The 56,453-nt window shown below is 62.1% G+C and carries 52 protein-coding genes (2 of these 52 only partly in view); 22 read left to right on the top strand and 30 right to left on the bottom strand.

Annotated features, from left to right (window positions below; translation table 11 throughout):
- From nosZ (LZ012_RS09840) to nosZ (LZ012_RS09860), 5 genes are all read right to left on the bottom strand, one after another.
- Positions 1-1,988: the 5' portion of a Sec-dependent nitrous-oxide reductase gene (gene nosZ / locus LZ012_RS09840; RefSeq protein WP_275710231.1), read on the bottom strand. Its footprint begins 295 nt before the window's first position; 1,988 of the gene's 2,283 nt are visible here — the first part of the coding sequence; the start codon lies at positions 1,986-1,988; its stop codon lies beyond the left edge, outside the window.
- Between the two features lie 153 nt (positions 1,989-2,141).
- Positions 2,142-2,798, bottom strand: coding sequence for a response regulator (locus LZ012_RS09845; RefSeq protein ID WP_275710234.1), 657 nt, complete (start codon positions 2,796-2,798; stop codon positions 2,142-2,144).
- Positions 2,795-3,901, bottom strand: coding sequence for an ATP-binding response regulator (locus LZ012_RS09850; protein WP_275710236.1), 1,107 nt, complete (start codon positions 3,899-3,901; stop codon positions 2,795-2,797). Before LZ012_RS09850 ends, LZ012_RS09845 begins: the two co-directional genes overlap by 4 nt.
- On the bottom strand, positions 3,898-6,480 hold the full coding sequence (locus tag LZ012_RS09855; protein WP_275710238.1) for an ATP-binding protein: 2,583 nt from the start codon (positions 6,478-6,480) through the stop codon (positions 3,898-3,900). Before LZ012_RS09855 ends, LZ012_RS09850 begins: the two co-directional genes overlap by 4 nt.
- Before the next feature lie 70 nt (positions 6,481-6,550).
- Positions 6,551-8,833, bottom strand: a complete 2,283-nt coding sequence (nosZ, locus tag LZ012_RS09860; RefSeq protein ID WP_275710231.1) for a Sec-dependent nitrous-oxide reductase — start codon at positions 8,831-8,833, stop codon at positions 6,551-6,553.
- Positions 8,834-9,025: 192 nt separating this feature from the next.
- Between nosZ (LZ012_RS09860) and LZ012_RS09865 the strand changes: the two genes are divergently transcribed.
- From LZ012_RS09865 to LZ012_RS09875, 3 genes are read left to right on the top strand one after another with little or no spacing between them, the layout of a single operon-like run.
- Positions 9,026-9,496: a hypothetical protein gene (locus LZ012_RS09865; protein ID WP_275710240.1), complete on the top strand. Its 471-nt coding sequence runs from the start codon at positions 9,026-9,028 to the stop codon at positions 9,494-9,496.
- A gap of 11 nt (positions 9,497-9,507) precedes the next feature.
- Positions 9,508-10,098 carry an SCO family protein gene (locus LZ012_RS09870; RefSeq protein WP_275710242.1) on the top strand — a complete coding sequence of 197 codons (591 nt, stop codon included), beginning with the start codon at positions 9,508-9,510 and terminating at the stop codon, positions 10,096-10,098.
- Positions 10,099-10,112: 14 nt separating this feature from the next.
- Positions 10,113-10,577, top strand: a complete 465-nt coding sequence (locus tag LZ012_RS09875) for a copper chaperone PCu(A)C (RefSeq protein WP_275710245.1) — start codon at positions 10,113-10,115, stop codon at positions 10,575-10,577.
- 88 nt (positions 10,578-10,665) lie between these two features.
- On the opposite strand, the gene LZ012_RS09880 is transcribed toward LZ012_RS09875, so the two are convergent.
- Together LZ012_RS09880 and LZ012_RS09885 are read right to left on the bottom strand one after the other, a co-directional pair.
- A complete protein-coding gene (locus tag LZ012_RS09880) occupies positions 10,666-11,199 on the bottom strand; it encodes a response regulator transcription factor (protein WP_275710247.1) in 534 nt (177 codons plus the stop codon).
- Positions 11,196-12,455 (bottom strand): ATP-binding protein, encoded by a 1,260-nt coding sequence (locus LZ012_RS09885; protein WP_275710249.1) that lies wholly within the window; start codon positions 12,453-12,455, stop codon positions 11,196-11,198. Before LZ012_RS09885 ends, LZ012_RS09880 begins: the two co-directional genes overlap by 4 nt.
- 85 nt (positions 12,456-12,540) lie before the next feature.
- Between LZ012_RS09885 and LZ012_RS09890 the strand changes: the two genes are divergently transcribed.
- Together LZ012_RS09890 and LZ012_RS09895 are read left to right on the top strand one after the other, a co-directional pair.
- Positions 12,541-13,203: a c-type cytochrome gene (locus LZ012_RS09890; protein WP_275710251.1), complete on the top strand. Its 663-nt coding sequence runs from the start codon at positions 12,541-12,543 to the stop codon at positions 13,201-13,203.
- Positions 13,200-13,535: a hypothetical protein gene (locus LZ012_RS09895; protein WP_275710253.1), complete on the top strand. Its 336-nt coding sequence runs from the start codon at positions 13,200-13,202 to the stop codon at positions 13,533-13,535. Before LZ012_RS09890 ends, LZ012_RS09895 begins: the two co-directional genes overlap by 4 nt.
- 3 nt (positions 13,536-13,538) lie before the next feature.
- Here the strand turns inward: LZ012_RS09895 and LZ012_RS09900 are convergent, their stop codons facing one another.
- Genes LZ012_RS09900 through LZ012_RS09925 form a run of 6 tightly spaced genes read right to left on the bottom strand, consistent with a single transcriptional unit; the run spans position 13,539 to position 18,157 of the window.
- Positions 13,539-14,087, bottom strand: a complete 549-nt coding sequence (locus LZ012_RS09900) for a methyltransferase family protein (protein WP_275710256.1) — start codon at positions 14,085-14,087, stop codon at positions 13,539-13,541.
- 1 nt (position 14,088) lies between these two features.
- Positions 14,089-15,393, bottom strand: coding sequence for a M18 family aminopeptidase (locus LZ012_RS09905; protein ID WP_275710258.1), 1,305 nt, complete (start codon positions 15,391-15,393; stop codon positions 14,089-14,091).
- Positions 15,390-16,271 (bottom strand): esterase/lipase family protein, encoded by an 882-nt coding sequence (locus LZ012_RS09910; RefSeq protein ID WP_275710260.1) that lies wholly within the window; start codon positions 16,269-16,271, stop codon positions 15,390-15,392. Before LZ012_RS09910 ends, LZ012_RS09905 begins: the two co-directional genes overlap by 4 nt.
- 1 nt (position 16,272) lies before the next feature.
- Positions 16,273-16,995, bottom strand: coding sequence for a DNA polymerase III subunit epsilon (gene dnaQ, locus LZ012_RS09915; protein ID WP_275710262.1), 723 nt, complete (start codon positions 16,993-16,995; stop codon positions 16,273-16,275).
- A 9-nt stretch (positions 16,996-17,004) separates the two neighbouring features.
- Positions 17,005-17,451 (bottom strand): ribonuclease HI, encoded by a 447-nt coding sequence (rnhA, locus tag LZ012_RS09920; RefSeq protein WP_275710264.1) that lies wholly within the window; start codon positions 17,449-17,451, stop codon positions 17,005-17,007.
- A complete protein-coding gene (locus LZ012_RS09925; protein ID WP_275710266.1) occupies positions 17,441-18,157 on the bottom strand; it encodes a class I SAM-dependent methyltransferase in 717 nt (238 codons plus the stop codon). Before LZ012_RS09925 ends, rnhA begins: the two co-directional genes overlap by 11 nt.
- 28 nt (positions 18,158-18,185) lie before the next feature.
- Between LZ012_RS09925 and gloB the strand changes: the two genes are divergently transcribed.
- Positions 18,186-18,941, top strand: coding sequence for a hydroxyacylglutathione hydrolase (gloB, locus tag LZ012_RS09930; protein WP_275710268.1), 756 nt, complete (start codon positions 18,186-18,188; stop codon positions 18,939-18,941).
- An 18-nt stretch (positions 18,942-18,959) separates the two neighbouring features.
- Here gloB and LZ012_RS09935 read toward each other — a convergent pair whose 3' ends face one another.
- Together LZ012_RS09935 and LZ012_RS09940 are read right to left on the bottom strand one after the other, a co-directional pair.
- Positions 18,960-19,901, bottom strand: a complete 942-nt coding sequence (locus tag LZ012_RS09935) for a GGDEF domain-containing response regulator (RefSeq protein ID WP_275710271.1) — start codon at positions 19,899-19,901, stop codon at positions 18,960-18,962.
- Between the two features lie 29 nt (positions 19,902-19,930).
- Complete coding sequence (locus LZ012_RS09940) at positions 19,931-20,329, bottom strand: hypothetical protein (RefSeq protein WP_275710274.1); 399 nt, start codon at positions 20,327-20,329, stop codon at positions 19,931-19,933.
- Positions 20,330-20,435: 106 nt separating this feature from the next.
- Between LZ012_RS09940 and LZ012_RS09945 the strand changes: the two genes are divergently transcribed.
- Genes LZ012_RS09945 through LZ012_RS09960 form a run of 4 tightly spaced genes read left to right on the top strand, consistent with a single transcriptional unit; the run spans position 20,436 to position 27,906 of the window.
- Entirely contained in the window at positions 20,436-23,789 is a 3,354-nt protein-coding gene (locus LZ012_RS09945) for a DUF748 domain-containing protein (RefSeq protein WP_275710276.1), read from the top strand.
- Positions 23,790-23,796: 7 nt separating this feature from the next.
- A complete protein-coding gene (locus LZ012_RS09950; RefSeq protein ID WP_275710278.1) occupies positions 23,797-25,131 on the top strand; it encodes a DNA recombination protein RmuC in 1,335 nt (444 codons plus the stop codon).
- Entirely contained in the window at positions 25,115-25,537 is a 423-nt protein-coding gene (locus LZ012_RS09955; protein ID WP_275710280.1) for a DUF3293 domain-containing protein, read from the top strand. The genes LZ012_RS09950 and LZ012_RS09955 overlap by 17 nt, the downstream gene beginning before the upstream one ends.
- 2 nt (positions 25,538-25,539) lie before the next feature.
- The gene (locus tag LZ012_RS09960; protein WP_275710282.1) at positions 25,540-27,906 is read left to right on the top strand and encodes a serine/threonine protein kinase; all 2,367 of its coding nucleotides are present in this window, start codon (positions 25,540-25,542) and stop codon (positions 27,904-27,906) included.
- Positions 27,907-28,013: 107 nt separating this feature from the next.
- Here LZ012_RS09960 and LZ012_RS09965 read toward each other — a convergent pair whose 3' ends face one another.
- The gene (locus LZ012_RS09965; RefSeq protein ID WP_275710284.1) at positions 28,014-28,835 is read right to left on the bottom strand and encodes an outer membrane protein assembly factor BamD; all 822 of its coding nucleotides are present in this window, start codon (positions 28,833-28,835) and stop codon (positions 28,014-28,016) included.
- 2 nt (positions 28,836-28,837) lie between these two features.
- Here LZ012_RS09965 and rluD point away from each other — a divergent pair, with 2 nt between their 5' ends.
- Together rluD and pgeF are read left to right on the top strand one after the other, a co-directional pair.
- On the top strand, positions 28,838-29,797 hold the full coding sequence (gene rluD, locus LZ012_RS09970; protein WP_275710286.1) for a 23S rRNA pseudouridine(1911/1915/1917) synthase RluD: 960 nt from the start codon (positions 28,838-28,840) through the stop codon (positions 29,795-29,797).
- Positions 29,787-30,518, top strand: coding sequence for a peptidoglycan editing factor PgeF (pgeF, locus tag LZ012_RS09975; protein ID WP_275710288.1), 732 nt, complete (start codon positions 29,787-29,789; stop codon positions 30,516-30,518). Before rluD ends, pgeF begins: the two co-directional genes overlap by 11 nt.
- Positions 30,519-30,584: 66 nt before the next feature.
- Here the strand turns inward: pgeF and LZ012_RS09980 are convergent, their stop codons facing one another.
- Together LZ012_RS09980 and LZ012_RS09985 are read right to left on the bottom strand one after the other, a co-directional pair.
- Positions 30,585-32,147, bottom strand: coding sequence for an acetyl-CoA hydrolase/transferase family protein (locus LZ012_RS09980; protein WP_275710291.1), 1,563 nt, complete (start codon positions 32,145-32,147; stop codon positions 30,585-30,587).
- A 246-nt stretch (positions 32,148-32,393) separates the two neighbouring features.
- Positions 32,394-32,615, bottom strand: coding sequence for a hypothetical protein (locus tag LZ012_RS09985; protein WP_275710293.1), 222 nt, complete (start codon positions 32,613-32,615; stop codon positions 32,394-32,396).
- A 121-nt stretch (positions 32,616-32,736) separates the two neighbouring features.
- On the opposite strand from LZ012_RS09985, the gene gcvA reads away from it, so the two are divergent.
- Both gcvA and LZ012_RS09995 read left to right on the top strand, forming a co-directional pair.
- Positions 32,737-33,711 carry a transcriptional regulator GcvA gene (gene gcvA, locus LZ012_RS09990; RefSeq protein ID WP_275710295.1) on the top strand — a complete coding sequence of 325 codons (975 nt, stop codon included), beginning with the start codon at positions 32,737-32,739 and terminating at the stop codon, positions 33,709-33,711.
- A 29-nt stretch (positions 33,712-33,740) separates the two neighbouring features.
- Positions 33,741-34,508: a ZIP family metal transporter gene (locus tag LZ012_RS09995; protein WP_275710297.1), complete on the top strand. Its 768-nt coding sequence runs from the start codon at positions 33,741-33,743 to the stop codon at positions 34,506-34,508.
- 70 nt (positions 34,509-34,578) lie between these two features.
- On the opposite strand, the gene LZ012_RS10000 is transcribed toward LZ012_RS09995, so the two are convergent.
- On the bottom strand, positions 34,579-34,797 hold the full coding sequence (locus tag LZ012_RS10000) for a hypothetical protein (protein ID WP_275710299.1): 219 nt from the start codon (positions 34,795-34,797) through the stop codon (positions 34,579-34,581).
- Between the two features lie 176 nt (positions 34,798-34,973).
- Here LZ012_RS10000 and phaC point away from each other — a divergent pair, with 176 nt between their 5' ends.
- The 5 genes from phaC (at position 34,974) to phaR (ending at position 39,624) form a co-directional block, all read left to right on the top strand.
- Positions 34,974-36,704: a class I poly(R)-hydroxyalkanoic acid synthase gene (gene phaC / locus LZ012_RS10005; RefSeq protein ID WP_275710301.1), complete on the top strand. Its 1,731-nt coding sequence runs from the start codon at positions 34,974-34,976 to the stop codon at positions 36,702-36,704.
- A 20-nt stretch (positions 36,705-36,724) separates the two neighbouring features.
- Positions 36,725-37,465 (top strand): acetoacetyl-CoA reductase, encoded by a 741-nt coding sequence (gene phbB, locus LZ012_RS10010; RefSeq protein WP_275710303.1) that lies wholly within the window; start codon positions 36,725-36,727, stop codon positions 37,463-37,465.
- A 50-nt stretch (positions 37,466-37,515) separates the two neighbouring features.
- Positions 37,516-38,259 (top strand): acetoacetyl-CoA reductase, encoded by a 744-nt coding sequence (gene phbB, locus LZ012_RS10015; protein ID WP_275710305.1) that lies wholly within the window; start codon positions 37,516-37,518, stop codon positions 38,257-38,259.
- 185 nt (positions 38,260-38,444) lie between these two features.
- A complete protein-coding gene (locus LZ012_RS10020; protein ID WP_476728685.1) occupies positions 38,445-38,678 on the top strand; it encodes a DUF2798 domain-containing protein in 234 nt (77 codons plus the stop codon).
- 400 nt (positions 38,679-39,078) lie between these two features.
- Positions 39,079-39,624: a polyhydroxyalkanoate synthesis repressor PhaR gene (gene phaR, locus LZ012_RS10025; protein WP_275710307.1), complete on the top strand. Its 546-nt coding sequence runs from the start codon at positions 39,079-39,081 to the stop codon at positions 39,622-39,624.
- Positions 39,625-39,733: 109 nt separating this feature from the next.
- On the opposite strand, the gene LZ012_RS10030 is transcribed toward phaR, so the two are convergent.
- From LZ012_RS10030 to LZ012_RS10040, 3 genes are read right to left on the bottom strand one after another with little or no spacing between them, the layout of a single operon-like run.
- A complete protein-coding gene (locus tag LZ012_RS10030; RefSeq protein ID WP_275710309.1) occupies positions 39,734-41,161 on the bottom strand; it encodes an efflux transporter outer membrane subunit in 1,428 nt (475 codons plus the stop codon).
- Positions 41,158-44,283, bottom strand: coding sequence for an efflux RND transporter permease subunit (locus tag LZ012_RS10035; protein ID WP_275710311.1), 3,126 nt, complete (start codon positions 44,281-44,283; stop codon positions 41,158-41,160). Before LZ012_RS10035 ends, LZ012_RS10030 begins: the two co-directional genes overlap by 4 nt.
- 9 nt (positions 44,284-44,292) lie before the next feature.
- Positions 44,293-45,426: an efflux RND transporter periplasmic adaptor subunit gene (locus LZ012_RS10040; RefSeq protein ID WP_275710313.1), complete on the bottom strand. Its 1,134-nt coding sequence runs from the start codon at positions 45,424-45,426 to the stop codon at positions 44,293-44,295.
- Between the two features lie 125 nt (positions 45,427-45,551).
- Here LZ012_RS10040 and LZ012_RS10045 point away from each other — a divergent pair, with 125 nt between their 5' ends.
- Entirely contained in the window at positions 45,552-46,178 is a 627-nt protein-coding gene (locus LZ012_RS10045; RefSeq protein ID WP_275710315.1) for a TetR family transcriptional regulator, read from the top strand.
- Between the two features lie 15 nt (positions 46,179-46,193).
- On the opposite strand, the gene LZ012_RS10050 is transcribed toward LZ012_RS10045, so the two are convergent.
- From LZ012_RS10050 to LZ012_RS10060, 3 genes are all read right to left on the bottom strand, one after another.
- Positions 46,194-47,168 carry an o-succinylbenzoate synthase gene (locus LZ012_RS10050; RefSeq protein WP_275710317.1) on the bottom strand — a complete coding sequence of 325 codons (975 nt, stop codon included), beginning with the start codon at positions 47,166-47,168 and terminating at the stop codon, positions 46,194-46,196.
- Positions 47,165-47,989 carry a 1,4-dihydroxy-2-naphthoyl-CoA synthase gene (gene menB / locus LZ012_RS10055; RefSeq protein ID WP_275710319.1) on the bottom strand — a complete coding sequence of 275 codons (825 nt, stop codon included), beginning with the start codon at positions 47,987-47,989 and terminating at the stop codon, positions 47,165-47,167. The genes LZ012_RS10050 and menB overlap by 4 nt, the downstream gene beginning before the upstream one ends.
- A gap of 142 nt (positions 47,990-48,131) precedes the next feature.
- A complete protein-coding gene (locus LZ012_RS10060; RefSeq protein WP_275710321.1) occupies positions 48,132-48,614 on the bottom strand; it encodes a bacteriohemerythrin in 483 nt (160 codons plus the stop codon).
- A 313-nt stretch (positions 48,615-48,927) separates the two neighbouring features.
- Between LZ012_RS10060 and LZ012_RS10065 the strand changes: the two genes are divergently transcribed.
- Positions 48,928-49,275, top strand: a complete 348-nt coding sequence (locus LZ012_RS10065; RefSeq protein WP_275710323.1) for a PilZ domain-containing protein — start codon at positions 48,928-48,930, stop codon at positions 49,273-49,275.
- A 9-nt stretch (positions 49,276-49,284) separates the two neighbouring features.
- On the opposite strand, the gene ilvN is transcribed toward LZ012_RS10065, so the two are convergent.
- The 3 genes from ilvN to LZ012_RS10080 all read right to left on the bottom strand — a co-directional run bounded on the left by ilvN (position 49,285) and on the right by LZ012_RS10080 (position 51,848).
- Positions 49,285-49,596, bottom strand: a complete 312-nt coding sequence (gene ilvN / locus LZ012_RS10070; protein ID WP_275710325.1) for an acetolactate synthase small subunit — start codon at positions 49,594-49,596, stop codon at positions 49,285-49,287.
- A 1-nt stretch (position 49,597) separates the two neighbouring features.
- Positions 49,598-51,268, bottom strand: a complete 1,671-nt coding sequence (gene ilvB, locus LZ012_RS10075; RefSeq protein WP_275710327.1) for an acetolactate synthase large subunit — start codon at positions 51,266-51,268, stop codon at positions 49,598-49,600.
- A 319-nt stretch (positions 51,269-51,587) separates the two neighbouring features.
- Positions 51,588-51,848, bottom strand: coding sequence for a hypothetical protein (locus LZ012_RS10080; protein WP_275710329.1), 261 nt, complete (start codon positions 51,846-51,848; stop codon positions 51,588-51,590).
- Between the two features lie 220 nt (positions 51,849-52,068).
- Between LZ012_RS10080 and LZ012_RS10085 the strand changes: the two genes are divergently transcribed.
- Entirely contained in the window at positions 52,069-53,370 is a 1,302-nt protein-coding gene (locus LZ012_RS10085; protein ID WP_275710331.1) for a diguanylate cyclase, read from the top strand.
- Positions 53,371-53,441: 71 nt separating this feature from the next.
- Here the strand turns inward: LZ012_RS10085 and LZ012_RS10090 are convergent, their stop codons facing one another.
- Both LZ012_RS10090 and LZ012_RS10095 read right to left on the bottom strand, forming a co-directional pair.
- Positions 53,442-56,159 (bottom strand): bifunctional acetate--CoA ligase family protein/GNAT family N-acetyltransferase, encoded by a 2,718-nt coding sequence (locus LZ012_RS10090; RefSeq protein WP_275710333.1) that lies wholly within the window; start codon positions 56,157-56,159, stop codon positions 53,442-53,444.
- Positions 56,160-56,247: 88 nt separating this feature from the next.
- A protein-coding gene (locus LZ012_RS10095; RefSeq protein WP_275710335.1) for an OsmC family protein crosses the window boundary here: on the bottom strand, positions 56,248-56,453 show its 3' portion. The gene runs 196 nt beyond the window's last position; the window shows 206 of its 402 coding nt (coding positions 197-402); its start codon lies beyond the right edge, outside the window; its stop codon occupies positions 56,248-56,250.

Here is a 56,453-nt window from a genome sequence, read left to right on the forward strand (position 1 = left end):
GCCTTATAGTCGGCTTCGGTATAGCTGGCCTTGGCTTCGGTGGTCTTGGTCGGCTTCCAGCCCTTCGGCTTGACCAGCAGGTAACCCTGCATTTCCAGGTGCAGCGCCGAGCAGAATTCCGTGCAGTAGTACGGATAGACGCCTTCCTTGTCAGCCTTGAACTTGACGGTGACCGTCTTGCCCGGTTCAACCGAGGCGTGGACGTTGTAGGTCGACACCGTGAAGCCGTGGGTCTCGTCCTGGGCGCGTTCGAGGTTGGTCAGGTGGATGGTGACTTCGTCGCCCACTTCAGCCTCGATGGTTTCCGGCGTGATGTGCGAACGGATCAGCGTACCCTTGACCTCGATCTTGTTGCCCTTCTTGGTCGTCGTTTCCTCGCCGGCGCGGACCATGCCCGGGTGCGGCTTGTCGGTACGCGAATCGGTACCCACCTTGTAACGGACGCCCGGCTTCAGCTTGTCGGCCGAGATGGCGACGGCGTAGTGCGGCTCGCCCAGCGGCAGCGGCATGTCGTACAACAATTGCATCTTGTCGTTCGAAATGTCGATCAGCTGGTGGTTCTGCGGGTGCAGCGGGCCAACCGGCACGAAACGGTCGATCGCCAGCTTGTTCAGGGCGACCAGGTAACGGCCCTTCGGATCGGCGGAGTCACCTTCCATGGTCATCAGGTGACCGATGTTGTAGTGCACCGAGATCTTGTCGAGAACCTTGCCTTCGCAGTGGTTCCACTTCACGACCTGCGAATCGACATACAGCGAGGTGTAGGCGATACAGGGCTTGGAGTCGTACTGGGTATGCAAGGGGCCGAGGCCGAGCTGGACCTGGGTGTGCAGCGCATCCTTCATGCCGATGACCGGAATGCCGTACGGATCCTTGGACTCGAACTTGCCGGCCTTGATGGCGGCCTGGATCTTCTCGAAGGAGAACACGGACACGTGGGTGTCGAGCTTGCCGGAGACGGTCAGGAACTTACCGTCCGGGGTCACGTCGACGCCGTGCGGCGACTTCGGTTCCGGCACCAGGAAGAGGATGCCTTCCTTGACGGAGACGTCGATCGGCAGCACCTTGTGGCCGTTGATGACCTTGGCCTTGCCGGCGGCAACCAGTTCGGCAGCCTTCTTCCAGTTGATCACGTGCAGATAGTCGGTGTCCTTGGCGGAGCAGCCGGCTTCATACGGCGGACGGCCCTTTTCGATACCGCCGACGTAACGCTCGGAACAGAAGGAGTTGGTGAACGACCAGCCTTCGGACGGACCCTTGCCGGCGTCGGACAAGTCCTGCGAGTAAGGCGGCAGTTCGAGGGAGAAGGATTCCTTCGGATCGATGCGGCCTTCCTTGCGGTCGAACTTCCAGTAGGTCACGCCACCGCGATACTTCTCGTTGAATTCTTCGAGCGGATAGAACTTCTTGTTTTCCAGCGGCGAGGCGTACTGGGCGGCTTCGATGACGTACTCGGTGTTCGGCGTCACGAAGGCGCCACCGTGTTCGGACTTGTAGATCGGGTTGACCACGATCTGCTTGGTTTCGAAGTCACGCAGGTCGATCACGGCCAGACGCGGATTGGCCTTATCGTTGATGAACAGGAACTGACCGTCGTACTTGCCCTGGGTTTCGGAAATCGCCGGGTGGTGCGTGTCGCCCCAGGTGATGGTCTTGCCATCGATAGCGCCCTGGTTCAGCACGGCCTTGGAGTTTTCGTCGAAGCCGTAGCCCTGCCACGGTTCCGGCGTGAACACGCCGATGTACTTCAGGATGCGCATGGACGGAATGCCATACACGATCACCTGGCCGGACTGACCGCCCGAACTGAAGACGACGAATTCGTCACGCTTGCCGGTCGGAACGTAGGTCTTGGACGCAGCCAGCAGATCCTGCTGGCTCAGGCCACGACGCTTCATCACGTCCTGCAGCGACTCGGCGGACCACACCGTGGCGGCGAAACTCGCTGCCAGAACCAGTGCGGTGGTTTTCACTGCAAATTTACTCATCTGATTTCTCCCAAAACAAGAAGTCACAACTTCTATTTCCCCCATCGTCTCTGCGACAATTTGCCGCATTGTGCGCGTCCGAAAGGGTGATGGGCAGGTGAGATCGGCTGAATATTCGCTTAGGAATCGGGATGAGGTGGCCTAGGAAAATTCCTACCCCGGAAGTACGTCGTCCTCCCGAACCAATCGCAACTGAATGGCATAGCGAACCAGTTCGGCGCTGTTGTGCAGATTCATCTTGGCCAGGATATTGGCCTTGTGGGTACTGACCGTTTTGGCGCTCAGGCTGAGCTGGCGGCCGATCTCGGTAATGCCGAGGCCCTGCACGATAAGCAGGAAGATCTGGTATTCGCGATCGGTCAACCGGCTGTGCGGGGCCTGGGTGCCGCGTCCGGGCAGTACCTCGAGGGCCAGCTTCTCGGTGACGCTCTGCGTGATGAACAAGCCACCCTCGGCAACCTTACGGATGGCTTCGGCGAGCAGCGCTTCGGCGTTGTCCTTGCACAGGTAGCCGGAAGCGCCCGCCTTGAGGGCACGCACCGCATAGAGATCCTCCTTGTGCATGCTGAGGATCAAGATGGGCAGCTTGGGCAACTCGGCCTTGATCTGCTTGATCAATTCGATGCCGCTGCGGCCCGGCATCGACAAGTCGAGGACTAGGGCGTCGAAGGGCGATTGGCGCAACATGGCCAGCGTCTCGATGCCGTTACTCGCTTCGCCGGCCACCGTAATGTCGCCGCTGTCGGCCAGGATGTGTTTCAGGCCGGCGCGCAGGATGTCGTGGTCGTCGGCGATGAAGATGCGAATCATGGTTTCTCCCCCGTTTTCAACGGAAAGCTGGCAACAATCCGCGTTCCGTTGCTGCCATCGATCACGATATCACCTCCCAGCATGGCCGCCCGTTCGCGCATGCCGAGCAGGCCGAATCCCTGTTGCGGTTCGCTGTCCGGAAAACCGACGCCGTTGTCGCTAAAGTGCACCACGATCCGCCCGTCCTCTTCGCGCAAGCCGATATCCACCCGGGTCGCCGAGGCATGGCGGGTAACGTTGGTCAGCGCCTCCTGGATCAGGCGGAAGACGGTGATAGCCAGCCCTTGGTCAAGATCGAACTCGTCGCGGTCCACGTCCAGATGGCATTCGATACCGCTGCGTTCGGTGAATTGATCGACCAGATGCTCGATGGCGGCAGCCAGGCCCAGCACGTCGAGCATGCCGGGACGCAATCCTTCGGAAATGCGGCGCAAGGCATCGATGGTCCGTTCGATCAGGGCGTGCGCCGTCTCGGCGCGGGCATGAAGGGGCGGGCTCGATTCGGCACACTGCCGCTTGATCCAGCCGAGGTCGATGCGCAGCGCAGTGAGGGCCTGGCCCAATTCGTCGTGCAGTTCCCGCGCAATGGTGGTGCGCTCCTCTTCGCGGATGGTTTGCAGGTGACCGGCCAGTTCGTGCAGGCGGGCCTGCGAGCGGTGCAGTTGTTCGGTCCGCTCGGCGACGCGCTCTTCTAGCCGGGTCTGCAGGCGGCGCAACTCGATATGGGTGCGTACCCGCGCCAGCACTTCTTCCGGCTGGAAAGGCTTGCCGATGTAATCGACGGCACCGAGCGCGAAGCCGCGGACCTTGTCTTCAGTTTCACGCAGGGCGGACAGGAAGATCACCGGGATGTCGTGGGTTGCCGGTTCGGCCTTGAGCCGGCGACACAGTTCGTAGCCGTCCATGCCCGGCATGCGGACGTCGAGGAGGATTAATTCGGGAGCCTTGGCCAGTGCCGAGTGCAGGGCCATCCGGGCATCCTGGGCGGCACGCACAGCGTAGCCGGCCTTGGCCAGCAGGTCAGCGAGCAGGTCGAGCGAGGCGACCGTATCGTCAACGATCAGGATTTCCGGGCGTCCGGTGGTGGCGGTCTGCGCAGTCATGATTCCTTGTCCATAATGCCGAGTAATTCCCACAGCGCCGGATAGCGCCGGCGATTGGAAATGTCGCTCAGCGCGGCGGCCAGTTCGGGAGCCACCTCGGCAACGCGGGCGACAGCGGCCGTGATTTCGTCGGGGTTGAGGGAAATGGCAGCCTGGACGAGCTGGGTGCGCAGGGCGTCGGGCAGGCTCGTCAAGGCATCGGCGTCCGGTACGGGCGGCGGGGAGGGCGGCCGCGTCGGCTGACTGCGCTGGAAGGTGAGGCCCAGTTGATGCTCGATGATGTGGAACAGGCCGGCGTTTTCAAACGGCTTGCTGAGAAAATCATCGGCGCCGGCGGCCAGCGACTGGGCGCGGGTTTCGGCCATGGCGTTGGCGGTCAGCATGACGACGCGCGGGCGGGGCTCCGGCAGGTTTCGGATCAGGTCCAAGCCTTGGCCGTCGGGCAGGAACCAGTCGAGCAGGATGAGGTCGGGCAGGGTGTCGGCAATGGATCGGCGCGCCTCTACTAGGTTGCTCGCCTCGGCTACAGCAAAGCCGAGCGGTTCGAGCAGCGAACGCACGAGCAGCCGGGATTCCAGCCCGTCATCCACGATCAGGATCCGCTTGCCGCGTTCGCCCGGGGGCAGACGCAGTATGTCGGGATGCGGGCGTTGCGGCGGCGCCATGTCGGCCACGGCGGCGACGATGGTGAAATGGAAATACGATCCCTTGCCCGGCACCGAATCGACGGCCAGTTCGCCGCCCAGCATCTGCACATAGCGCCGGCTGATGCTCAGGCCGAGGCCGGTGCCGCCCTGATGGGCCGAGCCGACCTGTTCAAAGGAGGAAAAAATGCGCTGGCAGTCTTCCGGCGAGATGCCGATGCCGGTGTCGCGCACGCCGAATTCCAGGCGAATCTGCCCGGCGTCGATCGGCATGGCGCGCGCCGAGACGATGACTTGGCCGGCCGGGGTGAATTTTAGCGCATTGGACAGCAGGTTGAGCAGGATCTGGCGCAGCATGCCGGGATCGACCACGGCCGGCGTCAGACGGTCGGTTTCAAGCGCCAGATACAGCCCGAGCTGTTCGGCGCGCAGGCGCATCATGTCGACCACCTGTTCGAGCAGATGCTGGAGATCGACTTCTTCCGGGCTGACCTGCATTTTTCCGGATTCGATCTTGGACAGTTCGAGGATATCGTTGATCAGCGTCAGCAGGTGGTGCCCCGAATGGTTGATGATCTCCAAGCGGCGCTGCTGGGCGGTCGACAGCGACGGGTCGTTCTCCATCAACTGGGAAAAACCGATGACCGCATTGAGCGGGGTGCGCAGTTCGTGGCTCATATTGGCCAGGAACAGCGATTTGCTGCGGTTGGCGGCTTCGGCCTGGTCGCGCGCGATGGTCAGTTCCTCGGTACGCTGGCGAACCAGCTCTTCCAAGTGCTCGCGATGGCGGGCCAGCTCGTTTTCGTTCTTTTTCCGTTCGGTAATGTCGGAGAAGATCGAGATGTAGCGGCGTATCTTGCCGTTGGGGCCGCGCAGGGCCTGCATTGAAATTTCTTCCGGGAAGATTTCGCCATTCTTGCGCCGGTTCCATATTTCGCCGCGCCAATGCCCGGTTGCGCTGAGTTGTCCCCACAGCGCTGCGTAGAAATCCCGGTCATGGAGCCCGGACTTCAGCATGCGGGGATTGCTACCGATCACTTCGTCGCGCGAGTAGCCGGAAATGCGGCAGAAGGCGTCGTTGACCCACAGGATGGTGGCGTCGGCATCGGTGATCACTGCACCTTCGGCCATGGCAGCGAAAGCGGTTTCGTTTTCCCGGCGCGCCAGGTCGACGCGCTGCAGGTCGGCGGCGCGGCGGCGGGAGATGTAATGCAGCAGCAGGATGGTGGCGATGCCGAGCAGCCAGATGCCGCTATGCCATAGCCGGATGGCACGCCAGGTTGGTTCCTGTGCCGAGCGATAGGTGTTCAGGTCGATGGTGACCGAGGCGCCGCCGCGCAGTCCGCCGACCGGGATCAGCGTGTCGCGATGGCATTCCAGACATTCGGCTTCCATCTTCATCGGGATCATTGCCCGCATCAGGCCATGCCCGCCTTTTTTCGGCAGGTTTTCGGTGACCATCTTGGCACCGCGGTTCAAAGCTTCCAGAGCCTGTTTTTCCCACTCATCCGGCGCGTTCTGGATATTGCGCAGCTGATTCGAGGTCAGGCGCTCCTTCGAACCGGTCTCGGCATTGGCATTGGTCTGGCCCTGAATGGCGAGCAGCAGATGGATGGGGGTAACCGAGACCAGGCGCAGCTGTTCGCCGTTGCCGCGGAGGGCAGTGAGCCGTTCTTCTTCGTCCAGCGAATTGATGGGCGGTACCCGTTCTTCACGGATGAACACACCTTCGACGCTCGACGCCCATTTGCGGATGGCCATATCCTTTTTCAGGTTGGCGACGGCATCGATGCGTGCCAGTTCCGCTGCGGCGCGATTGAGCTGCTCGCGCTGGGCGAGGGCGGAGAGCAGGACGAGGATGCTCCACACGGCGATGGCCAGCAGCGTGCCGGCCAGGCCAGCCAGGGGGAGCGGTTGTTTGTCGCCAGTTGGCATGACGGGGATTGCGATCAAAAAAAGAGGGGCAGATTACTCTGCCCCTCCTGTTGCCTAGGGTCAATACTGCTTACTTGACCTTTTTGGCGCCGTTCTGCTCGAGGTAGGTCTTGGCACGGAGACCGATGTCGGCGGCCTTGACCTGGTACTGCCAGACTTGCTCAGCCCAGAGGTTGGCTTGGTCCCAATCCTTCTTGGCGGCAGCGGCTTCGTGCTTGGCCTTGGCATCCTTCATCTTGCCCAGCTGGTCGGTTGCATCCTCGACCATGGCGACGACATCCGGGAAGTCCTTGTAATTCACGCTGGTGATGTAACCGACCACGGAATCGATGACGGCCTGGGTGTCAGCAACCTTCTTCACCGTCGCCTTATAGTCGGCTTCGGTATAGCTGGCCTTGGCTTCGGTGGTCTTGGTCGGCTTCCAGCCCTTCGGCTTGACCAGCAGGTAACCCTGCATTTCCAGGTGCAGCGCCGAGCAGAATTCCGTGCAGTAGTACGGATAGACGCCTTCCTTGTCAGCCTTGAACTTGACGGTGACCGTCTTGCCCGGTTCAACCGAGGCGTGGACGTTGTAGGTCGACACCGTGAAGCCGTGGGTCTCGTCCTGGGCGCGTTCGAGGTTGGTCAGGTGGATGGTGACTTCGTCGCCCACTTCAGCCTCGATGGTTTCCGGCGTGATGTGCGAACGGATCAGCGTACCCTTGACCTCGATCTTGTTGCCCTTCTTGGTCGTCGTTTCCTCGCCGGCGCGGACCATGCCCGGGTGCGGCTTGTCGGTACGCGAATCGGTACCCACCTTGTAACGGACGCCCGGCTTCAGCTTGTCGGCCGAGATGGCGACGGCGTAGTGCGGCTCGCCCAGCGGCAGCGGCATGTCGTACAACAATTGCATCTTGTCGTTCGAAATGTCGATCAGCTGGTGGTTCTGCGGGTGCAGCGGGCCAACCGGCACGAAACGGTCGATCGCCAGCTTGTTCAGGGCGACCAGGTAACGGCCCTTCGGATCGGCGGAGTCACCTTCCATGGTCATCAGGTGACCGATGTTGTAGTGCACCGAGATCTTGTCGAGAACCTTGCCTTCGCAGTGGTTCCACTTCACGACCTGCGAATCGACATACAGCGAGGTGTAGGCGATACAGGGCTTGGAGTCGTACTGGGTATGCAAGGGGCCGAGGCCGAGCTGGACCTGGGTGTGCAGCGCATCCTTCATGCCGATGACCGGAATGCCGTACGGATCCTTGGACTCGAACTTGCCGGCCTTGATGGCGGCCTGGATCTTCTCGAAGGAGAACACGGACACGTGGGTGTCGAGCTTGCCGGAGACGGTCAGGAACTTACCGTCCGGGGTCACGTCGACGCCGTGCGGCGACTTCGGTTCCGGCACCAGGAAGAGGATGCCTTCCTTGACGGAGACGTCGATCGGCAGCACCTTGTGGCCGTTGATGACCTTGGCCTTGCCGGCGGCAACCAGTTCGGCAGCCTTCTTCCAGTTGATCACGTGCAGATAGTCGGTGTCCTTGGCGGAGCAGCCGGCTTCATACGGCGGACGGCCCTTTTCGATACCGCCGACGTAACGCTCGGAACAGAAGGAGTTGGTGAACGACCAGCCTTCGGACGGACCCTTGCCGGCGTCGGACAAGTCCTGCGAGTAAGGCGGCAGTTCGAGGGAGAAGGATTCCTTCGGATCGATGCGGCCTTCCTTGCGGTCGAACTTCCAGTAGGTCACGCCACCGCGATACTTCTCGTTGAATTCTTCGAGCGGATAGAACTTCTTGTTTTCCAGCGGCGAGGCGTACTGGGCGGCTTCGATGACGTACTCGGTGTTCGGCGTCACGAAGGCGCCACCGTGTTCGGACTTGTAGATCGGGTTGACCACGATCTGCTTGGTTTCGAAGTCACGCAGGTCGATCACGGCCAGACGCGGATTGGCCTTATCGTTGATGAACAGGAACTGACCGTCGTACTTGCCCTGGGTTTCGGAAATCGCCGGGTGGTGCGTGTCGCCCCAGGTGATGGTCTTGCCATCGATAGCGCCCTGGTTCAGCACGGCCTTGGAGTTTTCGTCGAAGCCGTAGCCCTGCCACGGTTCCGGCGTGAACACGCCGATGTACTTCAGGATGCGCATGGACGGAATGCCATACACGATCACCTGGCCGGACTGACCGCCCGAACTGAAGACGACGAATTCGTCACGCTTGCCGGTCGGAACGTAGGTCTTGGACGCAGCCAGCAGATCCTGCTGGCTCAGGCCACGACGCTTCATCACGTCCTGCAGCGACTCGGCGGACCACACCGTGGCGGCGAAACTCGCTGCCAGAACCAGTGCGGTGGTTTTCACTGCAAATTTACTCATCTGATTTCTCCCAAAACAAGAAGTCACAACTTCTATTTCCCCCATCGGCGCCTGCGGCAAAAAACCGCTGCGACAATTTGCCGCACACTCTATGCCTCGCAGTACGTGAAAGAATTGATGTTTGTTAAATTCATGCCGGGGATATAAGCGAAAATGCACTGTCCCCAACGGTTTCATGTTTAGAAGTGCCCCGTGAACAAGAAGATATTGATTGATTTGATTGGCATCGAGTTGATAGCCCTGGTTGTCGTCATCGGCTACAAGCTGTCGCCGATGCTGTTGCCGAAGGCCGACGTCACCGTGTTTCCCGACCCTGCCTGCAATCTGCAGAAGCAGGCCTGTGCTGTGACGCTGCCCTCTGGCGGTCAGGTCGAGTTGTCGATGGGCGGCAAACCGATTCCGCTGGTCAAGCCGTTCGAAGTCCAGGTGATGACCCATGCCATGTCGCCGAGCCGCGTCGAGGTCGACTTCACCGGCATCGACATGAACATGGGCCTGAACCGTCCGGAACTCGCCAAGCGCGGCGACGGACGCTTCAGCGGCGAGGCGACGCTGCCGGTGTGCATTACCGGACACATGGAGTGGCAGGCAACCGTGTTGATCGAGGCCGGCAACGAGCGAATTGCCGTACCTTATCGCTTTACTTCGGGAGGGCAGGAGTGATGTCTGAACGTTTGCTGGGCCTTGCCGCCCTTGTGCTTGCCATCGCGATTGCCGGCGTCGCTGCCCTGTGGCATCCGGAAATGCCGGAGCGGCCGCTTCCCCGGGCGCCCATCGTGGCGGGCGGCGATTTCACGCTGCAGTCGACGGGCGGTCCGGTTTCGCTGCATGACTATCGCGGGAAATTGGTGCTGATCTATTTTGGTTACACTTTTTGCCCGGATGTTTGTCCGACTTCATTGGCAGCCACGGCAGAGGGTCTCAAGCAACTGACTCCCGACGAGTTGGCCAAGGTGGCGATGATTTTCATCTCGGTCGATCCGAAGCGCGATACGCCGGCCCGATTGAAGGAGTATGCCGAGTTCTTCCATCCGGCCATCGTCGGCGTGACCGGGAGCGCCGAAACGATTGCCGAGATCGCTAAGCGCTATGGCGTCTTCTATGCCGAGCAGAAGGTCGACACGGCGGGCGGCGGGTATGTCGTCGATCATTCGTCGGACACCTTCATCGTCGGCCCCGACGGCAAGGTGGTCGCCAAGATCGCCCATGCCACGCCGCCGGACCAGGTGGCCCTTGCCGTCCGCAAATATTTGACTCAACCGTGAAGGAGCATCAGTTCATGAAACAACTTTCCCTGCTGGCGGCCGGCCTCGTTTTTTCGGCCGCGGTTTTTGCCGGCGCCGCCGACAATGTCGCCGTCCAGGACCCCTATGTCCGCCTGGCGCCGCCTAATGCCCCGGCCACCGGAGCCTTCATGGTGATCAAGAACAACGGCGACAAGGACGTGAAGGTGCTCAAGGCCGACAATCCCGCATCCAAGGTCACCGAACTGCATACCCATCTGAACGAGGGCGGGGTGATGAAAATGCGTCCGGTGCCGGCCGTCGATATTAAGGCCAAGGGGGAAGCCGTGCTCAAGCCCGGTGGCCTGCACATCATGATGATCGACCTCAAGGCGCCGATGAAGGAAGGTGACGTCGTGCCGATCACCCTGACTTTCGACGACGGCAGCACCAAGACGGTCGATGCCAAGGTGGTGCGTCCGATGGCGGCGGGCATGCCGATGTCGGACCACAAACACTAAGCCGTTACACCGCGGTTTGGCCGTCGCGTACCGGGTGCGCGGCGGCCTTTGTCTTTTGGAGAGTGACGCGTGGACTGCTCTCGGCAGCCTAGCTCTTGACCGGCCGTTTGGACAACTTGCGCTGAAGGGTCCGCCGATGCATTTTCAGGGCGCGCGCCGTGGCCGAGATGTTGCCGTCGTTTTCGTTGAGCACGCGTTGGATGTGCTCCCATTCGAGCCGGTCGACCGATAGCGGTTCGTCGGAAATGGGCAGGTCGAAGTCCGGGTTGGCGTCTTCGTCGAAGGCGCTGAGGATGGCCTCGATCTCGACCGGCTTGGCCAGGTACTGGATAGCACCCAGCTTGACCGCATCAACGGCAGTGGCGATGCTGGCGTAGCCGGTCAGGACAACGATCCGGCAGTCGGGGACGATGTCCAGCAACTGCGGGATCAGGGCCAGCCCGGACGCGCCGTTCAGGTTGAGGTCGAGCACCACGCGCCCGGGGGCAATTTCGCGTGCCTTGTCGAGCGCCGCCTGGGCATCCAGCGCACCGCAGGCCGGGTAGCCGCGTCGTTCCAGGGTGCGGACTAGAATGGCGTTGAAACTGGGGTCGTCATCGATGATCAGCATCGGTGTAGTCATGATTTCGCTCTGGGCAGTTCGATGCGGGCGATGGCGCCGCCGTCGTCGGGGTTGAGCAGGGATAGCCTGCCGCCAAGTTGTTCTATGGCGGTCCGGGTCAGCATCAGGCCGACGCCGCTGCCGCGTTCATGGGCGGGAAAACTGGTCTGCCCGCCATGCGCCAGCACTTCGGGCGGAAAACCGGGGCCGTGGTCGCGAATGTCCAGGCACAGGTCGTCGCTGCCCCAGCCCAGGCGGATTTCCAGCGGCTTGGGCGTGGCGTTGGCGGCGTTGTTCAATAGATTGAGAACCGCCTGTTCGAGGCGCGGGTCGGCCACGATGTCCGGCGCACCGCCATCGCTGGTGACGATAAGCCGGCTATTGGTCTGCGGGCGGGCGGCATGCCAATGCTGGCGAACGCCGTCCAGCCAGCGATCGGCGGGCAGTGATCCGGCATTTTCCAGACGTTCCGCTCCGGCGCGGCGCGACAGGCCGGTGATGATCTTTTTGCATACGGCGATTTGCTGACGGAGCAGGGCGATATCCTCGCGTGCCGGATCGCTGAGTCCCGGCTCGTTGGCCAGTTCGCCGGCGAGCAGCGCCATGGTGCCCAGGGGGGTGCCGAGCTCGTGGGCGGCACCGGCCGCCAGTGTGCCCATCGCCATCACGCGCTCGTCGCGCAATGCCTGTTCCCGGCTGGCGGCCAGTTCGGCGTCGCGTTCGCGGATCAATTGAGTCATGTGCACGATGATCCAGCCGATCATGACGGCCGAGATGACGAAAATCAGCCACATGCCGATCAGGTGCAGGCGGGTGGCGCGTGACGCATCGGTCATCGGCAGCGGGATGTAGAACACCATGAGCAGCGAATAGGTGACGATCGCCACGGCACTGACGATGATCACGTAGCGCCGGGGCAGGGTCAGCGCTGCGGTCGCCACCGGGGGCAGCAGCAGCGAAACCAGGGGATTGGCGGCGCCGCCGCTGAAGAAGACGACGGCGGACAGGGCACCGATATCGAACAGCAGTTGGGTGAACAGTTCGCCGTCCGTCGCCATTTGGCTACGCGCCACCCGCCACTGGGCCAGCCAATTGAACAGGCCGACCACCGCCATGATGCCGAGGAGCGGAACCTGCGGCACGGGAATGTCCAGCAAGCCCGGTCCCATCAGGATGAGCTGGATCAGAATGGCCAGCACGACCCAGCGACCGGCGACCAGTCGGCGTAAGTTGGCCTGGTGATCGACGCTTTGGTTGGTGCATGAACTCATTGGCATGGGGCGAATTATGCGTGATTTGCGTCAATTTTCGGCCGCCCGGAAGATGCGACAATTCGCCGCAGCTTTCACTGGAGTTCTTTGCATGCTGACGTATCTGCGTATTCCTTTCCTGCTGGCCGGCCTGGCGTGTGGCGGCGTGGCGCTGGCCGCCGATCTCGAGAAAGGCAAGGAGATCAATGGCACCTGTGCCGCTTGCCACAGCGATAACGGCCAGGGTGGCAAGAAGGGCGAATACCCGCGGATTGCCGGTCAGCAGGTGAAATACATCGAGAGCCAGCTGAAGAATTTCCGCTCGCGGACCCGGGTCAACATCCCGATGTTCCCCTATACCCAGGAGCGCGAACTATCGGACGAGGACATCAAGGACATCGCCGCCTATCTGAACGGCATCGTGCTCGATACCAAGATGCCGACCTATACCGGCAACGAGGATGCGCTGACCAAACTGCTGATGGCCGACCGCGTGATGATCATTCCGCGCGCCGAAGGCGACCTGGAAAATGGCGAGAAGATCTACCAGAAGCAATGTGCGGCCTGCCATGGCAAGACGGGCAAGGGCAGGGGCATGTTCCCGATGCTGGTCGGCCAATACACCAACTATCTGCAACGCCAGGTCAGCCTTTACCTGAAGGGGGACCGGCCGCACGACGAGGAAGGCACGGTCGGTCGGCTCAACGACCTCAAGGCGCAGGACATCCAGGACATCCTGGCCTACCTCACCTCGATCCAGGATACCGACAAATGAAACGCTTCCCGCTTCTCCTGCTGGCGCTGCTGGCTTCCGGTGGCGCCATGGCTCACGGACATGCCGGCCAAGTCGATGACAGCATGCCCGATGCCCAGAAAATCCGCTTCTGCGAGCGCGTCCGCGACCACGCCCTGCAGGCTTTCTACAATCGCGAGCGGGGAACCCCGATCAAGCTGTTCGTCGAGGACGGCAGCGACGGAGCGCGGATCACCAATCACATCATCAAGCGTATCTACGACGAACCGCAGATTTCCAGCCCGAAAAAGGCCGAGGCGTTCGGGCGGGCGACCTGCAACGAGATGATGGGGACGAAGGGCGCTCCGGAGTAAGTTTCAGAACAGAAAAGGAATGAAGCGCTTGGTACGCAGCATGTAGTCGGCGTACTCCTGGCCGAAATAGGCCAGGCATTCCTTTTCGTCAGTGGTGGCGGTCAGCCACAGGGCAACGCTCGCCACCAGCGCAATCGCGGTTCCGGGCAGGTTCGGATTCTGGAAGAAGACCCCCCAGGCCAGCGCCAGCAGCGACGCATACATCGGGTGTCTGATGTAGGCGAAAATGCCGTGCGACACCAGTTGCGTCGTTTTCTCGAATTCGTAGAAGGAACCGTCGTCGCGCTGGGTATCGGGGGCTCCGTCGCGTTGCAGGGTGGCGACACCGATGGCGACCAGGGCGATGCTGCTCATCATCAAGATCCACGACGCCATCTGGTGCGGCGAAAGAGGATCGGAACCCCAAACCTCGCGATTCATGACGATCAGGCCGAGAATGGCTTCCCACGCGAAGAAGCGGTAGAAACCGTGGCTGCCCGGTTTGCTCAGCGGTTTGCGCGACCACCAGACGATGACGGCCGAGCCGGCGAGGAAGAGGATAAGTTCGTTCATGTCAGTCGGCGAAGGCCGCGGTCAGGGCAGCGATCATGTAACTGTGATCCAGAACGCCGGCGCTTTCGCGGATGCTGTGCATGGCCCACATGGGGGAGCCGACGTCGACGCTGGCGATGCCCAGCCGCGACGCGACGATGGGGCCGATGGTGCTGCCGCAACCGAGATCGGTGCGGTGGGCGTATAGCTGGCAGGGCACGCCGGCTTTGTCGCAGATGGCCATGAAGCGGGCCGCCGTTTCGGCATTGGTGCTGTAGCGCTGGTTGGCGTTGCTCTTGATCACCGGGCCGGCATTGACCAGGGCGTGGTGGCATGGCTCGTAGGCGGCCGGAAAGTTCGGGTGCCAGCCGTGCGCCATGTCGGCGCTGATGAAGAAGCTGCGCGCCAGCATGCGGCGCTGGTCTTCGCCATCCAGCCCGGCGTTGCCGGCCAGACGGGCGATCACGTCGGCAACGAAGCTGCCGCCGGCGCCGGCCGCGCTTTCGCTGCCCACTTCCTCATGGTCGAAGAAGGCGCACAGCGCCGTAGCCGCGGGCTTTTCGGTAGCCAGCAAGGCGCTTAGTGCGGCATGGCAGGAGGCCAGGTTGTCGAGCTGGCTGTTGGTAACGAATTCGCGATCGGCGCCCCACAAGCTGCCTTTCTGCGTATCGTAGGCATTCAGTTCCCAGGTCAGCAGATCGTCGGGCTGAACGCCGAGGGCGGTGGCGATGGGCTGGCGGAAACGCAGGTCAGCTTTGGTGCCATCCTCGGCCACTCCGAGCAGCAAGGGGAGTTCGGTCTGCTTGTTGAATTTCAGGCCGTTCTCGTTGACCTCGCGGTTCATGTGGATGGCCAGGTTGGGCAGGCGCAGCAGCGGATCGGCAAAGCGCACCAGCCGCGTTTCGAAACCGTCGGCGACGCGCACATTGACCCGACCGGCCAGCGACAGATCACGGTCGGCGAAGGTGGCCAGGATAGGGCCGCCATAGACTTCCACGCCGAGGCGAACCATGCCGCCGACTTCCTCGGCCGGCTTGGGTTTGATGCGCAGGCCCGGCGAATCGGTGTGGGCGCCGATGATGCGCAGGCCGGCTTCGGCCATGGCTTCGCTGCCGGCGCTGAAGGCGATGATCGATGAGCCGCCGCGCACAACGTAGTGTTTGCCACCCGGCTGCAGCGCCCAGCGCTCGCTTTCTTCCAAGCGGGTGAAACCGGCGGCCTGCAGGCGCTGTTCGCAGGTGTGGACGGCATGCCAGGGACTGGGGCTGGCATCGATGAAATCGAGCAGGTCCTGGGCCTGGCGGCGGGCGTTATCGGGAATGTTCATGGTTTCTGTTGCAGCAATTCAATGAGGCGGTCGGCTACGCGTACATCATAAAGCATGGCGATGTGGCCGACCGGCGGCAGTTCGACGTCGCGTGCACCTGGCAAGCGTTGATTATCCTGCGGCATTACGTAGTTGTCGTAGGCATTGCGTAAGCTGATTGCCGGAACGCTCAGCGGTTCGGCGGCCATGTCCTGCAGCCACAGCGAACCGCTGGTCATTTCGCGGGCATTCTGGCCGAAGCCGATCTGGCACATGTCGCTGCCCTGATGCGGGGAAGCCAGGGTGATCAGTCGGGCGACGCGCTCCCTGCCGTGCCGGGCCAGGTAGCAACGGGCGATCAGGCCGCCCATGCTGTGGCAGACCAGGGTGACTTGACGGCTGCCAGTGGCGGCGCAGACTTCTTCAATGCGTTGGTTCAAGAGCGGCTCGAGTCGCCCCAGGCTGATATACGGTGGAGCCAGGCTGACCGTGCCGACGGTGTGGCCGGCTGCTTCGAGGCGTTTGCGCAGCAGCCACCAGACGCCTCGGCTGCAGCCGTAACCGTGTACCAGCAAGACCGGATGGCTGCTTTGAGGCAGGCGATCGGCCGGCATCCACAAGCGTTCAAAGGGAATGACCAGCACGAATGTGAGCAGGAAGGCGAGGTATTCCTCGATGACCATCCTCGCCCGGCGCATGAAGCCCAGTGCGGGAGCCGGCGAGCCGTGGGCCACGGCGAAGGTCCAGGTGATGGCGTTGATGCCGGCGCGCACACCAAGGATGCCGCCGAATGCGCCGAGCAGGGTGGCCACCCAGTCGGCATGCAGGTAGTGGCGGCCGACATAGAGATAGCCGGCGATTTCCAGGCCAAGCCAGAACAATAGGGAAACGGGGACCATGTCAGTTTGCGGCGGGTTCCGCTTCCGGCTTCGGTAGCCAGATGCAGGCACCCTTCGATTCCTTGTCGATGCCGGCCAGGTTTTTTGCATGTTCGGCCAGTTCATCCTCCGTGGCGCGGCGGACGAGCAAGGGCTTGCGTTCGCGGACCTGACCATCGGCGCCGATATTCGGGCGCGGTGCGGTGTCCGGCTCGATCATCAGGGTGTTCTGGCCGCGCGTCATGGCCAGGAAAACGTCGGCCAGCAGTTCCGTGTCGAGCAGCGCGCCGTGCAGGGTGCGGGTCGAGTTGTCGATTTCGTAGCGTTCGCACAAGGCATCCAGGCTGTTGCGCTTGCCCGGATGCAGTTCCTTGGCCATCTTCAGCGTATCGGTCACGCCATTGCAGATGGTCTCGACCGGCACGCGGTCGAGGCGGCGCAGTTCGGCATTGAGGAAGCCGATGTCGAATGGTGCGTTGTGGATGACCAGTTCGGCGCCGCTGATGAACTCCAGGAATTCATCGACGATGTCGGCGAATTTCGGCTTGTCGGCCAGGAATTCCAGCGTGATGCCGTGCACCGCCTGGGCGCCGGCATCGATTTCGCGTTGCGGATTGACGTACTTGTGCAGATGGCGCCCGGTCAGTCGCCGGTTCTCCATCTCGATGCAGGCGACTTCGATGATGCGGTGACCCGAGCGCGGGTCGAGGCCGGTGGTTTCGGTATCGAGGACGATCTGGCGCATGCTGCTTCCTTACTTTTTCAATTCGTCGATGCCGCGATTGGCCAGGGCATCGGCGCGTTCGTTTTCCGGGTGGCCGGCGTGGCCCTTGACCCACACCCATTGCAGCTTGTGCTGGCGGACCAGGGCATCGAGGGTCTGCCACAGGTCGGCATTCTTGACCGGCTTCTTGTCCGAGGTTTTCCAGCCGTTGCGCTTCCAGCCGTTGATCCACTCGCTGATGCCCTTCAGCACGTATTGCGAGTCGGTATAAACGGTGCCGACGACCGGCCGTTTCAGCGCTTCCAGGCCGCGAATGGCGGCGGTCAATTCCATGCGGTTGTTGGTCGTTTCCTTTTCGCCGCCCCACAGTTCCTTTTCGTGAGCGCCGGCGCGCAGGATGGCGCCCCATCCGCCGGGGCCGGGATTGCCCTTGCAGGCGCCGTCGGTAAAGATTTCGATGCTGTCTTCAGTGGCCATGTGTTTCTTTTTGCGTAATGGGGCGCAGCGCTTTGGCGCGCACCGGGTTTTTCTTCCAGTTAGGGGTGATCAGCCGCATGCCGTGCATGCGCTTGATGGCACGCAGCACGTAGACGCCGCCGGAAAAGCTCCACCAGCGCTCCCGCGAATTGTCGACGTGTTGCCATCCCCGCAGCCAGCGCAAGCGGTCGAGCGGTGGAATGCAGCAGCCCAGGCTGCCCTTATCGACCTCGAAGCCGAGCAGTTTCAGCCAGTCCTTCAGGCGGTTCAGCGACAGATAACTGCCGTTCCACGGAAACTGGCCGCTGCGGTCGAAGCGGCGCTTCACGCCCCACAGCGACAGTGGATTGAAGCCGATGACGATCAGTTGCCCTTCCGGGATCAGGATGCGTTCGACCTCGCGCAGGATCTGGTGCGGCTCGTCGCTGAATTCCAGGACATGGGGCAGGACGACCAGATCGGTGCTGCTCGTGGCAATGGGCAGGGCGGAGAAGTCGCACAGGAAATCGACGCTTCCCGCATCGCCGGTCTTCTGGCGAAGCGGAATGCGGTTGGCGCGCAGGAAGTCGGCTTGCGGCAGACCGATTTGCAGGGCGTTGTAGCCGAAGATGTCGGTGACAAGATCATCGACCTGGCGCTGTTCCCATGCCAGCACATGGCGGCCCGGCGTAGACGCCAGCCAGCGGTCGAGACCGGGAATTGACATCCGGGGCGCGTCGCTCGATAGTTCCGGCATGTTTGAAGTGTCGTTCATTCCCGCGTTCAAGGACAATTACATCTGGCTGCTGACCCAGGGCAAGCGCGCCTGGGTCGTCGACCCCGGCGATGCCGCCCCGGTGCAGGCCAGGCTGGAAGCCGACGGGCTGGACCTCGAAGGCATCCTGATCACCCACCATCATCCCGATCATCAAGGGGGCGTCGCCGCACTGGCGACACAATGGCCGGTCAAGGTCTATGCACCGGGCAACGAGTCTATCACAGCCTGCACCCACCCCCTCTTTGGCGGCGAGAGCATCGATGTTCTCGGCCAGCGCGTGCAGGTCATGGCTGTTCCCGGTCACACCCTCGGCCACCTGGCCTACTACGTCGACGGGGCGCTGTTTTGCGGGGACACGCTGTTCGGCGCCGGCTGTGGCCGCTTGTTCGAAGGGTCGCCGGAACAGATGTCGGGGTCGCTGGACAGCATCGCCGCCTTGCCGGACGACACACTGATCTACTGTGCCCATGAATATACGCAGATGAACCTGGGTTTTGCGCTGGCGGTGGAACCCGGGAACGAGGTGTTGCAGGCGAGGGCAGTTCAGGTCGCGGCATTGCGCGCGGCCGGGCGTCCCTCCGTGCCCCTGGTGCTGGGCGAGGAAAAGGCGACCAATCCCTTCCTGCGCTGCACGCAGCCGGCGGTGGTGCAGGCTGCCTTGCGTCACGCGGCCGGCGGCAGCGGCAAGGTGGCGGTTTTCGCCGCGATCCGCAGCTGGCGGAACAACTTCTAAGGATCTTCCGGCGACTGTTCAGGCGGCATCGGCACGGCAGACGCGATCGCGTCCCTCGTGCTTGGCTCGGTACAGGGCTTTTTCGGCCGCGAGGACTAGGTCGTCGGGCGGGTTGTCGAACCCCGGTGCCGCTGAGGCGATGCCGATGCTCAGCGTAACCTGGCCGGTTGGTGAGGCGGGGTGGTGCAGATCGAGGTCACGAACGCCCTGCTGAATTTTCTCGGCCACCATCAGGGCGCCGCCGATGGTGGTTTCGGCCAGAATCACGGCGAATGTCTCGCCGCCATGGCGGGCCACGATATCGGACGGACGCTCCGAATGGCGGCTGATGGTGGCGGCGATCTGGCGCAGGCATTTGTCGCCGGCCTGATGCCCAAACGTGGCGTTGTACAGTTTGAAATAATCGATGTCGCACATCAGCAGGGCGACCGGGTTCGAATGGCGCCGGGCGCGCCGCCATTCGACCGACAGCGCTTCGTCGAAAGCGCGGCGGTTGACGATGCCAGTCAGATTGTCGATGGACGAGATGCGGGTCAGTTCCTGATTGGCCGCGTCCAGTTTCCGCGTCAGCGAGAGCAGCGATGCGCGCATCAGAACCAGGCGTTGCATGGCCCGTATCTTCGCGCCGAGGACGATTTCGCTGATCGGCTTGAGCAGGTAGTCGTCGCCGCCGGCCGCGATGCCTTTTTCGATATCGTCATCCTGGCCGGTCGACGACAGGAAAATGATCGGCGTCCATTCGCCCCCGTTCTCGATGGCGCGGATGCGCCCGGCGAGGGCCAGGCCGTCCATGTCGGGCAGGGTGAGGTCGAGAAGGATCAGGTCAGGGCGATGCTGTTCGTACAGTTCGATGGCCGCGGCCCCGTTTGCGGCGCAGACGGCCGTGGCGCCGAAGTGCTCGACATAGTGCTGCAGCGAGGCTGGACTGTATCGGCTGTCTTCGACGACGAGTATTTTCATGGCAACGGTACGGATGTCATGGCGGCAGTCTAACGGCAATAGCGCGTGAAGAAAACCAGAGCACTGACTGCGATGGAGACGGCAGCCGTTATCCAGACGATTCCCCAGATCAGCGACTGGCGGGCCTGATGATGTGCCGCGCGCCGCTTGTAATCGACATAGCGCTGGAACTCGCCCAGCGTCAGCACGGCCGTGAATGTGAAAAAGATCATGCTGAAGAACATGGCGATAATCGTGCCGTTCGACAAGGTCTGGCAGGAAGCCGCCGTGCGATGCAGGAAAATCAATACGGCATCGGTCTGGAACGAGTAACGGGTGACCAGATAGGCCAGGCCGGCAAAAGTGCTGATCAGGCCGATGCCCAGCCAGGTCTGCCAGCGTTTGAGTGCCACGACGGCACGGTAGATATCGTCAACGATCCATTTCATATGTTTTACCAGGGCGCCGTGCAGCCGGTGTGCTAAATTTAGCCCATGAACAGGTACTCCGGGGCAGAATAACATGACTATGCAGGCGCTAAGCAATTCCGTGTCAATGTCACGGCTTTCGGCTGCCCTGAAAGCCCCGCGCAGCGTCAAGTTCGGCAAGTGGTTGTTGATATTTCTGCTGGTTTTTGGGGTATTTGGCTTCTTTGCCGCGCCGCCGCTCTTAAAGTCCATTTTGCTCAAGCAGCTGTCGGCCCAGTTGCACCGCGAAGTCAGCATCGAGCAGATTGCCATCAACCCCTATGCCTTGTCGGCCCGGGTCAATGGCCTGTCGATCAAGACCGAAGGCGGCAAGGAGGTGGCCGGTTTCGACGAACTGTTCGTCAATCTGTCGTCGGCCTCGCTGTTCAAGCTGGCGGCCGTGGTCGACGAAATCCGCCTGCAGGGACTGCGTCTTGCCGTGTCCCGGCTGGAAGAGGGGCGCTACGATATTTCCGATTTGCTCGACGAGTGGATGAAACCCAAGGACGAGCCGGATACCGGAACGCCGCGCTTCTCGCTGAACAACATCCAGCTGATCAACGGCAAGATCGTCTTTGACGACCAGCCGAAGGGCAAGGTCCATACGATCAGCGACATCAACCTGGCCTTGCCCTTCGTGTCCAGCCTGCCCTATCAGGCCGAGGTGCTGGTTAAACCGGCCTTCTCGGCCAGCATCAATGGTTCGCCGCTGGCGCTGACCGGCGACAGCAAGCCGTTTTCGACGACTCATGAAAGTCACCTGAATCTCGATCTGGATCGCTTCGACCTCGCCGCGTTGCAGCCTTATCTGCCGGAGTCGCTCCCCTTCCGGCTGAAGGCCGGCACCCTCGACACGGAAATGAAGGCCATGTTCAAGGAGGTGTCGGACCAGGTCTATTCGGTGACCATGGTTGGTGCCGCGCACGTTTCCGGGCTGGCGGTGACGGAGAGCGACGGTGCGCCGCTCGTCGACTGGAAGCGCCTCGACGTCGAACTTGAACAGGTCGATCCGCTCAATCGCCTGGCGGCCGTCAAGCACGTCGGCCTCGATGGGCTGGTGGTCAGTCTGGCGGTGAACAAGCAGGGCGAATTCAACGTGTTGCGCCTGCTCGGCAAAATGGCTGCGGCGGCGCCGGCCAAGGCTGAGCCGCCGCCCGAGCCGGGCAAACCCTTCGCCTGGACGCTGGGCGGATTCGCCCTGACCAATGGTCTGCTGCGCTGGCAGGACGAATCGAACCCGACCCCGGTCGCCGGCGAAGTGCGTCACCTGCACGCCAGCGTCGGCAAGGTCGACAGCAAGCTGGCCGAGCCGATCGAAATCGGCGAAGTGGCCTATCAGGTCGATCTCGGCGAGCGTTTTCGGGTCGAGAAAATGGCCTTCAAGGGCATCAAGGTCGACTTGCCGGCGCACCGCATCGATATTGCCGAGGTGACCAATAGCGGTGCTCGCGCCCGCATGCTGCGCAACAAGGCCGGCCAGATCGAATGGGTCAGCTCGCCGGTGCTGAAGACCATCCGGGCGACCGATGCCAAGGTCGAGGGCAAGGCCAGGGAAGAAAAGCCGTGGATAGGCCTGGTCGGCAAACTCGCCGTCGAGGATCTCGCCTTCCGTTTCGAGGACCAGACGACGCAGCCGGCCGCGGTTCAGGAAATCGACGGATTCAACCTACGTGGCGAAGGGCTGACCAACGAGCCGAACCGCAAAGGCAAGATCGCCGTGCAGACCCTGGTCAATAAGAAGGGCAGCGTGAACGTCGATGGCAGCTTGCAGGTCTACCCGCTCGATGTGGCGGTCAAGCTTGAGACGCAGGCGATTCCGCTGCTGCCGCTCGAACCGTACCTCGGCCAGTTCCTCAATGTGTCGGTAAATCGCGGGCAGGTGTCGAACAAGGGCGAGGCCACGGCCAAGCTCGATACCGGTGGGCTGAAGGCCGGCTACAAGGGCAATTTCACGCTCGGTGATTTCGTCGCTGTCGACAAGGCGAACAGCACCGATTTCCTGAAGTGGAAGTCGCTTTACTTCGGCGGCATCGATTTCCGGCTGGAGCCGATGGCGATCAATGTCGGCGAAATCGCATTGACCGACTTTTACTCGCGCCTGATCCTGAACAAGGAAGGCAAGCTGAACCTGGCCGACATGATCAAGAAGCCGGGTGGCGAACCGGTCGCAGCGGCAACCGACAAGCCGGTTGAGACGAAGGGCGATGGAAAGGCCGAGACGAAGCCGGCGGCAAAGAATGCAGCGCCCGCCAAGCCGCCGGTGCCGATCAAGATAACCAAGATCACGCTGCAGAACGGCACGGTTAATTTCTCCGACTTCTTCGTCAAGCCGAACTACAGCGTCAATATCGCCAAACTGGGCGGCCGGGTGAGTGGTCTGTCATCGGCCCCCGATACCGTTGCCGACATGGAACTGCGCGGCAAGTATGCCAATTCGGCTCCCGTGCAGATCGTGGCCAAGCTGAATCCGTTGGCCGCCAAGTCCTACCTCGATCTGAAGGCCGAGATTACCGGCGTCGATTTGACCGGCTTCTCGCCGTATTCCGGCAAGTACGCCGGCTATGCCATCGAGAAGGGCAAGCTGTCGCTGAACGTCGCCTACAAGTTGGAAAACAACCAGCTGAGCGCCGAGAACCGCTTGTTCATCGACCAGTTCACCTTCGGCGACAAGGTCGAAAGCCCAGACGCCACCACATTGCCGGTCAATCTCGCCATTTCGCTGCTCAAGAACAATCGCGGCGAAATCGATCTGAATCTGCCGATCTCCGGTTCGCTGGACGATCCGCAGTTTTCCATCGGCGGCCTGATCATCAAGGTCATCGTCAACTTGTTCGTGAAGGCCGTGTCCTCGCCCTTCGCCTTACTGGGATCGATGTTCGGCGGCGGTGAAGAACTGTCTAACGTAGAATTTGCTGCAGGCCGCGCCGGTATCGATGCCGCCGCGACGAAGAAGCTGGAAAGCCTGGCCAAGGCCCTGGTCGAGCGCAATTCCCTGAAGCTGGAAATCACCGGCCGGGCGGATCCGGAAAACGACAAGGAAGGCATCAAGCGGGTCGCCATGGAGCGCGCCATGAAGGCCGAGAAGCTGAAGGACCTGAAGAAGGCGGGCGAAGGAAGGTCGCTGGACGACATCGACATCGCCCCCGACGAATACAAGACCTATCTGACGCGTGCCTACAAGGAAGCGAAATTCCCCAAGCCGCGTAACGTGGTCGGTTTGCAGAAGGACCTGCCGGTCGAGGAAATGGAAAAGCTGATGCTGACCAATCTGCCGGCGACCGATGACGATATCAAAACCCTGGCCGACCGCCGGGCAGACGCCGTACAGGGCTGGCTGGTCGAGCAGGGCAAGGTGCCGCCCGAACGGGTTTTCCTGCTGCCGGCCAAGGTCGAGCATGACGACCAGGGCAAGGGTAGCCGCGCCGATTTTTCCTTGAGGTAAGCAGTCAATGAGTGAAACGATGGGGCTGGCCGTACTGGTCGGCATGGTGGTGGTCATCTTGTTGCAGGTGGCCGTGTTGTTGCGCGGCAACCGCAAGCAGGACGACGAGCAGCACGAATTACGCTTCCGCGCCCTGCAGGAGGCGCAGGAAAAAGGCCTGATGCGCCTGGAGCGGGAATTGCGCGAGGAACTGGCGCGCGGCCGGCGCGAAGATGCCGAGGATGCCTTCCGGGATCGCGAGGAGCGCGCCCAGTCGGCCACGCTGCTCAGCCAGGCGGTGACGACGCAGGTCGGCCAGTTCGGTGCTCTGCAGGCTGAGCGCCTGGAAGCCTTTGCCCGCGAACTGAACCGCTTCTCGCTCGGCCTCGACGAGCGTTTCGAGCGCCTGAAGGCGACGGTCGAGGGGCGCCTGACGGCCATCCAGGCCGACAACGCCAACAAGCTGGAAGAAATGCGGCGGACCGTCGACGAGAAGCTGCACGCCACGCTGGAGCAGCGGCTGGGCGAATCGTTCAAGCTGGTCAGCGACCGCCTCGAACAGGTGCATCGCGGCCTCGGCGAAATGCAGACCCTGGCCGCCGGTGTCGGCGACCTCAAGCGCGTGCTGACCAACGTCAAGACGCGCGGCACCTGGGGCGAGGTGCAATTGTCGGCCCTGCTCGAACAGTTGCTGACCGCCGATCAGTTCGCCGCCAATGTGGCCACCAAGCCGGGCAGCGGCGAGCGGGTCGATTTTGCCATCCGCCTGCCGGGCAAGGGAGACGGCGCCGAAGTCTGGCTGCCGATCGACGCCAAGTTCCCGATCGAGGATTACCAGCGCCTGATCGATGCGCAGGAGCCGGCTGCCATCGAGGAGGCCGCCAAGGCCATCGAAGTGCGCCTGAAGAACGAGGCGAAGAGCATCCGCGAAAAATACGTCGCGCCGCCGCACACCACCGATTTCGCCGTGCTCTACCTGCCCATCGAAGGCCTGTATGCCGAGGCCCTGCGCCGCCCCGGGCTGGCCGAGGTTTTGCAGCGCGATTACCGGGTCAGTCTGGCCGGGCCGACCACGTTGGCGGCGATGCTGAACAGCCTGCAGATGGGCTTCCGTACCCTGGCCATAGAGCAGCGCTCGGCCGAAGTATGGGCCGTGCTCGGGGCGGTGAAGACCGAGTTCGGCAAGTTCGGCGAGGCCCTGGCCCATACCAAGAAGAAGCTCGACGAAGCGAGCAACAGCATCGCCAAGGCGGAGACGCGGACGCGGCAGCTGTCGCGCAAGCTGAAGGAAGTCGAGGCCCTGCCGGTGGCGGATACTGAACAATTGATCGGAGTGGCGGATTTCGATGGCGAAGACGACTGAACTGGAAGCGGCCTACCGGGCGACGACTTATCGCGTTTTTCTGCCCGGCGGCATCTGTGATCTGCGGGTCGGCGAGCCGTGCGAAACCTTGCGCTGCTGGCTGGAGACGGCCGGTTGCGCGCATTTCGCCGTGATCACCGCGCACAATCCGGGTTCCGTCGTGGCCAGCGAGGCGGACAATGCGGAACGCCAGGCGCAACTCGAATGCGACCTGCTGGAGGGCAATTACGAACCCTACGCCGCCCAGAATCTGCCGGATGCTGACGGACCGGTCGAGGAAAGCTGCTTCGTCCCCGACCTGGCGCCCGAAGATGCCTGTGCATTGGCCGAGGATTACGGGCAGAATGCAGTGATCAGCGGCAGCGCCGACGGCGTGCCGCATCTGGTGTGGATTGAAGACAGATAACAATGAAAAGAATTGGCCGTTTCGAGGTCAGGAGGGAATTGGGGCGCGGTGCGCAAAGCGTGGTCTATCTGGGGTTCGATCCCCAGTTGCAACGTGAAATTGCCATCAAGACCCTGCATTTCGCACGTCCCGACCCTGCTCAAAATCAGGCATTGCTGACCGAGGCGCGGGCTGTCGGACGCATGCGCCACCCCAACATCGTGCCGATTTTCGAGGCAGGCGAGCAGGCGGGCGACCTCTATCTGGTCTTCGAATACGTGCCGGGCACCAATCTGGCGGAATTCCTGAAACAGAGCGGAGCGCTGCCGCCGGTCAAGGCGGTCACCATCATGCGCCGCATCCTCGATGCGGTTGCCCATGCGCACGCCCAGGGCATCATCCACCGCGACCTCAAGCCGTCGAACATCCTGCTCGACGACGATGGAACGCCCAAAGTCATGGATTTCGGTATCGCAACGCGCATCGATGGCGCGGTCGAGGGCAGCGACCGGGTCACCGGTACGCCGGCCTACATGGCGCCCGAGTACGTGCAGCGTCGGGAAATCAGCGAGCGTTCCGACATATTTTCGGCCGGTGTGATCCTGTTCGAAATGCTGGTCGGGCAGCGCGCCGTGACCGGCGGTAGCCTGAAGGAAGTGATGCAACGCATCGCAACGCAGGATATCGAAGTGCCGACCAGTGCCAGCATCGACGATCGTCTGCGTCCCATCCTGCTCAAGGCCGTGGCACGCGACCCGGCGCTGCGCTTCCAGAGCGCGGCACAGTTTGCCGATGCGCTGGAGAATTACCTGAATCCGGAAGAGGAGGCTGTGGAGTCCGACGGCAGCCGGCAGTCGACCATCGATTTCCTGCTCCGCCGCATGCGCCACAAGAGCGATTTCCCGGCCCTGTCGGAGTCGGTCAGCGCCATCAACAAGATCGCCAACAGCGAAAAGGAGAGTATCGACAAGCTGTCGAATACTATCCTCAAGGATTTTGCGCTGACCAACAAGCTGCTGCGTCTGGTCAATTCGGCCTACTTCCGGCCGGCCGGTGGCGGCACCATCAGCACGGTGTCGCGAGCGGTCATCGTGCTCGGCTTCGAGGCCGTGCGCAATATCGCCATCACCGTTCTGCTCTTCGAACATCTGCAGAACAAGGGCAACGCCAACCAACTCAAGGAAGACTTCCTGCGCGCCAACCTGGCCGGCGTGCTGGCCAAGGACATCGGCGCCACCGCCCAGATGCGCAACCTGGAGCAATCGTTCATCTGCGCGCTGTTCCACAGCCTGGGGCGTCTGTTGTCGCAATATTATTTCCCGGAAGAGGCGGACGAGATTCGCCGGGTCATGGCTCAGCGGGAGTTTTCAGAGGAAAAAGCGGCGATCCAGGTGCTGGGGATTTCCTTCGAGGAAATGGGCATTGCGGTAGCTCGCCAGTGGGGCTTCCCGACCTTGATCGTGGGCACCATGCGCCGTCTGCCGGCCGGGGCGATCAGGAAGCCGGTGGAGCAGGAGGACAAGCTGCGCGTGCTGTCCGGGTTTGCCAACGAACTGTGCGATGTCATCGCCGAGGCGACGCCGGAAGACCGCGAGCGGGAACTGAAGAAGACCATGGCCCGTTTTGCCGAGGCCATTACCTGCGATCAGAAAGAAGTGCACCAGACCGTGCAGCGCGCAGTCGAGGAAGTCGCCGACTTTGCACGGGTCATCCATTTCAATTTGCAGCAGACGACCTTCGGCAAGCAGATGCGCCAGTTTGCCAAAGCCGGCCCCAGCGAGCAGCTCGATACTCAGGAACAAGCCGTCAATGAGATGGCAGCGAGTACGGTACTCGGGGCACCTGATCTCTTGAAAGAAGGCGAGGGCGGGGTCATTGACGCACAATCCGTGCTGACGGCGGGAATCCAGGACATTAGCAATACGCTGGTCGATGGCTTCAAGCTCAACGACATCCTGCGCATCATTCTGGAGACGATGTACCGGGCAATGGGTTTCAAGCGGGTCGTGTTGTGCATACGCGATGCCAAGGCCGGCGTCATGCAGGGGCGTTTCGGGTTCGGGCCGGACGCCAATGAAGTGGCGCGGGCTTTTCGCTTTCCGCTCAGCTTCACGCCGGATATTTTCCATGCCGCCACATCGAAGGGTGTCGACCTGCTGATCAGCGACATCGACGATCCGAAAATCGCCAGTCGCATACCCGACTGGTACCGCAAGGCGGTGCCGGCCCATTCCTTCGTTCTCTTTCCGCTCAACATCAAGGGCAACCCGGTGGCGCTGATCTACGCCGACCGTGACGAGCCGGGCGGCATTGCGATCCCTGAGAAGGAACTGCAGCTACTCCGCACCCTACGCAATCAGGCCGTCCTGGCGATCAAGCAGGGTAGCTAGAACGGTGCTGTCGGCGGTGGTCGGATACCCTGTCGGCCGCTGTTTGAAAAGGGGCCGACAATGAAAAATGCCCGCTGATGCGGGCATTTTTCATTGGCAAGTTTCGCTTACCAGAGCTTCCACCAAGCGGTCTTGCGATCCAGGCCGTCCTTGTAGAAGCGGCTGTTCGGGAAATTCTTCTTCATCACCCGGTCGGCGTCATCGCGCAGATCCGGCATGCCCATCTTGTCGTAGGCCGTCACCAAGATGTACATCGCTTCCTCGATGGCCGGCGCTTGCGGGTAGGTCTTGATCGCCTGCTGGGCGCGGTTGGCGGCAGCGATGTAGGCACCACGCTTGGCGTAGTAGCGGGCGACGTGCACCTCGAGCGAAGCCATGGCATTGACCAGATAGTTCAAGCGCAACGTCGCATCCGGCGTGTATTTGCTGTTCGGGAAGCGGGTGACCAGTTCCTTGAAGGATTCGAACGCTTCGCGGGCCGCCTTGGGGTCGCGCTCGGTCTGGTCCTGCGAGCTGATATAGGCGGTCAGGCCGAGGTCTTCGTTGAAATTGATCAGGCCCTTCAGGTAATAGACATAGTCGACCGTCGGGTGGCTGGGGTGCAGCTTGATGAAGCGGTCGCAGGCGGCGATGGCGGAACCCGGTTCGTTGCCTTTCCAGTAAACGTAACCGAGTTCAAGCTGGGCCTGCTGGGCGTAGCGGCCATAGGGGAAGCGGGCTTCGAGCTTTTCCAGGTACTTGGCCGCCTTGTCCCAGGCGCCGTCGGCCTGAGCATCCTTGGCTTCGGAATACAGCTTGCCGGCCGACCAGCCGCTGGTTTCATCGTACTTGTCGGCAGTACCGCAGCCGGCCAGGATGGCGGCGGCGATGAGGGCGAGCAATGTGCGGATGAAGGCAGGGAAAGTCCGGAATGCGGGTAAACTTCGCATCTATGAATGATCCTATTGAAGATTCCGGCGATTATAGCCGAACTGAACCGCTCCGCCTGACCGTTCCCGACGCTTGTTCCGGCCGTCGTCTCGACCAGGTGCTGGCCGAGCTGCTGCCCCAGCATTCCCGCAACCGCCTGCAAGGCTGGGTCAAGGAGGGCTGCGTGCTGGTCGATGGCGAGGCGCAAACCGAACCCAAGCGCAAGGTGCTGGGCGGGGAAATCCTGCTCATCGACGAGCCGGACGATATTCGCAACCAGATCGACCAGCCCGAGGATATTCCTCTCGACGTGGTATTCGAGGACGACACGCTGCTCATCATCAATAAACCGGCCGGCCTGGTCGTCCATCCGGGCAGCGGCAACTGGAACGGCACGTTGATGAACGCCTTGCTGCACCATGTGCCGGGTATCGACCAGATTCCGCGGGCCGGCATCGTCCATCGCCTGGACAAGGACACCAGCGGCCTGATGGTGGTCGCCAAGACGCTTGAGGCGCAGACCGATCTGGTTCGCCAGTTGCAGGCACGGACTGTCAAGCGCATCTATCTGGCTTTCGCGGCCGGCGTGATCAAGAAGGACGGCGGCGTCGATTCGCCGATCGGTCGCCACCCGACGCAGCGCATCAAGATGGCGGTGGTGCCGGAAAACCGCGGTGGCAAGCCGGCGCTGACCTGGTATCGCGTCCTCGATTCCTTCCCGTACTGCACCTACATCGAATGTTCGCTGGAGACCGGGCGGACGCACCAGATCCGTGTCCATATGGCCTCGATCAATCATCCGCTGGTCGGCGATCCGGTGTATGGCAAGACCAATCCGAAATTGCCGGATTTTCCGCGCCAGGCCTTGCACGCGACACGCCTCGGCCTGGTGCATCCCATGACCGGCCTGAAGATGCAGTGGGAAGTGCCCATGCCGCAGGATATGCGCGACCTGCTCGATACCCTGCGCTATGGCGGCTGACTGTCTGATTCCGGAATGGCCGGCGCCAGCCAATGTGCGTGCGCTGCAGACCTTGCGCACCGGCGGTTGCAGCCGGGCGCCATGGAACAGCCTTAACCTGGGGGATCATGTCGGTGATGATCCCGGGCGGGTGGCTTTCAACCGGGCCAGTTTGCGCGAGCGCTTGCCTGCCGAGCCGTTGTGGCTGAGCCAGGTGCATGACACTGCGGTGGTCGACGCGGCTTCAGCTGAGCAACGCGTTGCCGCCGATGCTGCTGTCTCTCGCCGTCCGGGGAGCGTTTGTGCCGTCATGACCGCCGATTGCCTGCCGGTGCTGTTCTGCGACCGTGCCGGGACTATCGTCGCGGCTGCTCATGCCGGGTGGCGCGGGCTGCTGGACGGCGTTCTGGAAAACACGGTCGCCGCCATGCAGGTGCCGCCAGGCGACTTGCTGGCCTGGCTGGGTCCGGCCATCGGACCGCAGCGGTTTGAGGTCGGCGACGAAGTTCGGGCGGCATTTGTCGCCAGGAATGCGGAAGCCGCCGGCTGCTTTGCGGCGCAGGCTGAGGGCAAGTGGCTGGCCAATATCTACGGCCTGGCTCGGCTGCGTCTGGCCAGGTTGGGTATCACCCAGGTCAGTGGCGGCGACGCCTGCACGGTCAGCGATGCCGAACGTTATTTTTCCTATCGCCGTGACGGTACGACCGGTCGCATGGCGACGCTGATCTGGCTGGCTACATAGGGCTGAACGACGAGAGCAAGAAAAAGGGCTGCCGATGGCAGCCTTTTTGTTTGGCAAACGACGGCCTCAAGTCGCCCAAGCGTCGGCCTGAACGGTCGATTCCTGGCGCCACGCCGCGCGCGCCGCGTTGTTGGCAATCCAGTTGGGCAGGAAGGTATAGGCCTCGTCGAGCAGATGCGGCGTGTGGCGGCCCGGGGAATAGCGCTGAGCGCGGTCATAGTATTCACGCAGGGCGGGACGGAAGTTCGGATGGGCGCAGTTCTCGATCACCACCTTGGCGCGCTGTTTGGGCGACAGGCCGCGCAGGTCGGCCAGGCCTTGTTCGGTGACGATGATCTGGACGTCGTGTTCGGTATGATCGACGTGCGAGACCATGGGCACGATGCACGAAATACTGCCGTTCTTGGCGCTCGACGGCGTCATGAAGATCGAGATGAAGGCGTTGCGCGCGAAATCACCGGAACCGCCGATGCCGTTCATGATCGAGGTGCCCATGATGTGGGTCGAATTGACGTTGCCGTATATGTCGGCCTCGATCAGGCCGTTCATGGCAATGACGCCGAGGCGACGGATGACTTCCGGGTGATTCGAGATTTCCTGCGGACGTAGGATGATGCTGTCCTTGAAGCGCGGTAGGTCGGCGTTCAGCTCGGTCAGCGCATTGGGGCTGAGCGAGAACGAAGTGGCGGATGCGCAGGTCAGCTTGCCCGATTTGATCAGTTCCAGCATGCCGTCCTGCAGCACCTCGGTGTAGGCGGTCAGGTTGTCGAAAGGGCCGTCCTGCAGGCCAGCCATCACGGCATTGGCCACGTTGCCGACACCGGACTGCAGCGGCAGCAGGTTTTTCGGCAGACGCCCCATCTTTACTTCGTGCTGGAGGAATTCGAGGATGTGGCCGGCGATGCGCTGCGAGTTCTGGTCGGGCGGCGTGAAAGCCGAATTGCGGTCGGCCTTGTTGGTTTCAATGACCGCTATGACCTTGCTGGGATCGATGCGGAAATACGGCTCGCCAATGCGGTCTTCGGTGCGCTCGATGGGGATAGCCTTGCGGTGCGGCGGCAGGGCAGTTCCGTAGTAGATGTCGTGCATGCCCTCGAGATGCGGGTTCTGCCAGGCGTTGACTTCGAGGATGATCTTGTCGGCCTGATCCAGCCACGTCTTGTTGTTGCCGACCGAGGATGACGGGATCAGCCGGCCGTCTTCCAGGATGCCGGCCACTTCGACGACCGCCACGTCGAGCTTGCCGAGGAAGCCGCCCCAGACGAACTGTGCGACATGCGACAGGTGAACGTCGATGTATTCCATCTCGCCGGCATTGATGCGCTTGCGGCAGGTGGGATCGGATTGGTAGGGCAGGCGCATTTCGATGCCATCAACCATGGCCAGCGCGCCGTCCAGTTCCGGGGCGGTGGAAGCCCCGGTCCAGACGCCGATCTTGAATTTCTGCCCATGCAGGTTGGCGTCAAGAATGCGCTTGGCCAGTGCGGTCGGCAGTTCCTTCGGGTAGCCGGCGCCGGTGAAGCCGCTCATGCCGACATTGGCACCGGACGGGATGAGGAGGGCGGCCTCGTGGGCCGACATGACTTTGCTGCGCAGGTGAGGATTGAGGATGCGGTTGGCACCGTCCATGGTCGAAAGCTCCGGGTCAGGTTGTTGATCGACAGCACACTCCACGGATGGCCGGACGCCGGGCAATGCGGTTTGCCGATGATGTGGCGACCGAAAGCCCAGAAAAAGAGCCCGCACGAGGCGGGCTCAAATCCTGGAGCAGCGCATGTAGCCCCGGGAGAGAAACAAATTTAGCAAGGGCAAATGCTGTCGACGAACGAGAACTTGTTTATCGATGCGTTAGAAAAACTAACTTATCGGTCTGGTTTATTTGTTTTCGGCGCTGGTAGCCGGGGCGGCCGGAACAACATTGGCGGTCGCTTCGCCGGCCGGGGCGGTCGGCAGCGAGGTCGGCGCTGCAGATGCTTCGCTGGTATTCAGGGACGGGGTGCTGGCCGGCGGCGGCAACGCGGCGACAGCTTCTTCCTTTTTGGTGCAGGCGGCACAGGCGATGGCAATCAGGGTTAGGGCGATCAGGGACTTCTTCATGGGGTTTCCTTTACTGAGCAAACGGTGCTGTCGGGCACCGAAGGTCGCCACGATAGGGTTCGCCTTGCCGGTCGACAAACGAGACTTTATGATTCGACGCATTAGAAAAATTTAATCGTTCATGGCCTACCGTTTACCTCCGCTCGGCTCGCTGCGCGCCTTCGAATCAGCGGCCCGTCACTTGAGCTTTAAGCTTGCCGCCGAAGAGCTGCATGTCACGCCGGCCGCGGTCAGCCAGCAGATCAAAGGCCTGGAGGATTACCTCGGGGTACGCCTTTTCGTCCGGCTGACGCGGGCCTTGGCCATCACGCCGCAAGGCGAGGCGATGCTGCCGAAAGTCCGGGCCAGCTTCGATTGCCTCGCCGAGGCAGTGGCTGCTGTGCATGCCGGCGCTAGCGGGGGACTGAACGTGACGGCGCCGCCGTCATTCGCCACGCGCTGGCTGGTGCCTCGCCTGCCAGGTTTTGCCGCCGCCCATCCCGAAATTCGCTTGCGTCTTTCCAGCAGCAGCGACAGTGTGGATCGGCGCGGCACCGGACAACGTGTCGATAGTGAGGCGCACGATCCGCGGGAAGTCGACAGCGAATTGTCCATCCGCTACGGGGCGGGACATTACCCGGGATATATCGTCGAGCGCCTGTTGGCCCCGGGCTGGGTGCCGGTGTGCAGCCCCCGATTGGCAAGCAGTAGGCCCTTGCGCATTCCGCAGGATCTGGCAAAGCATGTGCTGATCCACGATGAAACCATTGATGACGCCGGGCGTCACCCTGGTTGGCAGGAATGGCTGGCAGCGGCTGGCGTCAATGGCGTGGATAGCGAACGCGGGCCGCGGTTCAGCAATGCGGTGCTGGCCGTGGAGGCTGCTTTGGACGGGCAAGGCGTGGCCTTGGCGCTGCAACCGCTGATCGAGGCCGATCTGGCCGCCGGGCGCTTGGTCGTTCCTTTCGACATGGCGGTGCCTTCGCCCTTTGCCTACTACCTGGTGATGCGCAGGGCGGTGGCCGGTCGTCCGCCGGTGCTCGCCTTCCGCGACTGGTTGCTGAATGAGACCGGTGCACGAGGCGCGTCTGATGAACCGGCCGTCGACGGCGTATAATCCGCGCCTTCATTCAAGATGAGCAAGTCGTGAGCACTTTTTCGTGGATCATCGCGGTTTCGCTGGCGGGGGGCGTACTGAGCGTTCTCGCCGCTGCGGCCTTGAGCATTTCGTTGGGTGTGCATCGCGTCGGCATGCTGATTTCCTATGCCATCGGCGCACTGCTCGGTGCCGCCTTCCTCGAAATCCTGCCGCATGCTCTGGAACATGGCGACCCGCACAAAATGGCGGGCACCGTCCTGTTCGGTATCCTGGTTTTCTTCGTGCTGGAAAAACTGGTGCTCTGGCGCCACTGCCACCATGACCACTGCGAGGCCCACGAGGCGCATGCGCCGGCTCACGACCACGGGCGTTCTGGCTTGCTGATCCTGGTCGGCGACACTTTCCACAATTTCGTGGACGGCATTCTGATCGCCGCCGCCTTTCTGGAAAATACCGAACTCGGCATCGTCACCGCGCTGGCCATCATTGCCCACGAAATTCCGCAGGAAGTCGGTGATTACCTGATTCTGCTGCATTCCGGCTACAGCAAGGTCAAGGCGCTGGCCTTCAATCTGCTATCCAGCTTGGCGACCCTGATCGGTGCGATGCTGGCCTATTTCGCCCTGTCGGAACTGAACGAATGGATTCCGTCCCTGCTCGGCCTGGCCGCAGCCAGCATGATTTATGTTGCGGTGGCCGACCTGATCCCCGGTTTGCATAAACGGACCGAGCTGAAGGCCACAGTGCAGCAGGTCGTGCTGATCGCCATGGGCATCGCCTCCATCGGGCTGGTCCGCACCCTGGTCGGCGAATAATCCGCTGCCCAGATGTCACCGGCACCGGCGACATTACTGAACACTGGCAATCACCTGCGCGAAACCGGCCTCAGGATTCCGCGTCCTGGCGATTCTTCTCGGCCATCATTTCCTTGAACCGCCGCCGCTCCCGGCGCACGCGCGACCCGGCGAAGTACAGCAGCAGTCCGCAGGGCAGGGCGCCGTAAAATAGGAAGGAGATGATTCCGGAAATGACGGTCGGCTCGTTGGCGGCGACCAGAACGGTCACGTAGAGCCAGCCGATGACGATGATCAGTGCGAGCGACATGGCAGCAAATCGCAGCTTGGCGAGTAAATCATTTCAAGAATCCAATGGGTTGCAACAATGTACGTCGGGGCCTTTCCCCGGGGCCATGATTATGCATGCAAATACATTGACAGCGCCGAAGAGGGTATGGAGAATCCAAAAGCTCCAGCCCCGATAACACAGATACGAGACTTCCCATGGCGCAGGGATCGAACAACAACGACGTATTCATGGGTTCTGCCGCGCAGTTCATGCAAGCCGGCCAGAACATGATGCAGCAGTTCATGGATTATCTCGGCAAGTCAGGCGGCCAGGCCGCCGCAATGCCGCCGCCGGTGGCCGATCCGCAGGCATTGACCGGACTGCAAAAGCAGTTCATGGATCAGCAGATGTCGTTGTGGCAGTCCGTTCTCGGCAAGCAACAGGGCCAGGAGCCGGCCTTCAAGGTCGCCCCGGAGCCCGGCGATCGCCGTTTTTCGGCGCCGGAATGGAAGGAAAGCCCGATTTACGATTACCTGCACCAGGCTTACCTGCTCAATACGCAGTACCTGAAGCAGATGGTCGAGGTGATGCCGGCCCAGGATGAAAAGGCCAAGGAACGCATGCGTTTCCTGGCGCGCCAGATGGCCGACGCCATGGCGCCTTCCAATTTTGCGGCGACCAATCCCGAATTCATCAAGCTGGCCATTGAAACCAAAGGCCAGAGCATTACCGACGGCATCAACAACCTAATCAAGGATTTCGAGAAGGGCCGCATCTCGATGACCGACGAATCGGTTTTCGAGGTCGGCAAGAACATCGCCACCACCGAAGGAGCGGTCGTTTACGAAAACGAAGCGATGCAGTTGATCCAGTATGCGCCGCTGACCCCCAAGGTCGCTTCGCGGCCGCTGGTTGTCGTGCCGCCGTGCATCAACAAGTTCTACATCATGGACCTGCAGCCGGACAATTCGCTGATCCGCTTCATGGTCGAGCAGGGTAATACCGTATTTCTCGTTTCCTGGCGCAATCCGACGGAGGCACAAGGCCACCTGGGCTGGGACGACTACCTCGAAAACGGGCCGATTGCCGCGTTGCGTGTCGCCCGCGAAATCACCAAGGTCAAGCAGGTCAATGCCCTCGGCTTCTGCGTCGGCGGCACCATCCTGACTTCGGCATTGGCCGTGCTCAAGGCGCGCGGCGAGAGCCCGGTCGCCTCGCTGACCCTGCTCACCACGCTGCTCGATTTCTCCGATACCGGCGAAATCGGCCTGTTCATCGATGAGCAGGGCGTTACCACCCGCGAATCGACCATCGGCCAGGGCGGCCTGCTGCCCGCCCGCGACCTGCAGAACACCTTCTCCTTCCTGCGCGCCAACGACCTGGTCTGGAACTACGTCACCGGCAACTACCTGAAGGGGCAGAAGCCGCAAGCCTTCGACCTGCTGTACTGGAATTCCGATTCGACCAATCTGCCGGGGCCGTTCGCCGCCTGGTACATGCGCAACATGTATCTGGAAAACAACCTGTGCGTGCCGGGCAAGCTGACCATGTGCGGCGAGCAGGTCGATCTCGGCAAGCTCGACATGCCGGTCTATCTGCTGGCCACCCGCGAAGACCACATCGTGCCGTGGCAGTCGGCCTACCAGAGCACGCGCCTGCTGAGCGGCAAGGTGCGCTACGTGCTGGGCGCTTCCGGCCACATCGCCGGGGTGATCAACCCGGTCAGCAAGAACAAGCGCAGCTACTGGATCAATGAGAATGTGACTACCGATGCCGACGGCTGGCTGGCCGCGGCGGAGGAAAGGAAGGGAAGCTGGTGGGCCGACTGGGCCGGCTGGCTGAAACCGTTGTCGGGAGAGCAGCGGGCACCGCGCAAACTGGGGAATACCAAATACAAGGCCATCGAGCCGGCCCCCGGACGTTATGTCAAGGAACGCGCGGTATAAAACTTCCCGTGGAGAGAATGATGTCGCGTGTTGCACTGATTACCGGTGGTATGGGGGGGCTGGGCGAGGCCATATGCATCAAGATGGCGGCGCTGGGCTACAAGGTGGTGACAACGTATTCGCCGGGTAATGGCAAGGTGGATACCTGGCTGAAGGGCATGAACAACATGGGCTACGGCTTCAAAGCCTACCCGTGCGATGTGACCGATTTCGATTCGGCCAAAGTCTGTGTCGATACCGTGACACGCGAAGTCGGCCCGGTCGATGTGCTGGTCAACAACGCCGGCATCACCCGCGACATGACTTTCAAGAAAATGACCAAGGCCGACTGGGATGCGGTCATGCGGACCAATCTCGATTCCGTCTTCAACATGACCAAGCAGGTTATGGACGGCATGATCGAGCGCAAGTGGGGGCGGGTGGTCAACGTCTCCTCGGTCAATGGCCAGAAGGGGGCTTTCGGTCAGACCAACTATTCCGCGGCCAAGGCCGGCATGCATGGCTTCACCAAGGCGCTGGCCCTCGAGGTCGCCAAGCAGGGGGTGACGGTGAATACTATTTCGCCGGGCTATATCGGCACCAAGATGGTGACGGCCATTCCGCAGGAAATCCTTGATTCCAAAATTCTGCCGCAGATCCCGGTCAATCGCCTGGGGAAACCGGAAGAAATCGCCGGCCTGGTGGCCTACCTCGCTTCCGATGAAGCGGCGTTCGTGACCGGTGCCAATATTTCCATCAACGGCGGTCAGCACATGTTCTGACCGGCGCAACTTTTTTTACCCCGCTGTATTTCACAAGGAAGGAAATAACTATGACGCAACGTGTTGCTCTCGTTACCGGTGCTATGGGTGGTCTGGGAACCGCAATCTGCCAAGAACTGGCCAAGGCCGGCAATAAGGTGGTTGCCGCTTATCACCCGCAATTCGACAACAAGGATGCCTGGCTGGCCGACATGGCTGCCGCCGGCTTCAAGGATTTCGTCTGTGTCGCCGGTGACGTCTCTGTTCTGGAAGACTGCCAGCGTATGGTTTCCGAGGCTGAAGCTGCTTGTGGTCAGGTCGATATCCTGATCAACAACGCCGGCATCACCCGCGACCGTATGTTCGCCAAGATGGAACGTGACGGCTGGGATGCGGTGATCGCCACCAACCTGACCTCGCTGTTCAACATGACCAAGCAAGTCTCCGCCAAGATGGCCGAGCGCGGCTGGGGTCGTATCGTGAACATCTCCTCCGTCAACGGCGTCAAGGGTCAGGCTGGCCAGACCAACTACTCCGCCGCCAAGGCTGGCGTGATCGGCTTCACCAAGGCACTGGCCGCCGAGCTGGCTGCCAAGGGCGTGACCGTCAACGCCATCGCCCCGGGCTACGTAGCCACCAAGATGGTCATGGCGATCAAGCCGGAAGTTCTGCAGACCATCGTCGACTCCGTCCCGATGAAGCGCCTGGCCAAGCCGGAAGAAATCGGCTACGCCTGTGCCTACCTGTCGAACGAACTGTCCGGCTTCACCACCGGCGCCACCATCAACATCAACGGCGGCCTGTACTACCAGTAACCCGTAGATCGATGGTTGTCCATGCGTTGCAGCAAGACGCATGAAACACAAAAAGCCCTGTAAAGCAGGGCTTTTTTATTTTCTTCTGGCCGTTGTGAGGAGCGCGAACCGGTGTCCATGCTGATCTCCGGTGTTTCCGATTGATACCGGCCAGAAAATTAACCGTGATGTATGTGGGACGATCAATGAACCTTAAGCCAAAACATGTCCAGCCAGTACTGATGGCGGGAATCATGGCTTTCCTGATGACTGCCTTCGTAACCTGGATGAATCTTGGATTTCCACCGGATTACATCAGCCGCTGGTTGCACGCCTTCGTCGTGGCCTGGCCCTTGGCGGTGGTTGCGGCTTACATCGCCATCCCGATTTCGGCGAAAGCCACCGGCAAGATTATGAGAGCGCTTGGTGCCGACCAGTAATGGGCGATAAGGAGCCAAGCTGTATGGGATGCGTACATCACTACATTACGCATGACCCGGTATTCAGGTACGGCTGTAAAGCCTTCGGCTTCAGGAGCCAGCAATCGCCGATTCGTGTCGTGCAGGACGCATCGGCACAGCAGTGCAGGTTGTTTGAGCGGAGGGGCACGGCCAAGCGCTAATCGAGCGAGACGGCGCGCTGCACCAAGCAGTTGATTAGTCGCCAGGGCATCTGGCCTTTGAGTCTTGGGGCGACATCGATTTGCTGGCGACAAGTGTGGATTTCAGCATGAAATATTGCTCAATTTCTGCATTGCAACAGCAAATGGGCGCCTATGGGGGGGCATTTTTTTCGTATAATGTTGCGCTGCACACAAACAATCGTTTTGAGGATCGCAGCATGTCGGAACCGGTACGCCTGATCAAGAAATACCCCAACCGTCGTCTTTACGATACCAAGACGAGTGCGTACATCACGCTGGGCGACGTCAAGGATCTCGTCCTCAAATTCGAAGTCTTCAAGGTGGTCGATGCCAAGACTGGTGATGACCTGACCCGCAGCATCCTGCTCCAGATCATTCTCGAAGAGGAAACTGGCGGCGTGCCGATGTTCTCCAGCGAACTGCTTTCCGGCTTCATCCGTTTCTACGGCAGCACCATGCAGGGCATGCTCGGCAAGTACCTGGAAAACAACATGAAGACCTTCGTTGATTTCCAGCAGAAACTGCAGGACCAGTCGCGGACCATGTACGGTGCCGCCGACAACACCCACATGCAGACGGATTTCTGGAACCAGTTCCTGAATTTCCAACAGCCGGCCATGCAGAGCATGATGACGGCCTATATGGACCAGTCCAAGAAGATGTTCCAGTCCATGCAGGACCAACTGCAAAGCCAGACCCGGAACATGTTCACCGGCTATCAGGCAGACAAGCCCGAGAAGTGATGTCCCGGTCGGCCTAAGCGCCGCCTATGCAATGCAATGAAAAATGGCCGTCGAAACGGCCATTTTTTATGGGAGGGCTGCCGTGGAGGGCAGCCCGGATTCCGGCAACTCAAGTCGGGGCATCGGCCTTCCAGCCACCACCCAGCGCTTTGAACAGGCTGACCGAGGTGCTCAGGCGGGCCTGCCTGACACTGATGGCCGCCAGTTGGGCATCGTTCAGCGTGCGCTGGGCATCCAGCACTTCCAGATATCCGGTCTGGCCGGCTTCGTAGCGCAGGCGGGAAATGGCCATCGCCTTTTCGGCGCGATCGACCCGGATGCCCTGAGCGCCTTCTTCCTCACCATACTCGCGCAGGCTGACCAGCGCATCGCGGACTTCCTTGTAGGCAGTTTGCAGGCTGTTCTGCCAGGCGATCAGCGATTGCTGGTTGACCGCCTTGGCCTGATCGACGCGGGCGGAAGTCCGGCCGAAATCGAGGATGGGCATCAACGCAGCCAGGCCGATGGACCAAGTGCCGGAACCGGCGCTGAACAGGTCGGACAGCACCTTGCTCTCGCTGCCGATACTGCCGGTCAGCGTGAATTTCGGGAAGTAACCGGCCTTGGCGATGCCGATGCCGGCATTGGCTGCAATCAGCTCCTGTTCCGCCTGACGCACATCCGGGCGGCCTTCGATCAGGTCGGAGGGCAGGCCGGCCGGCGGTTCCGGCAGCAAGGGCAATAGCTTCAGGTCGCCAGCGGCAATCTTCAGTTCCGGATTGCCGGTGAGCAGGGCCAACTGATGTTCGGCCAGCGTGCGCAGACGGCGCTGTTCGGTGAGTTGTGCCTGTGCCGCAGCCAGGGCGCCTTCCGCCTGATAACCGTCGAGCGGCGAGGCGAGGCCGGCATCGACCCGCGTCTTGACCAACTTGAGACTTTCCTCGCGACTCTTCACCGTTTCGCTGCTGACCGCCAGCTGGGCATCGTAGGCGCGGAGCGCCAGATAGGTGTCGGTGACCAGGCCGGCGACGCTCAGCCGGACGGCATCGCGCGAATACTGGCTGGCCAGCAGGCTGGCGCGGGCCGATTCGTTGGCGCGGCGGATACGGCCCCAAACGTCGAGTTCGAAAGACGTGCTGAGGCCGGCGCTGCGCGCGTGGCGAACAGTCGGTTGTGACGAGACAAAAGTTGCTGTCTTGGTACTGGCCTTGCTGTTGCTGATGCCAGCCGAACCGTCGATTTCCGGGAAGAAGGAAGCTCCGGCCTCGCGGGCAACAGCCTCGGCCTGTTCGACGCGGGCGATGGCCTGACGCAGGCTGGCATTGCTTTGCAGCGCCTGGACAACCAGATCGTCCAGGGGCTTGTCGTTGAACAGCGTCCACCATTCCGGGTTGATGGCCGGGTTCTGAGCAATCGCTACGTTGTCGGCCGGCTTGGCTTCGCCGAAGACGCTGGGTAGCAGGTTCGCCGGACGCAGGTAGTCGGGGCCGATGGCGCAGCCGCTCAGGGCCAGTGCGAGCGCCAGCGGCGTCAGGCGGGTAAGGATGGGGGACATCATGCTTGCTCCTCCTCCTCGGCAACGTCGAGGTTCCGGGGATCGATCTGCTTGCCGCGCTCCAGCCACTTGAAGAACAGCGGCACGAAGAGCGTGGCGATGAAGGTGGCGGCCAGCATGCCGCCGAAGACGCCGGTACCCATCGACTGGCGGGCGCCAGCGCCGGCGCCGGTCGCCTTGACCAGCGGGAAGACGCCGAGCACGAAGGCCAGTGAAGTCATGATGATCGGCCGCAGACGCAGGCGGGCCGCTTCGACGGCCGCCTCGGCGGCGCTCATTCCTTCCCCATACTTCTGGGCGGCGAATTCGACGATCAGAATGGCGTTTTTCGACGCCAGACCGATCAGCACGACGAGGCCGATCTGGAAGTAGATGTCGTTCGGCATGCCACGCACCCAGATTGCCGTCAGCGCGCCCATCAGCGCGAAGGGCACGGCCATCACGACGGCGATGGGCAGCGACCATTTTTCGTATTGGGCGGCGAGGATCAGGAAGACCATGATGATGGCGAAGCCGAATGCCTGCAGCGATGAGCCGGAACTGCGCTTTTCCTGGAAGACCTGGCCGGTCCACGCGATGCCGTAGCCGTCGGGCAGGGTCGCGGCGGCAACTTCCTCGACGATTTTGATGGCGTCGCCCGAGCTGACGCCCGGCTTCGAGTCGCCCATCACCTTGGCGGCGATGAAGCCGTTGAAGCGCTCGATCTGCTCCGGACCGACGATGTTCTGCACGCGGCTGACCGCCGACAATGGAATCATCGCGTTGGTCGTCGTGCTGCGCACGTAGACCTTGCCGATGTCGTCAGCCTTCATCCGGTAGTTGGCTTCGGCCTGCAACTGCACGCGATAGACGCGGCCAGCCTTGTTGAAGTCATTGACGTAGAGCGCGCCCATCGTGCTTTGCAGCGTCGAGTAGATGTCGGCGATCGGGATGCCCAGCGCCAGCGCCTTCTGTTCGTCGACCTCGACGAATAGCTGGGGCACGGTCGGCCGGAAAAAGGTCGAAATACGGGTGAATTCCGGATGCTTCTGCAGCTCGGCGATGAAGGCCTGGGTGACCTCGTTGAGCTTGCGGGCATCGCCGTCCACCTTGTTCTGGACATAAACTTCGAAGCCGCCGGCCGTGCCGAGGCCGCGGATGGGCGGCGGATTGAAAACGAGGCCGAGACCGTCCGGCTGCATCATGCCGAAGCCCATGAACTTGCCGGCCAGGTCCTGCGCCTTGCCCTGGCGTTCCGACCAGTCCTTAAGCGGAATGAAGATGGTGCCGGCATTGGGCTTGTTGCCGCCGCCGATCAGGTCGAAGCCGGAAACGATGAAGGTGTGGGCCACCGCTTCGTCCTTGGCGAACATCTGGCGCATGTTCTCGCCGGTCTTCTCGGTACGCTTCAGCGTCGCGCCGTCGGGCAGGATCAGCGCCGAGATCAGGTAGCCCTGGTCTTCGGCCGGCACGAAGCCGCCGGGGATGATGCGGAAGAAGGCGACAGCCGCCGCGATCACCAGCGCAAACACCGTGGCGCCGATGATGCCGTGCTTGAGCGTCAGGCTGACGGTGCGGGTGTAGGTGCTGGTCAGACGCTCGAAGCCCCGGTTGAACGGCGCGAACCACTTGTTTTCGGTGTGCTGCGCCTTGAGCAGCAGAGCGCAGAGTGCCGGGGTCAGGGTCAGCGCGACGACGCCGGAGAGCACGACGGCGACGGCGACGGTGACGGCGAACTGCTTGTACAGCTGGCCGGCGATGCCACCGAGGAAGGCGACCGGGATGAACACCGCGCAGAGCACCAAGACGATGGCGATCAGCGCGCCGGTGACCTGTTTCATGGCCTTGATCGCCGCCTGCTTGGGCGGCAGCTTCTCTTCGGCCATCAGGCGCTCGACGTTCTCGAGCACGACGATGGCGTCGTCCACGACGATACCGATCGCGAGCACCATGGCGAACAGCGTCAGCATGTTGATCGAGAAGCCGAACAGCCACAGGCCGGCGAAGGAGCCGATCAGCGAGATCGGCACGGCGATCATCGGGATCAGCGTGGCGCGCCAGCTCTGCAGGAAGATGAAGACGACGGCCAGCACCAGCAGCATGGCTTCGACCAGTGTGTGGACGACTTCCTTGATCGAGGCCGAGACGAAGTAGGTGGTGTCGTAGGGAATGACGTAGTCCATGCCCTCGGGGAAACGCTGCTTCAATTCGTCCATCTTGGTGCGGATGGAAGCGGCCGTTTCCAGCGCATTGGCGCCGGTCTGCAGGAAGATGCCCATGGCAATGGTCGGCTGGCCGTCGAGCGTCACGCGCTGGTCGTAGTTGTAGGCGCCGAGTTCGATACGAGCGATGTCCTTGAGGCGGAGGAGGCCGCCCGGGCCGCTGGCGCGGATGACGATATTGCCGAACTCATCTTCGCTCAACAGGCGGCCCTTGGCGGTCACTGTATAGACCAGCTGCTGATTATCCGGCGACGGCTCCTGGCCGATCTTGCCGGCGGCGTTCTGGGCATTCTGGGCGGCGATGGCGTTGGCCACCTCGTTGGTTGTCACGCCGAGCTGGGCCATGCGGTCCGGCTTCAGCCAGATGCGCATCGAGTAGTCTTGGGCACCGAAGATGGTCACGTCGCCGACGCCCTTGATCCGCTTCAATTCGTCGGCGATGTTCAGGCTGGCGTAGTTGGACAGGAACAGCGTGCTGTACTTGCCGCCTTCTGACTTCAGCGCGACGACGTTCAGGATGTCGTTCGAGCGCTTCTGGACGATCACCCCGTTGGTCCGCACGGCGGCCGGCAGGCGCGGCTCGGCAGCCTTGACCCGGTTATTGACGTTGACCGCGGCGAGGTCGGCGTTGGTGCCGACTTCGAAGGTGGCAGTGATGCTCACCGTGCCGTTGGCGGTCGCCGAGGAGTTGAAATACAGCATGTTCTCGACGCCGTTCAACTGCTCCTCGATCGGCGCAGCGACGGTCTTGGCCAGTGTTTCGGCCGAGGCGCCCGGGTAGGTGGCGGTGATCAGCACGGTCGGCGGCGCGATTTCCGGATACTGCGCGATGGGCAGTACGCGCGAGGCGACCAGGCCGGCGATGACGATGATGATCGAAATGACCGACGCGAAAATCGGTCGGTTAATGAAGAACTTGGCCATGGCTCGCCCCTAGTCCTTCTTCGCCGCCGGCGCTGCCTGTTCGGCACCGGGGACGACCGGTGGATGCGGATCGACCGGCGCACCGGGTCGCAACTTGAGCAGGTTGTCGACAATCACCTTGTCGCCGGCCTTGAGGCCGCCGAGGATGACCCAATCCTTGCCGTGCCACTCGCCGGCCTTGACCGGGCGCGGCGCGACCTTGTTCTCGGCGCCGACGGTCATCACCAGCGTGCCCTGTTCCGTCTGCAGCACGGCCGTCTGCGGCACCAGGAAAGCTCCGTCGCGCTCGCCGGTGAGCAGGCGGACGCGGACGAACTGGCCGGGCAGCAACTGGCCGCCGGCATTGTCGAATTCGGCGCGCAGTTGCTGGGTGCCGAGGGTGGTGTCGATATTGGTGGCGAGGAAGTTGAGCTTGCCGCGCTTGTCGTAGGTCTGGCCGTTAGCCATGACCAGTTCGACGCCCTTGATGTCCTTCTGCGTCATGCGGCCGCCGGGGAACTTGGCGAGATCGCTTTCGCCCAGGCTGAAGCGGACCCAGATCGGGTTGGTCTGGTAGATCGAGGTGAGCAGGCTGTCGGCGGTCGAGATCAGGTTGCCGTCGGACTTGATGGCGCGGCCGGTGGTGCCGGCCACCGGCGCCGTGACGGTGGTCCACGACAGGTTCAGTTCGGCCTGGCGCAGGGCGGCCTGGGCCATGGCGTTGGCCGATACGGCATCGTCGTAGTCCTTCTGGGCGATGGCCTTGGCTTCGGCCAGGCCCTTCAGGCGGCCGACTTCACGTGCCGTCTGCTCGGCCTTGGCCTTGGCTTCGGAGAGGGCGATCTCATACGGGGCGCGGTCGATCTGGAACAGCGGCTGGCCAGACTTTACGGTATCGCCTTCCTGGTACAGGCGCTTGGTCAGGATGCCGCCGACGCGGGCGCGCACCTCGGTTTCGCGGGCGCCTTCGGTCTGCGCCATGATTTCGATGCTGGTCGGCACCTTCTGCGGCTGCATTTCGAGGACGGTGACCGGCATCGGTCCCATTTTCGGCGGGCCGCCAGCCTGCTTGTCGCTGGAACATCCGGCTGCCGCCAGGGCGCCAATGAGCGCGGAAACAACGAAGGGCAGCGCCTTGCGCTGGAATAGTGATGTGGGGGACACGCCGATTCTCCTTGATTATTCTTGCTGCGTCGATTATAAACATTCATGAATGTATGTAAATGCTTTTTTGTGTAAAATTCATCCCTGAGATGTAGCAAAAGGCGGAAGGTTCGCCGGGAGATATTGTGGTCAGAAAAACCAAGCAAGAAGCCGAGGAAACGCGCAAGGATCTCATCGACGCAGCGCGTCGGGTTTTTCATGAATGCGGGGTCGGCCGCTCGACGCTGGAAAAGATTGCCAAGGCGGCGGGCGTTACGCGCGGTGCGGTTTATTGGCACTTCAAGGACAAGGCCGAGTTGTTCTTCGCCATGCGCGAAGACGTATTTGCGCCGCTGGTCGAGCGCACGGATGCCTTGCTGCTGTCAGAGCAGTTCGCCAACCCGCTGGACGCCATCGAGGCCTCGATCACTGAATTTTTCCGCGTGCTCGAGGACTGTTCAGTGGTGCGCGAGGTTTTCGAAATCATGATTTCCCGCTGCGAATACGTCGATGAGTTTGCCTCGGTCGAGGAGGAGGTCGGGCGTCCGGCGCAAGACTTCCTAGCCAAGATCGAACGGGTCTATCGCCTGGCCCAGGAGCGGGGGATGCTGCGTCCGGGCATCGATCCGCTCGATGCGGCGCGCGACACCTGGGCCTTCACCAGCGGCCTGCTGCACCTGTTGTTGAGTTGCCAGCGGGGCACCGATCTGTCGCTGCAGGTGCCGGCCATGATCCGCGTCCATATGGCCATGCGGCGGATTGCCGGGGCCTGATTCCGGCCTGTTTTTTCAGCGCGCGGACGACACGTAGTCGTTGTTGGGCAGGAAGCCCAGACCTGCCGCCGTGGGCAGCGGTATCCGTCCGCCGGCGATGCGCGGCACCGCCCCAGTATCAGCGGCAAACCAGTCGGCGGTCGCCAGACCGTGCACCTTTTCCGGCGCCACGGCGGCGGCGAGTTGAGCGCAGGCCGCAAGGCCGCAGGCGCTTTCCAGGCTGCTGGTCACGATCGCTTCGATATTCGATGCTTGGGCCCGCAGTGCCAGTTCGACGCTGGCCAGCAGGCCGCCATGGCGCGCCGGCTTGATGATCAGGCGCCGGACCGGCGGATGGCGAAAAAAATGTGCATCGATCAACTCGGTCGATTCGTCGAGCGCCAGCGGAAAGGCTGCCGCCGCTTGCAATCGGGAGAGTGAAGCGGAATCCGGGTCGGCCAGCGGTTCCTCCAGCCCCTCGATGGGAAGGTGGGCACAGCGGGCGATGAAGGCCTGGGCATCGGCAAAAGACCAGGCACGGTTGGCATCCAGTCGCCAGCTCACTCCGGCCGGTGCGTGTGCGGCCAGTTGCGTCAAATGGGCGATCTCATCGTTCACCGGAGCGACGCCGACCTTGAGCTTGACGATTGAGTATCCTAGATCGGCTGTCGCCTGGACCAGGGTCGGCGTGGCTTCGGACAAGGAACCGAGGTTACCGTTGACCGCCAGGCTGCCGGCATGGGCCTCGCCGCTCAGCCATTGGTGCAAGGGCAGTCCGGCCTGCTGGGCCAGGAGGTCGAGGTGGGCGGTTTCTTCGGCAAAGGCGTCGGCGGCACTGGTGCTGATGCCGAATTCGGGCAGCGGCGCCGAGTCGCCCCAGCCGGTCAGGCCATCAACGGTTTGCAGCCGACACAGCCGCCCGCCGCGCTCGGCGATTTCACCCCGGCTGGTCCGCCAGGGGCGGCGCAGGGGGAGGGCGTAGGGCAGCCAGTCGGCAGCGGCGATGTTCACGGCCGCTTGCGGAACTTCCCGAAGTCGGGCGGCCGGCGTTCAAGCCAGGCGTTGCGGCCTTCCTGGCCTTCTTCGCTCATGTAGAACAGGCCGGTGGCGTTGCCGGCCAGTTCCTGGATGCCGGCCAGACCGTCGGTGTCAGCATTGAAGCCGGCCTTGATCATGCGCAGGGCCATCGGCGACAGCTTCAGCATGTCGCGGCACCAGTTCACGGTTTCCTCTTCGAGTTTGGCTACGGGCACGACGGCATTGACCAGTCCCCAGTCGAGCGCGGTCGCCGCATCGTACTGGCGGCAGAGCAGCCAGATTTCCTTGGCCCGTTTCATGCCGATGGTGCGCGCCATCAACCCGGCGCCGAGGCCTGCATCGAAACTGCCGACGCGCGGGCCGGTCTGGCCGAAGCGGGCGTTGTCGGCAGCGATAGTCAGGTCGCAGACGAGGTGCAGGACGTGGCCGCCGCCGATGGCGAAACCGGCGACCATGGCGACGACCGGCTTGGGCAGACGGCGGATCTGCATCTGCAGGTCGAGGACGTTAAGGTGCGGGGTGCCGCCTTCGTCGATATAACCCTCGTCGCCGCGCACTTTCTGGTCGCCGCCGGAACAGAAGGCTTCAGTGCCTGCGCCGGTCAGGATGATGGCGCCGATGGCGTTGTCGTGGTGGGCGCGGTGGAAGGCGTCGATCAGTTGCTTTACCGTCTCGGGCCGGAAGGCGTTACGGCGTTCGGGCCGGTTGATGGTGATCTTGGCAATGCCTTCGGCGACTTCGTAGCGGATGTCGGAATAGGCATGGGCGCTTTGCCAGTGGATGCTGTTCGTCATGATTCGGCTTCGGGTTGCGATGGGCCGAAGTATAGCCCCGGCCGGCGCATGCCGATTTGATATGCCTTGTCGGCAGATGTCCGAGGGCGGACGGAGCGAAAAGCGCACGGCAGGGCCGTGACGCTTTTCGACGGCTCGCTGGTCAGCGGAAGAAGCGGCCGAGCAGACCGGAGATGAAGCCGGGGCGGGCTGCCGGCACGGCAACGGCTTGTTCGGGAGCAGCGGCGCCCTGGCCGACCATCAGCTTGACGGTCGGGCTGTAGTCGCGATCTTCGCTGGCGATGTGGTTGATCAGCCACTTGGCGAGCATGGAGTGCAACTCGTCGGCGATATCCTCGCCCTTGGCGGCGCGGATGGTGAACTCGGTCACGCGCTTGATGAACAGCTCATGGACCTTCTTGTGCGGCTTGATGAATTTGTAGCCGGCTTCCTCCATCATCGATTCTTCGAAGCCGAAATGCGACTGGGTGTAGTCGATCAGCTGCTCGATGACGTCGGTGACCATGGCCTTGTCGCCCTTGGTCTTGGCAATTTCAAGATCGTTGATGTAATCGACGATTCTTCTGTGCTGGTGGTCGATAACGTCGATTCCCGTATCGAGCTTGCTCTCCCAAATGATCGGCATGTCGGTTCTCCAGTATGTAGTGATTTTGGCTGCCGTCGGTACTATGCCTCAGGCTGTATTGCCCGCCAACAGCTCGTCCACGCCGGGAGCAAAGTTGGCAAAAAGTGGCGACACTTTCCGCCATTTTCTGCACCCTCTTTTTGATATGGGTCAATGAGTGGGTAATTCATTGATCCATCAGGAGATTATGTTTTATGCCGACGGCTTGCAGGGCGGACCTTTTCGCAGCTTTACGTTGTCCGCGCCTTGCTTTCTGTACGGACGGCATGGCTCGTGGGAAAATGGCGACCCGCCATCCGGATTGGAAAAAACCGTGAAAGAACGCCGCAGAGCTTCTCGTGTTCGCCTGCAAGGAGAGGTCAGTCTCACCCTCGGCGGGCAAACACTGACGCTGCCGGCTGCCGATATTTCGGTGTCCGGAGTCGGCGTCCTGATCGACGCCAACATCCTGGGCGGCAAGCCCAGCGGCGAGGTCGGCATCTGCCGCATCGAATCGCCCGATCTCGGCGGCCGCATCGAGGCCTACGTCAGCGTGATGCGCCTGCGTCGGATCGGCAACCTGCGTCTGGTCGGCCTGCGCTTCGAGTCGATCAGCGATGAAGAACTCGAGCTGATCCACGACTACAAGCGGAAGCGCCAGGGCGTCCCGGCAGCTTCCTGATCGCTTGCTTCAGATCTGGAAAAATTTTTCCAGATTCTGGAACACGGCATGGTCGGCGTTATGGCGCTGGATGCCGATGACGTCCTCCAGTTTTTCCACCTGCTTGATCATTTGCGGCAGCCGCTGGTCCTCGTTGACCAGTAGCCAGATGCGGCTGCGGCTGGCGTCGCCCAGCGGCAGGCAGAGAATGCCCTCGACGTTGTAGGCGCGGCGCGAGAACAGGCCGACGACGTGGGACATCACGCCGGCGTGGTTATTGACGTCGATTTCCAGCACGGCGCGGGACAGGGCCTGTTGTTCGTGGCGGTTGGTGGTATTCATGTCAGGCTCCGATCATGTCGCGGTTGGCGGCGCCCGGCGGCACCATGGGATAGACCTTCTGTTCGGCGTCGATGCTGGCGTGAATCAGGCACGGCCCGGGGCGGGAAATGGCTTCCATCAGCGCCGCACAAGGATTGGCGGCGTGGTCGAGATCGACGGCGGCGATGCCGAAACCCTGGGCCACTTTGACGAAGTCCGGCGACGACTTGAATTGCGAGGCGAACAGGCGTTCGCCGTAGAACAGGGTTTGCTGCTGGTGCACCAGGCCGAGCGTGGCGTTGTCCATCAGCACGATTTTCAGGTTCACGTTTTCTTCGGCGGCGGTCACCAGTTCCTGGATATTCATCAGGATCGAACCGTCGCCGGTGAAGCAGACCACCGTTCGCCGCGGCTCGGCCAGTGCGGCGCCGATGGCGGCCGGGAGGCCGAAGCCCATGGTGCCCAGGCCGCCCGAGGTCAGCCATTGGCGCGGCCGGCGCAAGGGATAAGCCTGCGCCACCCACATCTGGTGCTGGCCGACGTCGGTGGCAATGCTGGCCTCATCGTCGAGGCAGGCGGCGACGGTACGGATCAATCCGAAGTGCGACAGCGGCTTGTCGCCATCCGGCATCTGGAACGGATATTCCGCTTTCAGCACATCGACGCGCTGGCGCCATTCTTCGCGCGGGGTGGCGACAACAGCCGGGAGCAGCCGGGCGAGGGCTTCGCGCACGTCGGCGGTGATGCCGACATGGGCCATCTTGATCTTGTCCAGTTCCGCCGGGTCGATGTCGATATGGACGATCTTGGCCTGTGAACAGAAAGCGGCGACCTTGCCGGTGGCCCGGTCGTCGAAGCGGGCGCCGACGGCGATCAGCAGATCGCATTCATCGAGGGCCAGATTGGTATAGCGGGCGCCATGCATGCCGAGCATGCCGAGCGACAGTTCGTGGTCCACCGGCATGGCCCCCAGCGCCATCAGGGTCATCACCGTCGGCAGGCCGGCTTTCTGCGCCAGCTCGACCGCCAGTTCGGAGGCCCCGGCATGCACCACGCCGCCACCGAGATAGAGAATCGGGCGCTTGGCGGAGTTGATCATCGCCGCCGCCTCGGACAAGGCCCAACCATCGCCCGCCGGTGCCTCCTGGCGCTGTCCCGGCGCGGGCCACTCGGCAATCGCCATGGCCTGCATCTGCACGTCCTTGGGGATGTCGACCAGCACCGGGCCGGGCCGGCCGGAGGCGGCCAGCGCGAAGGCGCGGGGAATCACTTCAAGCAGTTCCTCGGCCGAGGAGACCAAAAAGTTGTGCTTGGTGATGGGAATCGACAGACCGTAGGTGTCGACTTCCTGGAAGGCGTCGGTGCCGATCATCGCCTTGGGGACCTGGCCGGTGATGGCGACCAGCGGGATGGAGTCGAGCTTGGCGTCGGCGATGGCGGTCAGCAGGTTGGTCGCGCCGGGTCCGGAGGAGGCCATGCAGACAGCCACTTCGCCGGTGGCACGAGCCATGCCCTGGGCGATGAAGCCGGCGCCCTGCTCATGGCGGGCGAGTACGTGGCGGATGGTGGGGGACTGGCCGAGCGCATCGTAGATGGGCAGGATGGCACCGCCCGGATAGCCGGTGACGATGCGGATGCCCTGGCGTTCGAGCAAGCGGATGGTGATCTGCGCGCCGGTAAGAGTTTCTGTCATGGAGGTCTTTCCTTTTGGTTGGTGGCTCAACCGGCGGGCTCCAAAACAAAACCCCCGCCGGTTTGCGCCGGCGGGGGTTAGTGAATTCTTGCTGCTTCTGCTTACCCGGTCCGCGACGGCGCGTGCGTTACTACGCCTACCTTAATTACACGTACGACGACCGGCGACACTGCACAGGCAGCGGCGGAGCGGAGGGTACGGGTAGCGGTCATGGGAATACGTTTTATGCAGAAATCAGATGAAGGCGAACTATCGCCGAGTCAAAGCACAAAATCAAGCTTGCTGTAAGTAGGGTTTTTGTTGGTGCCAGGAGCCATGCCTAAGCGGCAACGGCAAGGCCTTTTTGGGCCAGGCGTTCCTGGCGGCGAATCTCGGCGCGCATGGCCACCTGTTGCCCGGCCGTGATCATGCGCTGTCCGACGCTGCCGTTCCATTCAAACTGCACGTCGCAGGCGTGAACACCTGCACTAGCCAACGCGGCGGCCATTTCACGCAGTTCGCTGCGTTCGATGCGGCGACCGTCACCGAGTGTGGCGATGAATTCGTTCTTGATGAGGATGATGCTTGCCGATGTCGTCATGTTCCTGACCTCCTGATCCGCAAGATACCGCGATGCCAGGCGGGTAGGGCGTGGCATATTCCACACTTTCAAAAAAATAGCCTGCTAGCAACATTCGGCAAAATTAACCCCGATTTTCATTCACGACCCTTGACGAATGTGGCGGGCGGTCGCTTACACTTCCTGTCTTACCGTGAAGTCCAGCAAGCGTTTGAAACTGCGTGGAAAAATTGGAAGAGATATGACACTGAAGCGTAAGGTCCTGGTTGCCGATGCCTCGAAAGTGGTTCGTGCCTCGCTGGCCAAGCAGTTGGCCGAATATTTTGACGTTCGCGAAGAAGCCAGCGGCGAGTCGGCCTGGCAGACGCTGGTCCTCGACAGCGCCATCGTTGGCGTGGTGTCCGGCATGAACCTGACTCGGCTGGATGGTCTAGGTCTGCTGGAGCGGCTGCGCGCCAGCAAGTTGTCCCGTCTCAAGTCATTGCCCTTTTTTCTGGTGGTCTCCAATTCCTTCGGCGAGACCGAACGCATGCATGCCCGCAATCTCGGGGTGACCGATTTCGTGGCCAAGGATTCCAGCAACGCCTCGATGGAGAGCCTGATCGGCCTGTTGCAGACCCGCGTCGACGATCTATTCGGCACACACGACGAAGCGCTGGATCCCGATGCAACGCTGGTGGACGCCGTCATGGAGCCGCTCGCCGACGAGCCGGAGGAAGAGGACCTGGGTACCCACACCGACGTCGGCGTCTCCGACATCCTCGGCAAATTGAAAGACATGCAGGGACTGGAACGCTTTGAAAGCGCGCCTCCGGATGACGAAGAAGACGCGCTGGACAATGCAAACCCGGTCTATGCGCAGGAAAAGCTCGACGAGTGTTTGGCCAGGGCTTTGCCCAGCGCAACCAAGGGCAAGGGGGTCGGCATTCTGGCCTTCGGGGTCGACAAGCACGACGAACTGGTTGCCCGCTACGGAGCTGAGCTGGTTGCCCGGACGGTGGAGAAATTTTCCTTCATGGTGGCGCGCAAGATACGCCCCGAAGACGTGATCAGCCAATTGCCCGGCGGGCGGGTGGTCATCGTTGCCCCGGACACGAACTCCACCGCCTGCGCCAGTTTTGCCAATCGCATCTGCAAGGCGATGGCCACAGCGCAGATCGCGGTGCGCGGCCAGCGTATCGATCTTACAGTCAGTGCGGGAATCTCGGTGCTTCCCGAGGACGGGGCAACCCTGGCGAGGCAGGAGTTGCTCAACCTGGCCTACGACCGTCTGCGGGAAGCGCAGCGGGATGGCGGCAACCAGGTGGCGGCCAAGGCCGACTACCGGGGGGCGGGGCGAGGCAGTTGCGACGTGTTCGTGCCGCGCCTGAAGGACCTGATGGCATCCACCGATCCGGCCGTCCTGCGGCCCTGTCTGGGCACTGTCGGTTTGCAATTGATGCCCCTGTTGCGCGAACTGGAGCGGACCCTACGCTTGGGAATGCCCATCGACAATATGAACAAGCGCCTATGGGACCGGGCGCGTACCGAACGCATGGGGTGAGTCGCGCCTCATGGCCATGAAAAAAGCCGGCGTATGCCGGCTTTTTGTTTGCTCACGTCACGGGGCGACGATCAGCCGGTCAGCGGCTTGACCACGCGCTTGACGGCGGTGTCGTCCGGATGCGGGTGAATGGTGAAGCCGAGGCTGGTCATCAGGCGGAACATCTTGGCATTGGTCGACAGCACGTCGCCGACCACGGCACGATAGCCTTTCATGCGGGCGCACTCGATCAAGGCCGTCATCAGCTTGCGGCCGACGCCGCACTTCTGCCAGTCGTCGCCGACGGCCAGAGCGAATTCGACCGATTCGCCATCCGGATTGACCACGTAGCGGGCGACGCCGATCTGCTTGTCGTACGGTTCGACGCCATCCACGTTGTCCTCGACTTCCTTGGTGACAGTGGCGACCAGCGCCATCTCGCGGTCGTAGTCGATCTGCGTGAAGCGGACCAGCATGGTCTGGGTCAGTTCGCGCAGGGTGTCCATGAAGCGGTAGTAGCGCGACTCGTCGGACATCGCCTTGACGAATTCCTGCTCCATGTCGGCATCTTCCGGGCGGATCGGACGGATGGTGACCACCTGGCCGTCATTCATCTGCCATTCCTGGATCAGGTGCACCGGGTAGGGGTAGATCGACATGTGGGCGTAGCGGTCGCCGCTGGCATTCGCTGCATGGTCGATGACGATGCGGGCGTCGGCGGCGATGGCGCCATTCTCGTCGACGATCAGCGGATTGAGGTCGAGTTCCTGGATCCACGGCAGTTCGCAGACCATTTCTGAGATACAGAGCAGCACTTCCTTGATCGCCTCGCGGTCGGCCGGCGGCATGTTGTGAAAGTGGCCGAGAATCTTGGCGGCACGCGTCGAGTCGATCAGGTCCTTGGCCAGGAAGCGGTTGAGCGGGGGCAGGGCGACCGAGCGGTCGCTGAAGATCTCGACGTCGAAGCCGCCGGCACCGAAGGTGATGACCGGCCCGAAAATCGGGTCGCGGAAGACGCCGATCATCAGTTCGCGGCCGTTCGGGCGCGACAGGAAGGGCTCGATCGACACGCCGTTGATCTTGGCGTCTGGCCGGCGCTTCTGCACCGTGTCGATGATGTCGTGGTAGGCGTTGCGTACGGCCGGCGCATTCTGGATGTTGAGGCGTACGCCGCCGGCATCCGACTTGTGCGGCAGATCCGGTGAATCGACCTTCATGGCGATCGGGAAACCGATCTGCTCGGCCAGCAGCAGGGCCTCGGTGGCGGTGCGGGCGACCATGGTCTGTGCCACCGGCACCTTGAAGGCGCGCAGGATGGCCTTGGATTCCATCTCCGACAGCACCTTGCGCCGTTCGGCGAGCAGGGCCTCGATCAGCATCTTGGCGCCTTCGGCCTCCGGGCGGTTGTGCTGGCGGGTCGGCTCCGGCGTCTGCAGCAGCAGCTTCTGGTTACGGTAATACTTGGAAATGTGATGGAAGAGTTCGATCGCCGTTTCCGGCATGCGGAAAGCCGGGATGCCGGCGTCTTCGAGCAGCTTGCGGGCCTCGCGCACCTGGTCTTCGCCCATCCAGCAGCAGATCAGTGAACGGTTCAGCTTGTCGGCGACCTCGATAATCGCCTGGGCGACGGCCATCGGGTCGGTCATCGCCTGCGGCGACAGCATGACCAGCGTGCTGTCCACGTTGGGATCGTGGGTCACGGCGAGGATCGCGTCGCGGTAGCGCTCCGGGGTGGCGTCGCCGCCGACGTCGACCGGGTTGCTGTGCGACCAGTTGGTCGGCAGGGCCTTGTTGAGCACGGCCATGGTCTCGTTGGTCAGCACGGCGAGCGGGATGCCCATGTCGCCGGCGCGGTCGGCCGCCATGGCGCCCGGGCCGCCGCCGTTGGTGATGATGGCCAGACGGTTGCCGAGTGGGCGGAACTTGGAAGCGAGCGCCTTGGCGGCATAGAACAGCTGGCCCACGTTCTGCACGCGGACCACGCCGGCCCGGCGCACGGCGGCGTCGAATACGGTATCGGACACGGCAGCCATGCCCGAGTGGGTGGCGGTGGCCATGGCGCCCGCCTCGTGGCGGCCGGCCTTGAGCAGGATGATCGGCTTGATGCGGGCGGCCGAGCGCATGGCGCTCATGAAGCGGCGGGCGTTGCGGATGCCTTCGACGTACATCAGGATGTAGTGCGTGCGGCTGTCGTAGATCAGGTAGTCGAGGATTTCGCCGAAATCGACGTCGGTCGTCATGCCAATGGAAATGACCGACGAGAAGCCGACGTCGTTGGCCTTGGCCCAGTCGAGCACGGCCGAGCACATGGCGCCGGACTGCGAGACCAGTGCGAGGTTGCCGGCGGCGGCGGTGGTCTTGGTGAAGGTGGCGTTGAGGCCGAGTTCCGGACGGATGATGCCCAGGCAGTTCGGACCAAGGATGCGCACGTTGTAGGAACGGGCGATCTCCAGCACTTTGCGCTCCAGCGCGGCGCCGATGTGGCCGGCCTCGGAGAAGCCGGAGGCGATGATGATGACGTTGCGCACGCCGCTGCGGCCGCATTGTTCGATCAGCTGCGGCACCGTCTGCGGGCGGGTGGCGATGACGGCCATCTCGACGCGGGCGCCGATTTCCTCGATCGACTTGTAGGCCTGCTGGCCCTGGATGGTTTCGTGCTTGGGGTTGATGGCGTACAGGCGGCCTTTGTAACCCGAGCTGAGGATGTTCTTGAAAATGATGTTGCCGACCGAATTTTCGCGGTCGGAGGCGCCGATCACGGCGACCGATTTCGGTTCGAATAGCGCGGTGAGATAGTGCTGTTCTAACATGGAAAGCCCCTTGTAAGGCTGTTTATTGTGCAATGCAGAATTCTGTCACAAGGCCCACCTATTGTCATTGCGGGCGTGGGGTTATTCGCTATCTGGCAAGCGCGGACTCGATTAGCGCCGATTGCGACAACAGGCGATGGACCGGGCATTTGTTGGCGATTTCGAGCAGGCGTTTGCGCTGCTCGTCGCTCAGGTCCCCTTCCAGGGTGATCAGGCGGTTGAAACGGTCGCGCCGCACGCCATCGACCTCAATTTTGTCGTGGCTGACCGAAGTGCTGATATGGGTCAGTGCCA

The sequence above is a fragment of the Dechloromonas hankyongensis genome (genome assembly GCF_022012295.1).
Taxonomy (GTDB): domain Bacteria; phylum Pseudomonadota; class Gammaproteobacteria; order Burkholderiales; family Rhodocyclaceae; genus Azonexus; species Azonexus hankyongensis.

Bases quoted from the DNA above. Each gene is read 5' to 3' on its own strand.
- LZ012_RS09845 (WP_275710234.1), bottom strand. From the start codon at position 2,798: ATGATTCGCATCTTCATCGCCGACGACCACGACATCCTGCGCGCCGGC.
- LZ012_RS09850 (WP_275710236.1), bottom strand. From the start codon at position 3,901: ATGACTGCGCAGACCGCCACCACCGGACGCCCGGAAATCCTGATCGTT.
- LZ012_RS09855 (WP_275710238.1), bottom strand. From the start codon at position 6,480: ATGCCAACTGGCGACAAACAACCGCTCCCCCTGGCTGGCCTGGCCGGC.
- nosZ (WP_275710231.1), bottom strand. From the start codon at position 8,833: ATGAGTAAATTTGCAGTGAAAACCACCGCACTGGTTCTGGCAGCGAGT.
- LZ012_RS09875 (WP_275710245.1), top strand. From the start codon at position 10,113: ATGAAACAACTTTCCCTGCTGGCGGCCGGCCTCGTTTTTTCGGCCGCG.
- LZ012_RS09880 (WP_275710247.1), bottom strand. From the start codon at position 11,199: ATGACTACACCGATGCTGATCATCGATGACGACCCCAGTTTCAACGCC.
- LZ012_RS09885 (WP_275710249.1), bottom strand. From the start codon at position 12,455: ATGCCAATGAGTTCATGCACCAACCAAAGCGTCGATCACCAGGCCAAC.
- LZ012_RS09890 (WP_275710251.1), top strand. From the start codon at position 12,541: ATGCTGACGTATCTGCGTATTCCTTTCCTGCTGGCCGGCCTGGCGTGT.
- LZ012_RS09895 (WP_275710253.1), top strand. From the start codon at position 13,200: ATGAAACGCTTCCCGCTTCTCCTGCTGGCGCTGCTGGCTTCCGGTGGC.
- LZ012_RS09900 (WP_275710256.1), bottom strand. From the start codon at position 14,087: ATGAACGAACTTATCCTCTTCCTCGCCGGCTCGGCCGTCATCGTCTGG.
- LZ012_RS09905 (WP_275710258.1), bottom strand. From the start codon at position 15,393: ATGAACATTCCCGATAACGCCCGCCGCCAGGCCCAGGACCTGCTCGAT.
- LZ012_RS09910 (WP_275710260.1), bottom strand. From the start codon at position 16,271: ATGGTCCCCGTTTCCCTATTGTTCTGGCTTGGCCTGGAAATCGCCGGC.
- dnaQ (WP_275710262.1), bottom strand. From the start codon at position 16,995: ATGCGCCAGATCGTCCTCGATACCGAAACCACCGGCCTCGACCCGCGC.
- rnhA (WP_275710264.1), bottom strand. From the start codon at position 17,451: ATGGCCACTGAAGACAGCATCGAAATCTTTACCGACGGCGCCTGCAAG.
- LZ012_RS09925 (WP_275710266.1), bottom strand. From the start codon at position 18,157: ATGTCAATTCCCGGTCTCGACCGCTGGCTGGCGTCTACGCCGGGCCGC.
- gloB (WP_275710268.1), top strand. From the start codon at position 18,186: ATGTTTGAAGTGTCGTTCATTCCCGCGTTCAAGGACAATTACATCTGG.
- LZ012_RS09935 (WP_275710271.1), bottom strand. From the start codon at position 19,901: ATGAAAATACTCGTCGTCGAAGACAGCCGATACAGTCCAGCCTCGCTG.
- LZ012_RS09940 (WP_275710274.1), bottom strand. From the start codon at position 20,329: ATGAAATGGATCGTTGACGATATCTACCGTGCCGTCGTGGCACTCAAA.
- LZ012_RS09945 (WP_275710276.1), top strand. From the start codon at position 20,436: ATGTCACGGCTTTCGGCTGCCCTGAAAGCCCCGCGCAGCGTCAAGTTC.
- LZ012_RS09950 (WP_275710278.1), top strand. From the start codon at position 23,797: ATGAGTGAAACGATGGGGCTGGCCGTACTGGTCGGCATGGTGGTGGTC.
- LZ012_RS09955 (WP_275710280.1), top strand. From the start codon at position 25,115: ATGGCGAAGACGACTGAACTGGAAGCGGCCTACCGGGCGACGACTTAT.
- LZ012_RS09960 (WP_275710282.1), top strand. From the start codon at position 25,540: ATGAAAAGAATTGGCCGTTTCGAGGTCAGGAGGGAATTGGGGCGCGGT.
- LZ012_RS09965 (WP_275710284.1), bottom strand. From the start codon at position 28,835: ATGCGAAGTTTACCCGCATTCCGGACTTTCCCTGCCTTCATCCGCACA.
- rluD (WP_275710286.1), top strand. From the start codon at position 28,838: ATGAATGATCCTATTGAAGATTCCGGCGATTATAGCCGAACTGAACCG.
- pgeF (WP_275710288.1), top strand. From the start codon at position 29,787: ATGGCGGCTGACTGTCTGATTCCGGAATGGCCGGCGCCAGCCAATGTG.
- LZ012_RS09980 (WP_275710291.1), bottom strand. From the start codon at position 32,147: ATGGACGGTGCCAACCGCATCCTCAATCCTCACCTGCGCAGCAAAGTC.
- LZ012_RS09985 (WP_275710293.1), bottom strand. From the start codon at position 32,615: ATGAAGAAGTCCCTGATCGCCCTAACCCTGATTGCCATCGCCTGTGCC.
- gcvA (WP_275710295.1), top strand. From the start codon at position 32,737: ATGGCCTACCGTTTACCTCCGCTCGGCTCGCTGCGCGCCTTCGAATCA.
- LZ012_RS10000 (WP_275710299.1), bottom strand. From the start codon at position 34,797: ATGTCGCTCGCACTGATCATCGTCATCGGCTGGCTCTACGTGACCGTT.
- phaC (WP_275710301.1), top strand. From the start codon at position 34,974: ATGGCGCAGGGATCGAACAACAACGACGTATTCATGGGTTCTGCCGCG.
- phbB (WP_275710303.1), top strand. From the start codon at position 36,725: ATGTCGCGTGTTGCACTGATTACCGGTGGTATGGGGGGGCTGGGCGAG.
- phbB (WP_275710305.1), top strand. From the start codon at position 37,516: ATGACGCAACGTGTTGCTCTCGTTACCGGTGCTATGGGTGGTCTGGGA.
- LZ012_RS10020 (WP_476728685.1), top strand. From the start codon at position 38,445: ATGAACCTTAAGCCAAAACATGTCCAGCCAGTACTGATGGCGGGAATC.
- phaR (WP_275710307.1), top strand. From the start codon at position 39,079: ATGTCGGAACCGGTACGCCTGATCAAGAAATACCCCAACCGTCGTCTT.
- LZ012_RS10030 (WP_275710309.1), bottom strand. From the start codon at position 41,161: ATGATGTCCCCCATCCTTACCCGCCTGACGCCGCTGGCGCTCGCACTG.
- LZ012_RS10035 (WP_275710311.1), bottom strand. From the start codon at position 44,283: ATGGCCAAGTTCTTCATTAACCGACCGATTTTCGCGTCGGTCATTTCG.
- menB (WP_275710319.1), bottom strand. From the start codon at position 47,989: ATGACGAACAGCATCCACTGGCAAAGCGCCCATGCCTATTCCGACATC.
- LZ012_RS10060 (WP_275710321.1), bottom strand. From the start codon at position 48,614: ATGCCGATCATTTGGGAGAGCAAGCTCGATACGGGAATCGACGTTATC.
- ilvN (WP_275710325.1), bottom strand. From the start codon at position 49,596: ATGAATACCACCAACCGCCACGAACAACAGGCCCTGTCCCGCGCCGTG.
- ilvB (WP_275710327.1), bottom strand. From the start codon at position 51,268: ATGACAGAAACTCTTACCGGCGCGCAGATCACCATCCGCTTGCTCGAA.
- LZ012_RS10080 (WP_275710329.1), bottom strand. From the start codon at position 51,848: ATGACGACATCGGCAAGCATCATCCTCATCAAGAACGAATTCATCGCC.
- LZ012_RS10085 (WP_275710331.1), top strand. From the start codon at position 52,069: ATGACACTGAAGCGTAAGGTCCTGGTTGCCGATGCCTCGAAAGTGGTT.
- LZ012_RS10090 (WP_275710333.1), bottom strand. From the start codon at position 56,159: ATGTTAGAACAGCACTATCTCACCGCGCTATTCGAACCGAAATCGGTC.